Annotated in this window: 41 protein-coding genes and 1 tRNA gene; 18 read left to right on the forward strand and 24 right to left on the reverse strand. The window is 51.4% G+C overall.

Features of this window, described 5'->3' with window-relative positions; translation table 11 throughout:
* Positions 1 to 218: 218 nt before the first annotated feature.
* The 7 genes from KIS29_08860 to KIS29_08890 form a co-directional block, all read right to left on the reverse strand.
* Entirely contained in the window at positions 219 to 881 is a 663-nt protein-coding gene (locus tag KIS29_08860) for a cyclase family protein (protein ID MBX8640430.1), read from the reverse strand.
* On the reverse strand, positions 878 to 2,857 hold the full coding sequence (locus tag KIS29_08865) for a glycoside hydrolase family 15 protein (GenBank protein ID MBX8640431.1): 1,980 nt from the start codon (positions 2,855 to 2,857) through the stop codon (positions 878 to 880). The genes KIS29_08860 and KIS29_08865 overlap by 4 nt, the downstream gene beginning before the upstream one ends.
* Entirely contained in the window at positions 2,854 to 3,945 is a 1,092-nt protein-coding gene (locus KIS29_08870) for a glucose 1-dehydrogenase (GenBank protein MBX8640432.1), read from the reverse strand. The genes KIS29_08865 and KIS29_08870 overlap by 4 nt, the downstream gene beginning before the upstream one ends.
* Positions 3,946 to 3,973: 28 nt before the next feature.
* On the reverse strand, positions 3,974 to 4,369 hold the full coding sequence (locus tag KIS29_08875) for a hypothetical protein (GenBank protein MBX8640433.1): 396 nt from the start codon (positions 4,367 to 4,369) through the stop codon (positions 3,974 to 3,976).
* Positions 4,335 to 4,718: a hypothetical protein gene (locus KIS29_08880; GenBank protein ID MBX8640434.1), complete on the reverse strand. Its 384-nt coding sequence runs from the start codon at positions 4,716 to 4,718 to the stop codon at positions 4,335 to 4,337. The genes KIS29_08875 and KIS29_08880 overlap by 35 nt, the downstream gene beginning before the upstream one ends.
* Before the next feature lie 69 nt (positions 4,719 to 4,787).
* Positions 4,788 to 5,588, reverse strand: a complete 801-nt coding sequence (locus KIS29_08885) for an aldo/keto reductase (GenBank protein ID MBX8640435.1) — start codon at positions 5,586 to 5,588, stop codon at positions 4,788 to 4,790.
* A gap of 492 nt (positions 5,589 to 6,080) precedes the next feature.
* On the reverse strand, positions 6,081 to 8,915 hold the full coding sequence (locus KIS29_08890) for a PKD domain-containing protein (protein ID MBX8640436.1): 2,835 nt from the start codon (positions 8,913 to 8,915) through the stop codon (positions 6,081 to 6,083).
* A gap of 444 nt (positions 8,916 to 9,359) precedes the next feature.
* On the opposite strand from KIS29_08890, the gene ilvB reads away from it, so the two are divergent.
* The 5 genes from ilvB to KIS29_08915 all read left to right on the forward strand — a co-directional run bounded on the left by ilvB (position 9,360) and on the right by KIS29_08915 (position 13,456).
* The gene (gene ilvB, locus KIS29_08895; GenBank protein MBX8640437.1) at positions 9,360 to 11,066 is read left to right on the forward strand and encodes a biosynthetic-type acetolactate synthase large subunit; all 1,707 of its coding nucleotides are present in this window, start codon (positions 9,360 to 9,362) and stop codon (positions 11,064 to 11,066) included.
* Positions 11,035 to 11,331, forward strand: a complete 297-nt coding sequence (locus KIS29_08900; protein ID MBX8640438.1) for a hypothetical protein — start codon at positions 11,035 to 11,037, stop codon at positions 11,329 to 11,331. Before ilvB ends, KIS29_08900 begins: the two co-directional genes overlap by 32 nt.
* Before the next feature lie 5 nt (positions 11,332 to 11,336).
* Positions 11,337 to 12,335, forward strand: a complete 999-nt coding sequence (gene ilvC / locus KIS29_08905) for a ketol-acid reductoisomerase (protein MBX8640439.1) — start codon at positions 11,337 to 11,339, stop codon at positions 12,333 to 12,335.
* A 90-nt stretch (positions 12,336 to 12,425) separates the two neighbouring features.
* Complete coding sequence (locus KIS29_08910; protein MBX8640440.1) at positions 12,426 to 13,178, forward strand: SDR family oxidoreductase; 753 nt, start codon at positions 12,426 to 12,428, stop codon at positions 13,176 to 13,178.
* 83 nt (positions 13,179 to 13,261) lie between these two features.
* Entirely contained in the window at positions 13,262 to 13,456 is a 195-nt protein-coding gene (locus KIS29_08915; protein MBX8640441.1) for a hypothetical protein, read from the forward strand.
* Between the two features lies 1 nt (position 13,457).
* On the opposite strand, the gene KIS29_08920 is transcribed toward KIS29_08915, so the two are convergent.
* The 4 genes from KIS29_08920 to KIS29_08935 form a co-directional block, all read right to left on the reverse strand.
* Positions 13,458 to 13,901, reverse strand: coding sequence for a PD-(D/E)XK nuclease family protein (locus KIS29_08920; GenBank protein ID MBX8640442.1), 444 nt, complete (start codon positions 13,899 to 13,901; stop codon positions 13,458 to 13,460).
* An 11-nt stretch (positions 13,902 to 13,912) separates the two neighbouring features.
* Positions 13,913 to 14,167 carry a hypothetical protein gene (locus KIS29_08925; GenBank protein ID MBX8640443.1) on the reverse strand — a complete coding sequence of 85 codons (255 nt, stop codon included), beginning with the start codon at positions 14,165 to 14,167 and terminating at the stop codon, positions 13,913 to 13,915.
* 113 nt (positions 14,168 to 14,280) lie between these two features.
* Positions 14,281 to 15,363 (reverse strand): hypothetical protein, encoded by a 1,083-nt coding sequence (locus KIS29_08930; GenBank protein MBX8640444.1) that lies wholly within the window; start codon positions 15,361 to 15,363, stop codon positions 14,281 to 14,283.
* 83 nt (positions 15,364 to 15,446) lie between these two features.
* Positions 15,447 to 16,025 carry a hypothetical protein gene (locus KIS29_08935; GenBank protein ID MBX8640445.1) on the reverse strand — a complete coding sequence of 193 codons (579 nt, stop codon included), beginning with the start codon at positions 16,023 to 16,025 and terminating at the stop codon, positions 15,447 to 15,449.
* A gap of 346 nt (positions 16,026 to 16,371) precedes the next feature.
* Between KIS29_08935 and KIS29_08940 the strand changes: the two genes are divergently transcribed.
* Together KIS29_08940 and KIS29_08945 are read left to right on the forward strand one after the other, a co-directional pair.
* Positions 16,372 to 20,421, forward strand: coding sequence for a DUF835 domain-containing protein (locus KIS29_08940; GenBank protein ID MBX8640446.1), 4,050 nt, complete (start codon positions 16,372 to 16,374; stop codon positions 20,419 to 20,421).
* A gap of 95 nt (positions 20,422 to 20,516) precedes the next feature.
* Positions 20,517 to 20,759, forward strand: a complete 243-nt coding sequence (locus KIS29_08945; GenBank protein ID MBX8640447.1) for a hypothetical protein — start codon at positions 20,517 to 20,519, stop codon at positions 20,757 to 20,759.
* Position 20,760: 1 nt separating this feature from the next.
* On the opposite strand, the gene KIS29_08950 is transcribed toward KIS29_08945, so the two are convergent.
* Together KIS29_08950 and KIS29_08955 are read right to left on the reverse strand one after the other, a co-directional pair.
* Complete coding sequence (locus KIS29_08950) at positions 20,761 to 21,231, reverse strand: hypothetical protein (GenBank protein ID MBX8640448.1); 471 nt, start codon at positions 21,229 to 21,231, stop codon at positions 20,761 to 20,763.
* Positions 21,228 to 21,857, reverse strand: coding sequence for a hypothetical protein (locus tag KIS29_08955; GenBank protein ID MBX8640449.1), 630 nt, complete (start codon positions 21,855 to 21,857; stop codon positions 21,228 to 21,230). Before KIS29_08955 ends, KIS29_08950 begins: the two co-directional genes overlap by 4 nt.
* 259 nt (positions 21,858 to 22,116) lie before the next feature.
* Here KIS29_08955 and KIS29_08960 point away from each other — a divergent pair, with 259 nt between their 5' ends.
* The 3 genes from KIS29_08960 to KIS29_08970 are packed head-to-tail and all read left to right on the forward strand — an operon-like array spanning position 22,117 to position 26,173.
* On the forward strand, positions 22,117 to 22,560 hold the full coding sequence (locus KIS29_08960; protein MBX8640450.1) for an Lrp/AsnC family transcriptional regulator: 444 nt from the start codon (positions 22,117 to 22,119) through the stop codon (positions 22,558 to 22,560).
* A 51-nt stretch (positions 22,561 to 22,611) separates the two neighbouring features.
* A complete protein-coding gene (locus KIS29_08965; protein MBX8640451.1) occupies positions 22,612 to 25,122 on the forward strand; it encodes a hypothetical protein in 2,511 nt (836 codons plus the stop codon).
* 1 nt (position 25,123) lies between these two features.
* The gene (locus KIS29_08970; protein ID MBX8640452.1) at positions 25,124 to 26,173 is read left to right on the forward strand and encodes a glycosyltransferase; all 1,050 of its coding nucleotides are present in this window, start codon (positions 25,124 to 25,126) and stop codon (positions 26,171 to 26,173) included.
* Between the two features lie 114 nt (positions 26,174 to 26,287).
* Here KIS29_08970 and KIS29_08975 read toward each other — a convergent pair whose 3' ends face one another.
* On the reverse strand, positions 26,288 to 28,024 hold the full coding sequence (locus tag KIS29_08975) for a DUF2079 domain-containing protein (GenBank protein MBX8640453.1): 1,737 nt from the start codon (positions 28,022 to 28,024) through the stop codon (positions 26,288 to 26,290).
* Positions 28,025 to 28,174: 150 nt separating this feature from the next.
* Here KIS29_08975 and KIS29_08980 point away from each other — a divergent pair, with 150 nt between their 5' ends.
* Entirely contained in the window at positions 28,175 to 29,971 is a 1,797-nt protein-coding gene (locus KIS29_08980; GenBank protein ID MBX8640454.1) for a hypothetical protein, read from the forward strand.
* A gap of 22 nt (positions 29,972 to 29,993) precedes the next feature.
* Here KIS29_08980 and gatB read toward each other — a convergent pair whose 3' ends face one another.
* Genes gatB through KIS29_09000 form a run of 4 tightly spaced genes read right to left on the reverse strand, consistent with a single transcriptional unit; the run spans position 29,994 to position 33,411 of the window.
* On the reverse strand, positions 29,994 to 31,352 hold the full coding sequence (gatB, locus tag KIS29_08985; GenBank protein ID MBX8640455.1) for an Asp-tRNA(Asn)/Glu-tRNA(Gln) amidotransferase subunit GatB: 1,359 nt from the start codon (positions 31,350 to 31,352) through the stop codon (positions 29,994 to 29,996).
* A gap of 1 nt (position 31,353) precedes the next feature.
* Complete coding sequence (locus KIS29_08990) at positions 31,354 to 32,688, reverse strand: Asp-tRNA(Asn)/Glu-tRNA(Gln) amidotransferase subunit GatA (protein ID MBX8640456.1); 1,335 nt, start codon at positions 32,686 to 32,688, stop codon at positions 31,354 to 31,356.
* On the reverse strand, positions 32,685 to 32,969 hold the full coding sequence (locus tag KIS29_08995) for an aspartyl/glutamyl-tRNA amidotransferase subunit C (GenBank protein MBX8640457.1): 285 nt from the start codon (positions 32,967 to 32,969) through the stop codon (positions 32,685 to 32,687). Before KIS29_08995 ends, KIS29_08990 begins: the two co-directional genes overlap by 4 nt.
* Position 32,970: 1 nt before the next feature.
* Positions 32,971 to 33,411: an Lrp/AsnC family transcriptional regulator gene (locus tag KIS29_09000; protein ID MBX8640458.1), complete on the reverse strand. Its 441-nt coding sequence runs from the start codon at positions 33,409 to 33,411 to the stop codon at positions 32,971 to 32,973.
* 113 nt (positions 33,412 to 33,524) lie between these two features.
* On the opposite strand from KIS29_09000, the gene KIS29_09005 reads away from it, so the two are divergent.
* The 3 genes from KIS29_09005 to KIS29_09015 all read left to right on the forward strand — a co-directional run bounded on the left by KIS29_09005 (position 33,525) and on the right by KIS29_09015 (position 35,717).
* A tRNA-Asn gene (locus KIS29_09005) sits at positions 33,525 to 33,596 on the forward strand.
* 206 nt (positions 33,597 to 33,802) lie between these two features.
* On the forward strand, positions 33,803 to 34,645 hold the full coding sequence (locus KIS29_09010) for a hypothetical protein (protein ID MBX8640459.1): 843 nt from the start codon (positions 33,803 to 33,805) through the stop codon (positions 34,643 to 34,645).
* A 175-nt stretch (positions 34,646 to 34,820) separates the two neighbouring features.
* Positions 34,821 to 35,717 (forward strand): NAD-dependent epimerase/dehydratase family protein, encoded by an 897-nt coding sequence (locus tag KIS29_09015; GenBank protein ID MBX8640460.1) that lies wholly within the window; start codon positions 34,821 to 34,823, stop codon positions 35,715 to 35,717.
* Between the two features lie 39 nt (positions 35,718 to 35,756).
* On the opposite strand, the gene KIS29_09020 is transcribed toward KIS29_09015, so the two are convergent.
* Positions 35,757 to 36,257, reverse strand: a complete 501-nt coding sequence (locus KIS29_09020) for a hypothetical protein (GenBank protein MBX8640461.1) — start codon at positions 36,255 to 36,257, stop codon at positions 35,757 to 35,759.
* 364 nt (positions 36,258 to 36,621) lie between these two features.
* Here KIS29_09020 and KIS29_09025 point away from each other — a divergent pair, with 364 nt between their 5' ends.
* The 3 genes from KIS29_09025 to KIS29_09035 all read left to right on the forward strand — a co-directional run bounded on the left by KIS29_09025 (position 36,622) and on the right by KIS29_09035 (position 39,417).
* The gene (locus KIS29_09025; GenBank protein MBX8640462.1) at positions 36,622 to 37,425 is read left to right on the forward strand and encodes an electron transfer flavoprotein subunit beta/FixA family protein; all 804 of its coding nucleotides are present in this window, start codon (positions 36,622 to 36,624) and stop codon (positions 37,423 to 37,425) included.
* Between the two features lie 5 nt (positions 37,426 to 37,430).
* Complete coding sequence (locus tag KIS29_09030; protein MBX8640463.1) at positions 37,431 to 38,390, forward strand: electron transfer flavoprotein subunit alpha/FixB family protein; 960 nt, start codon at positions 37,431 to 37,433, stop codon at positions 38,388 to 38,390.
* Positions 38,391 to 38,604: 214 nt separating this feature from the next.
* Positions 38,605 to 39,417 carry a hypothetical protein gene (locus KIS29_09035; protein ID MBX8640464.1) on the forward strand — a complete coding sequence of 271 codons (813 nt, stop codon included), beginning with the start codon at positions 38,605 to 38,607 and terminating at the stop codon, positions 39,415 to 39,417.
* Positions 39,418 to 39,425: 8 nt separating this feature from the next.
* Here KIS29_09035 and KIS29_09040 read toward each other — a convergent pair whose 3' ends face one another.
* The 5 genes from KIS29_09040 to KIS29_09060 all read right to left on the reverse strand — a co-directional run bounded on the left by KIS29_09040 (position 39,426) and on the right by KIS29_09060 (position 45,152).
* Positions 39,426 to 40,565 carry a histidinol-phosphate aminotransferase family protein gene (locus KIS29_09040; GenBank protein ID MBX8640465.1) on the reverse strand — a complete coding sequence of 380 codons (1,140 nt, stop codon included), beginning with the start codon at positions 40,563 to 40,565 and terminating at the stop codon, positions 39,426 to 39,428.
* A 17-nt stretch (positions 40,566 to 40,582) separates the two neighbouring features.
* Positions 40,583 to 41,524 (reverse strand): agmatinase, encoded by a 942-nt coding sequence (gene speB, locus KIS29_09045; protein ID MBX8640466.1) that lies wholly within the window; start codon positions 41,522 to 41,524, stop codon positions 40,583 to 40,585.
* A gap of 143 nt (positions 41,525 to 41,667) precedes the next feature.
* A complete protein-coding gene (locus KIS29_09050; protein MBX8640467.1) occupies positions 41,668 to 42,618 on the reverse strand; it encodes a metallophosphoesterase in 951 nt (316 codons plus the stop codon).
* A 12-nt stretch (positions 42,619 to 42,630) separates the two neighbouring features.
* Positions 42,631 to 43,455 (reverse strand): hypothetical protein, encoded by an 825-nt coding sequence (locus tag KIS29_09055; GenBank protein ID MBX8640468.1) that lies wholly within the window; start codon positions 43,453 to 43,455, stop codon positions 42,631 to 42,633.
* 98 nt (positions 43,456 to 43,553) lie between these two features.
* On the reverse strand, positions 43,554 to 45,152 hold the full coding sequence (locus KIS29_09060) for an amino acid permease (GenBank protein ID MBX8640469.1): 1,599 nt from the start codon (positions 45,150 to 45,152) through the stop codon (positions 43,554 to 43,556).
* A gap of 166 nt (positions 45,153 to 45,318) precedes the next feature.
* Here KIS29_09060 and KIS29_09065 point away from each other — a divergent pair.
* Positions 45,319 to 45,623, forward strand: a 305-nt coding sequence (locus tag KIS29_09065) for a hypothetical protein (protein MBX8640470.1), incomplete at its 3' end; no start/stop codon positions are given.

Below are 45,623 nucleotides of genomic sequence, written 5' to 3' on the forward strand. Positions count from 1 at the left end.
GTGGAGAAAATACAAACCGGTCCTGACGCACACACCCTTACCGTAGATCATCGTCGCGGAAATGTGCACGTCTTCTTGCCTGACGTTTACCTGGATTTAATACTGGCAGACAGGACCTGACGGCATAGAAGCACTGTTTTTCCGGGGATATTCAATAGGCTGACGGTATGTTGCCATGGTATTCCATTAATATTTTAAGCGAATCCCGACCGGCCCATTCAGCGAATATTTAACACGTTGGCGAGCGGCGGATCGAAAAGCACGGCGCGTGCAGGCGCTGCCTCCCGTCCTTCGAGCTTGACCGGCATTGCTGAAAGCGTGTATCTGCCCGGTTTCACACCTTTGAGTACCAGACCTTCGATTATGGGTATCCCCTCCCTGAGCAGGGTATGGTGAACCGGAGCCGCAGTGGAGCCGAATTTCTCCACCGACAGATAATCTATCCCGACCACAGGCACCCTCATTTCCACGAGTCTTTCCGCTGTCTCCGCCTCCAGATAGACGAAGTCTCTGGTAAATTTCCTGCCATAGAGAAGCGAATTGGATGTCTTGAAGAGGACTCCGTCGCCGTCCCGTATCGCCTTCCTCCTGAACACGTCAGGGCGGATTGTCCTTCCCCTCGTCTCCACCACCTGAACGTTGCAGAAGAAGTGTCGAGGCGAAACGAGATCGATTGTCGTGCCGCCATCGATGAAATGCAGTGGCGCGTCGATGTGGGTGCCCGTGTGAACGCCCTCATGGATTTCCGTCAGGTTCACGCCGTCCCCTGAGGCGAGGCTCATTGCCCATGTCATGGACAGCGGGGGATTTCCCTCATAGATCGGGATGCGTTCGCTGACAGCAGCGGAAATGTCGATGATCCTTGAGCTGATTTCATTCATTTTATCAATCCCAGTGTTTTCGATTTTTCTATATATCTGTCGACCGCATCAACAAATGCTGCGTGACTCCATGTCAGGGGGGAAACGGAAAGCGGAGAACCGGTGTGCGGATCTATCTGTTCCGCCATGATACCGCTTGGAGAGGCATGGTCCGCAGCCCACTTGATGAGTCCGAGCGCAATGGAAAGAGATGCGGCATCCTTTGCCACCGCAGTGTACCAGTCCGCAAGCCAGAGCGTGCAGATGAACCACGGATTGCCCTGGATGTCGTTGCCGGAAGCGGATCTCTGATAATAATCTCCCTCATATCTTGCAATTCCTCCGATATTGCCCCTGACCCACAGGCGTTCCTGTATCGCGTGCATGGTTCCGGCAACCATCGGATCATCCGCAGGGAGAACGCCGAAATAGAATATTCCGGAAAGGCTTGCGTCCACCGCACTGTCCCTGTAGAGCTTTCCGTCCTGCCCCATCAGGAGACCGCGTATGAATCTGTGATCGCTCCTGCTGTAGAGCTGCTCGATGATTGCAGCCTTCATCCTTTCGGCTGCGGCAGAATATCTCTTGGCTATGTTCATCTCGCCGAAGCTCTCGCTGAATTTTGCAGCCGCCATCAGGCCGGCATAATTGGCGGAACAGGTAAATGTGAAAACACCCCTCCTTTCCTCCCAGAGATCATAACTGTCCAGCGGAAGACCTGTATCCAGGTCCACGTAGGATGAGATGAAATCCGCCGAATTCTTTATCAGCGGCCTGTAAAGCGGTTTTATGAACTCCACATCGCCGCATTTCTCAAAATGATTCCACAGTGCATAGAGCACCAGGGAGGTTTCGTCTTCCTGAATCGGCAGGGACGGTTTCCCGTTCAGGACCCAGGGATGCCAGCTGCTTGCAAATGAGCCGTTGGGATTGTACTTCTGAAGGAAATAGCCTCTGTGACTGATACCCCTCATGCAGAATTCAAAAAAGCGGGAAGCCGGATAGCTGTAGCCTGCATTGTCGAGGGCCAGGCTTACGAGCGCGCCGTCCCGCGGCCAGACATAGCTGTATGTATCCCTGTTGAATCTCAGCAGATCAGTATCGTTTGCGGCAAGTATGCCGCCGTTCCGGTCCAGATTTGTGGCAATGGCAAGCAGACTCCTCCTGTACAGCCTCCTCATGTAGTCAGGGAGGCCCTCGAACTGCCTGTGCTGCTTGCTGCACCAGAGTTTCCAGTAGTTACCGGTTCGCTCTATGAACTTTTCGACGCCGCGGGATCTTACAAGATTCTGGAGCTTGTCAACGCTGTCGTAGTCTGTCCCGGCGAGCATGTAATAATACCCCTGCTTTGATGCACCCGCCTTTACCCTGAAAATAACGCCCAAAACGGAGTCGACTGAGCCCTGTGAGATGGTGTTTCCCGAAAGTATGCCGTCCTCTGCATCACGCCAGGTCCCCTCCTTGCCGGCCATTTCCTTCTGCCCGCACGCGAACATGTCGATACCGCCGTTTCCTTCAGCACCTGCGTCCATGAGGAAATAGCGCTGGTCCTTGTAATGTATTATAACGTTCAGCTGAGGATCGAAATATGCCGTGTCGCCGATATCGTTTCCGTACAGATGAAAATCGTGATGGAAAAACAGGCGGATTTCGGCATCTGTATCCGCCGTCCTCCTGACGTCGATCTTTCTCACCATCGCATCTATTACAAAATCAACGGCATCGTTGAAACGTATCTCAACACCAAGCCCCGGATTGCTGAGCAGCACGTCGGTCACCAGCTCGTCCTCGACGTACTGGAGGCTCTTGTTCCATCCGGGACCGTCGATCCAGCTGAACGATCCGTTGACCCAGACACCTATTCTGAATTTGTGCCCCACGCTGTGATTCTCATCGCCTATGAACGGGAAGTATATGTCCCGTATCAGATAATCACGATCAAACGCAATGAGCAGCTTCTCGTTTCCAATCGGTACATCCCTTGGCAGGCAGATCACTCTCCCTTCCAGTCTATTGCCACCTTGATAACTTCCCTGTCCCTTATCGAATATGCTTTCGAATAATCGGCAGGCGAAAACCTGTGTGAAAGTATCTTGTCCAGTATTCCGGGAAAACGCCTGTTGATTTCCACCATATCAAGAAGAGCTGTCCTGAAATAACTTATGTTTGCATTGACAATGCCGACAACAATGGCATTGTTGAGCACAATGGAGCGCATTATCTGGACAGCGGGCATCTGATAGTTCTGAGCTCCGCCGGGAATACCGGTAAGTGCCATAATCCCGTTCGGAGCGAGACCTGGAACGCTGTCGAGTCCGACTATAGCATCGCCCGTCGCCTCGATTATGAAATCGAACTTGCCGACGGATTTGGCAAGGTCTGCTATCGCGCCGGCACCCGAATTGAAATGCCGGACACCCGCGGAAATGAGCAGCTGTGCCCTTAATGTCGTGTCGTCATGCCTGTCTGCTGCCCATACCTCGAACCCCCTTATTCTCAGGGCGAGTGCGGCAAGCAGACCGACTGGGCCCGTTCCGAGAACAAGCGCCTTTCTGCAGGAAAAATCGCCTCCGCAGTCCCATTTGACTCTCTGCTGCAGGTTGAGTGACTGGATAATGGCCTTCTCCCCGATTGTCATCGGTTCGGTGAGCACCGCCGCGTCTCCTATCCCTGAGGGTACGGATGCAAGGTATTCCGGCACTTCGGCAACGAGTTCACAGTTGTATCCGTTGAGACCTTTTATTCCCCTCTCCTTGTATTTTCCGGTAAAACACATGTCCGACTGACCATGCAGACAGCTCCAGCACTCTCCGCATCCTCTTCTGACAGTCGGTATTACCATGTCACCCTTTCTGAAAGCGCTGTTGCCCGGCTCGACGACCCTGCACAGAGCTTCATGGCCGATTATCAGCATGTTCTGCCCCGGCGGCGCCTCGCCATAGAAGGCTGAAATGATCTCCCTGTCGGTTCCGCAAATGCCCACAAGCTCAGGCGCAAGCAGCAGTTCACTTCCGGACGCGCCAGGCTCAGGAGCTTCGGTCAGAAAAACGCCCGGAGTTCCGGGTTTCACGGCAATGGCTTTCATAATTATGAGCTTGAACACCACTGAATTATTAAATGCTCGTGTTTTTGAAAACGTAGCGATTGAGTATGGCATCGAGCGCTGCGTGCGTCTCGGCCGGATTCTCCGCAGATTTGAGTATATCCGTCCCGCAGACGTGAATCGCGAGCGAAGTGTTCTCGTTGAACAGGGAAAACGACTGGAAATGGATACTGGCCCTCTTCGACTCAATGTCCATCAGTTTATCTCCCAATTCCACGATTTTATGTTCAAGTTCTTTCAGTTCAATTTCAGCTGATTCATTTGTCCTCCGAAGGTTGTGGATGGCTCTGCTCATCTCTGAGGCGCCCGGCAGCAGTTCGGTTCCCTTCCTTTCGCCGGTAAACTGAAGGAGGATGGAGATTGCAACCCGCTCAGCGTATTTTTGACTGACGCACCGAATTGCCATCACCACCGTCTACCAGAGAGATAAGAAATCTGTTGTCCTGGAGATATGTTCCGTAATTGTTCAACTCTTTTTTGAAATTCACCTCTGCCGATTCGAGTCTGGAGGTTATTGATGACAGCCTGTTCACCGAATCTGAAAGCTTCGCCTCAATTCTGATGTGCTCCAGTTTAGCGCGTGCAAGCTGTATTGCAGCATCGAGAGCTTCAGGCTCGATTCTGCGCATTGCGTCCGTGGATAAAATGTTCAACCTCTCTGCATCGATGCCGGTTTCATGCAATATGGAGATGCTCAGGTCACGCATACGGCTGTCTCTGAGCCGCGCGAGAATCTTTTCAATGCTATGCATCATACTTGATCCGTGCCTGTTTTATAAATACAATTGCAGCCTGGTTTACGGTTGCAGGCACGGTATGAACAGTCAGCTGAAGAGACCGGCAAGGACAGCCATATCCGCGTTGCTGAATAGATTCCTGCCAAGTTCGGCATTCTGGAAGACATGTTCCGGGTTTGAAGCCCTCGGTATTGGAAATACATTTTCGCCCTTTGATATCAGGTAGTTGAGACCGACCTGCGCGATGGTCGCAAGACCGTATTTCTTTCTGATTGATTCGAGTGAGGAATGCGTCTCCCCGCCAGCCGGTTTTGCCAGTTTTCCGTGGGCGACTGGAAAATAGGCCATCAGCGCTATGCCGTTTTCAGTGCAGTGAGGAAGTATTTCATTCTCGACGTCCCTGTGCATCATGTTGTAGTGCATCTGGGTTGAAGCGAGCTGGTATTTTTTGAGTGCGCTCTCCGCTTCCCTCATTTTATCCAGCGAAAAATTGCTTATGCCGATGTATCTGATTTTCCCCTCGTCAACGAGTTTCTCCATCGCGCCCATTGTTTCAGAAAGCGGAATGCTCTGCCTGGGAAAGTGAATCTGGTAAAGGTCGATATAGTCCAGTTCGAGTCTCCTGAGACTCCTCTCGCAGGATCTGATTACCTTCCCGAACTTCAGATGTGTCGGGAAAACCTTGGTTGCAATGAAAAGTTTCTCCCGATCATAGCCTTTTACAGCCTCGGCCACAAGGGCTTCGCTTTTATAGAATTCTGCAGTATCAATAAGGTTTATCCCTGCATCGATGCCCGTGCGCAGGGCCCTGATAATCTCTGTTCGGCGCAACCTGAAGCCAAAAAGAGACGCAACTGTTATCCATCTGAAATCATAGTAAGTTCCCATTCCGACCGTTGAAACCTTTACGCCCGTTCTGCCAAAATACCTGTAAAGCACAGGCACGGAAACAGGCAAAAGCGGATAAATAGATAGCTGTACGGAGAGCGCCTGGAGAAAGCATTCGCCTGAAGGATATAAATGCCCTGAACTGAAGTGAATTTATTGCCTTCCGGATACGTAGTACACTGCCCAGGCAAACCACATGTTGAAGACTACGGCCCCAAGAATAACGACCGCTATTATTGCAATACCTGTGTCCATCCGACCCCCCGCTATCAATATTGACAATAATGCCATAACCCGATCCTGCTTAAATAACTACCCGTTAACCGCCGGGAACATCGCACAATGCCAGCCTGCGCAGGATTGAAGGCGCTGTCTCTGTCTCCCGGACGCCCTGACTGTATATATACGGACAGCAGCGTCGCCGGCACCGCCTTCCCGCTCTAGGGTATTCGGCGTGCTGTCTGCTGTCCGGCAAAGACCGTTGCGTGGAGTTTATGTCTTCTGCAATCCAAAGAAGACGACGTTCTCGAGGGTATCGCCAGGACTCAATGACCATGCAAGGGAGCTTGTGACTATCCACGATCTGTAATACAGTACGCCGAGAGGCTGGATGTTTCCGACCATCAGGTAAAGACTCGAGAATTCCAGGTCCGCCATCCAGTAGTAATAATCCCGAACTGAGGCGTTGAGTTCATTCAGGGCGAGATAGCTGTAATTCCAGACAGAGTGCAGAATGGACCACTGGTGCGGATTCGTTGACGAATTGAAACCGGTTCCCGGATAGACACCGAAGGGATACATGTCCAGCGCAAAAGGCGAAGCGAAAGTTGCAGCATAATCAGATGCGTCGGGATAATCTGCGTACCACGCATCCCATGCGATAGGAAGTATGTCGGTCCCGGAAGCAACAGATTCATATGTGAACAGGCTTGAAGAAGGCAGATCTTCGAGATATGGCTTGACGGTGCCGTTTGTTGCCTGCTCAATGGCAGGTATCCAGTAGCTCTCGATTATCTGATCCTCTACAGACTGCCCGGAAAGATCGAAGATGGGGAATGTCACGTTTCCTTTCCCCTGCGTCCTGTAGGGCGTGTTGTTCCAGTAGTGCTCGGCGAGCGTCATATTGTAATAGGGAACATACGGATCCGCTGAAACATTGGTTATATTGGATGGATACTCCGAAACACCTCTGGGAATGAAGCCGGTAAGATTTTCCGCGAAACTGATGCCGTAGGAAGTGTATTCCGAGATGAGCTGCGCCTGATTATATGCATAGGTGAATGCCTTCCTGACGCTCAGATTTCCGAAGAAGACGGAAACCGTTCCGATGCCGGGGACGCTGTATTCACTGGAGGCAGGGAAGCTTGCAGTGTAACCTGCTGCTGTCAGCCCGGTCACGTTTATCTGCAGATTGTAATTGTAGAAGTTGGTTGCGACCTGCGGCTCGCTGATTGATTTCACAAGTCCTTTCTGTATCAGGTTCACCACTGTTCCGGTGGATGTCGAGGGGAAGGCACCCTCAGCAAAGTCTGCGGCACCGTTGATGAACTGGAGCTGGGCAACCGACTCCGAGGAGTAGTAGTAGATGGTGACAGAAGGTGGAATCTGCGAAGCAGGCGGGTAGCCGGGGGTCGATGTATAATACGGGTTGGGTACGAACTGGATGAGCTGACCGGGATTGACCAGTGACACCATGTATGGTCCGGTGCCCATTGCGCCGAACTGAATCGCCTGATTCCACTGTGGCGGATTGCCGAACGCCTGGTAGTTGTAATAGTCCTGAGTGGTATTGCCCGGTATGCCTGCACCATGCTGTGCGGCCCACGAGGCATCCATTATGCTTGCCTCCGTCCCCGTGAGCAGCTGGAGGAAATAAACCGAAGCCCCATAGGAGGTGTAGGTTGTTGCCGCATAGCCCTCAGAAAAGGCAGTTGAGGAGGATGTATTGACGCCCGTAAGGAAGTACGCGGCGTTTGTCCCGTTCACAGGAGAAATTCCATAGAGCGAACCGTTGGTCGTTGGCAGCAGGTGAAATTCGATGGAGGTCGAATTATATGTTATTGCCTTGTCTATCCAGAACGGTGTCAGATTGTACGGGCCGTAAACACTGGCTCCGGGTATCAGGGCATGTGCCAGGAGCCAGCCGGGATCTCCCGGGTCGTTGGTAAAGAGCAGTGTCCTCATAAATGAGAACCATACATCGTACACCGTAAGCGGGTTTCCATCTGAAAATTTTATATTCTGCCTGATGTTGAACGTGTAGTTGACATAACTCAGGCCGCTCCTGTTCTGAATGCTGAGCAGCCCATTGGAAACAGACGGAACCTGTGCTGCAAGAACAGGTATGAAGGAGGCCGGGTTGTTACCCGGAGCAAACTGGACAAGGTTCTGGTATATCTCGAAAACAACCTCTCCGCTTATTGTATCATATGCAAGGGCAGGATCCATGGTCCTGAATCCTCCCGGTATGTATGCCGCATCCACTATGCCCTTTCTGCTGGAAGTTGCAAGAGGAGGTATCGCGAATTTTCCAACCGCGACAGTCTGGATATAGGACCATGTCAGGGAGGAGGTAGAACTGTTGGTTGTCGCGTTCATGAGCACATACGTAATGCCTGCAGTTTTGTAGGTTACATTAAGGTAATCGGTGCCTATGGAGACATCCGATGAATTCCAGGAGAAACTGTGTCCCGCAGATGAAAAGGAAATGCCCTGCAGATTCCATCCCGAAGCTGTGGGATAATTGCCGAAGCTGGCGGGCAGAAGCGATGTAACATTTACAAATCCGCCGACACCTATAATCGAAGGCTCACCGGACGATACACTCGTATTTGACGCGGAACTTGCAGAGACCGCTATAGATGCGGGATAAAGCTGACTGATGTCTGAGGCGGAGGTGAGAGGGGAGACAACTACCGGCAGAAGGCTCGCGGCATTATCTGCGCTTGTTCCGCTGGTTCCATTAACCCGAACGTAGACAAGGTAGTTACCCGGATACGGATAAATGTACTGTACGGTGCTGCCGCTTCCGCCTGTGAATTTTTCCGATATACCATTACCGAAATTCCACACAGTGGAAGTTATTTTCACACCTGAAACCTTGGCACCAAGATAGAAAGTGACAGCAGTTCCCTGAGTGACGATTGAAAAGCTGCTTGAAGGCGTAATAGAAAGCGATGTTTTTTTGTGGTTTACAAGGACTATGTAGGCCGACACACCGGCAACCAGCAGTATGACCACTACTGCAACCGCAATCAGCGCTCCCTTTCTTCCCTTATTCAATCTGGGATTCAATGCGGAAGCTGACGGGCTTTCTCCCCCTGGCACAGGTTTTCCGGCGGCTGCCATCAAAAAAACAGATGCCAGCCGATAACGCGTGCGATTCATCATTTGGAACAAACCTGGATGTGTCTTACCATATTTAAAAGCTATGCTAATTATTGTCTGGGAGACGCTCAACAGCAGTTTCATGGCAGTCCATAGCACTCGACCCAGAACTTCGCGAATTTCAGTGATTGCACGCCTTCAGCCACGGGCCGACACGTCACGGACTAACGATGTATGGTTCCGTCAAACGTCGTATTAATTTAAATTTCAGGACCCTGCTAATTCGTCACAAGGTATTTATACAAAGCGTTCTCTGCGACGGAAAGATGAAAGTCAGAAGTGCCGCGTGTGAAACAGCTGTCCCTATTTCTGCAGCATTGTTGCACTTCATTATTGCCTGAACCTGAACCTTCTGCCGGTTTAGCGTTTCAGGGAGTTGGTAGTATGAAAGGAGCAAAAGTTCTAGTAAACACAATGTCGGAACACGGCGTTAAGACGATATTCGGCATACCGGGAGGTGCAAACCTTCCCATCTACGATGAGCTGATGGGCAGCACGATCAGGAGCATACTCACGAGACATGAGGGAGGTGCAGCGCATATGGCAGACGGCTATGCAAGGATAAGCGGCAAACCAGGAGTCTGTCTCGGTACATCCGGTCCGGGCGCCACGAACATGATAACAGGCGTAGCAACGGCGTTTCTCGACTCCTCACCGATGGTCTGCCTTACGGGTCAGGTTTCGACGAGAATGATGGGCAACGATGCGTTCCAGGAATCTGACACATTCGACATGATGATACCGGTTACAAAGAGCAACTTCAAGATACGCAGGCCGGAGGATATACCCTACATGATCAGCAGGGCATTCGAGGTCGCTGTAAACGGAAGATTCGGACCAGTGGCCGTTGACCTTCCGACAGACACCGTTGCCAATGAAATGGCCGGCGACCCCTATATGGCCCCTGTCTCTTTCCCGGCAAAGTCGGATCTGGCCAACCTGGGGACTGCGGTTGCCATGCTCAACGGAGCCGAAAGGCCCGCGATACTTGTCGGCGGCGGTGCCAAATGGTCAGGGTGCGGCAAATCCATAAGCATGCTTGCCGAACTCATCGGTGCCCCGGTCATAACAACGGTAATGGGAAAGGGAGCGGTAGATGAGAGTCACCCCCTCTCGATGGGTACAGCCGGAATGCACGGAAGGCGATCGTCCGCTGCTGTTCTTGAAGAAGCTGACGTTGTTCTCGCAATAGCCACCAGATTCAGCGACAGGACAACTGGCAGAAGTTCGGAGTTTCTTCCGAAGGCAGGAATAATCCATGTTGACATCGACACTGCCGAAATCGGGAAGAACGTGACAAACATCGTTGGACTGGCAGGCAACTGCGACGAAATAGTGGAGATACTGATAAGGACTGTAGACAGAAGGGCAGCATCGAGAGCACTGTGGATCAGGAGGGTTGCGGCAATGAAGTCGTTCTGCCAGTGCGACTTCAATTACGGTGACACACCTCTCAAGCCGCAGAAAATACTGCATGAGCTGAACAGACTCCTTCCCGAAGATGCCATACTCACCACGGACGTGGGCCAGCACCAGATGTTTGCGGCACACTTTTTCGAGGCAAGGAACGGCAGAAGGTTCGTCACTTCCGGCGGCCTCGGCACCATGGGGTTTGGTCTGCCGGCCGCCATCGGCGCAAAGGCGGCGGAGCCCGAAACAAAGACTGTCTGCCTGACCGGTGACGGCGGTTTCCAGATGACCTTCGGAGAATTTTCAACTGCGGTGGAAAATAACCTGCCTGTATTCGTCATCATCATGAACAACAACAGCCTCGGGATGATAAGGCAGTTCCAGAAACAGTTCTACAGCAATCATATTTTCTGCGCAGACTACAGGATAAGCCCGGATTTTGTGAAATTTGCAGAGGCGATGGGCGGAGAGGGAGTCGTTGTGGAGAGACCGGGCGAAGTCCGGGAAGCCATAATGCGCGGACTTGACAGCGACATACCGTTCGTTGCAGACATGAGGATAGACATCAACGAGGACTGCCTGCCGATGACCCCTCCATGGGCAGGCAAGGGAGGAACGATTTACGGAAGATGTAAATGGAAGGATATAAATGACGGCGAAATTGAAAATTTCGGCAGATGATCGGGACGGAGTGCTTCAGCGGATCATAATCGAGTTCAGCAGAAGGAATATAACCATCGACAGGCTGACTTTCGTACGGCACAGTGACATGGATACCATTGAAGTGCATACGGGAAGGGAGACGGACGCCGCACGGATAGCAAAGTCTGTGGGCAGAATAGACGGTGTAAGAGATATCAGGCTGACTGCTGACGGCGGTGACCGGCAGGATGAATACTCCGGCGGAAAGGAAAGGAAGTTAAATCCGCAGGAAATGCTCGGGTGAATAATATGGTCAATGCTTTCTATGACAGGGACGCAGACCTGGGTCTGCTCAATGGAAAGAAGGTTGCGGTTATCGGCTACGGCATCCAGGGAAGGGCACAGGCGCTGAACCTGAGGGACTCAGGTGTTGAAGTGGTCGTGGGACTGAAGAAAAACGGCGAGAGCTGGAAAACAGCCGAAAAAGACGGTTTCAGACCGCTTGAGGTGCGTGAGGCGGTGAAACGGGCCGACATAATAATGCTGCTGATACCGGACGAAGTGCAGGCCGATGTCTACATGAACGACATTGCCATGAATCTGAGCAGGGGAAAGGTACTGGAATTCGCACACGGTTTCAGCATACATTTCCACAGAATTGAACCGCCGGGAGGCGTAGATGTCATCATGGTTGCGCCCAAAGGCCCAGGAGCGATGGTGAGAAACACATTCCTTGAGGGTTTTGGCACACCATCGCTGGTCGCGGTGGAAAGGGACTTTTCCGGAAATGCTCTGGGCATTGCGCTTGCGATTGCGAAGGGGATAGGGGCCACGAGAGCCGGCGTCATAAAGACAACTTTCAGGGAGGAAACAGAGACGGACAACTTCGGTGAACAGGTTGTTCTCTGCGGAGGTGTCGCAGAGCTAATCGGAAAGGCATTCAAGCTGCTTGTTTCTGAAGGGTATCAGCCGGAAGTGGCTTATTTCGAGGTGCTGCATGAGCTGAAACTCATTGTTGATCTCATTCAGAAAGGGGGCATCGAAAACATGTGGGACAACGTGAGCAATACTGCCGAATACGGCGGCAGGACGAGAGGCCCGAAGGTAATAGACGAGCACTCAGTGCAGAGCATGAAGGAAATTCTCAACGACATAAGAAACGGATCATTCGCAGAGGAATGGATGAAGGAGTACTACAGCGAGATGCCGACCCTCAGAAAGCTGAGGGAGGATGCAAAAAAGGAGCAGATAGAGAGCGTCGGCAGCGAGTTGAGAAGCCTGTTCGTGAAGAAGGAACAGCAGGGCTGAAGGCTGTCCGGGACCCGTTCTGTTTGAACCCGGCCGGACAGCGGCATACCGGAATAAGGCAGGAGGGAACGCCGAACGTCGAATGGAAGGTTGAAGGAGCGGAGGGTTCTCGTCACAGGCGGAAGCGGAACAATCGGGAAGGCAATCGTAAGGGCGCTTGCTGCGGAAGGAGCTTTTGTTGCAATGGCTTCACGGGCGGGACAGAGGCTCAGAGATGCAAACCAGGAACTCAGGAAGGAGGGACTGGATGTCTTTGCCGTTGTTCTCGATGTCGAGTCTGCGGAGTCGGTGGGGGAGACGGTACACCTGCTGGACTCACACTGGGGAGGCATCGATGCAATGTTCAACTGCGCAGGGATGGGAATGACGGAGTTCAATCCCCGGATTTCCAAAAATGCGCTGCCGTTCTATGCGTACGGGCCGGAAACACTCAGAAAGGCAATGGACGTGAATTACTTCGGCTATCTGTCTCTGATGCGGGCGTTCATCCCCTTCTTCCTGGAGCAGCGCAGCGGTATGATTGTGAACGTCAGCATGGACGCTGAAATACTGGCGGTGAGGGGTTTCGGCCCGGTCTCTCCGACGAGGGCTGCGACGAACACGCTTACTGATATCGCGTCGATGGAACTGCAGGGCACCGGCGTGTCTGTAAATCTTCTCACGCCCGGCGGATTTATCAGGGGAGGAATGATCCCCTCGGACGCGCAGGAGGAGGATTTCGGGAAGTTTCTGCCCCCGGAGATAATGGCTGAGCCGGCGATATTCCTTGCGTCCGCCGAAGCCGCGGGACTCAGCGGCGCACACATAGTCGCTTCACGGTTCAAACGCGACGATTACGACTGAATGCCGGCGATACCGCATTACTGAAAAAAGGGTCTTCCTGTCTTTCCGGTTCGGCGGCAATGAAAGCATTTATACCAGAGCAATTGTCTGAATACCATCGGATTGCAAAGGGAACCGGTGAAATAATGTCGGATAAAAAGGCTGTCACACTCTACAAATGCTGGTTCTGCGGAAGGGAGTACAGGACCGAGGAGGAAGCGGACAGATGCCACAACGCAGGCTACTATCCCATTTTCAGGGACGGAACAAAGAGGAAGAGATCACCCTTCGGTAACTGATTCACCTCCTGCAGTATACGGAAAATTCGCAATTTCTGCACTTCCCGAGATCTTCAGTCATTTCGAACGGGCCCGCCCGCATTCTTGCCATAATTTCCATGAGGTATGTTTTTGCTTCCGGATTCCACCGAACGAAAAATTCACCGTCGGGGTACACAAGCCTCCCTCCGTCCGTATTCCCCAGATTCTCCTCCACAAGCAGGCAGTATGCGAGGAGCTGGGCCACATCCCATTCACGGGCTGCGCCGCCGCTCCTGTAGCTCTTATACTCAATAGGCGCATATCTCAGTCCTTTCTTCAGAATCAGGTCAGGCTTGCCGCTAAGGCCGTACCGTCTGGAGACCAGGACAATCCCCTGCCGGCTCATATCCGATGATTTTATCCGCTCTGTTTTCAGAAATATGAAGAGAGCTGAAGCAAGGAATCCGGCAGCTACAGCCGCCACCAGCAGAATCTTCAGAGAAACCAGATTATCGCCACCATAACAGCGGCAATCAGGCCCAGAATGATTAGAACACGTCCCCCGGAATACTGCCGCCTGACGCTGAATTCCGTTTCGCTGTGGTAGGTGAGGCCAGCGTCTTTCCTGAGGCTGACGTATTCTGGTTCCGTGTAATCCGGCGGGGGCGAAACCGTATAGTAATATTTCATCTCGCAGTATACATAGGTGGCTATAGCAGAAGCGGTCAGCCGACCGCTGTGTCCTTGCATCCCGTCATCCCATCATCAGTTTCCGGATTCGCTCGCAGTGCTCATTACAGTTCCGGTGACAGAATTTCAGCAGGAATTGATATTTAAACGATTCAGGAGGATGACCGCAACGGTCAGGAGGTTCCTCCTTTCCTGGTTCTTTCTTTGAACACTATCCCCTTCCTGCTCAGCAGGAACAGCACTTTCCTGAATGTTCCATCATCGAATCCGGCGTATTCCGGAGGAAAAACGCCTGAACCGATGATATCCCCATCCATTATCAGACGGACGAACGCTGCAGCCGAATATCCGGTCATTCTTGCCATGGATGTGATGCCTGATGCGCGATCGTAGCTGTCGACCGAAACGAATTCCACCGAACGCCCGGCTTTCCTGCCGCGGATCATCGTGAGGCACCTGTCCGCCGAACCGCTGCCGATGGCCGAAAACAGTTTTTCCGAAATGCTTCTCGGAGTACAGCCTCCAATTTTCCTGTCGGAAAGAAATCCGAGTTCGCGAATAGCCTTCATCAAAGCAAGGTGGCCGGGATATCTGAGAGTAATTTCCAGCATGTTCCTCACCCTGACGGTGCTAAGCAGTGTCCTGAGTCCGTCAGAATAGAATCCTTCAAACCTTCCCGCTCCGGGAAAATCAACTGTCCTGAACTCACCGAGCGGATCAACAGAAACCTGCCTGCCGTTCCTGACGATCCTGGCTGGCCTCAGATACTCGTCTATCCACCCCTCGACATTGAATGTGACAGTGTGATGCAGCGGTGATGTGTCTCTCTCTGCAAGACCTGCGACATAGATCTCAATTGTGTCCGGCTTCATTGTACTGAACAGGTGCCCGGCAAACACATTGGACAGACCTGGAGCATAGCCGGCATCGGGAACATATAACGCACCGCCGTCTGCTGCTGATTTGTCGAGGAGCATGGGATCCTCCGGCATAAAGCCCGTGTCAACTACACTCCTGCCCCTCCTGAGCAGTTTCCGCACCACATTAAAGGAAATGCTGCCCGGAAGGGAGGTGACGATCACTTCGGCTTTTCTTATCAAATCAGGCCGATCAAATATGTCTCCGTGAAATTTGGTAACGCCCTTCAGCCCTTTCATGGATGAAAGTGAAATATCGCTGACCGTGACCTCTGTGTCTGCGGAAAGATCTGCGGCAATGGCCCTTCCCACCGTCCCAGCTCCGATTACCAGTATCATCGCTGCCCGAACCGCGAAGAAGGATAACAAACTTTCCCGAAGAGATTGCAGCCATCTCGGGGAGGGTGGTGCCCCCTATCATGTCATTTCTGCCGGCCACTCTTCACATATATTACGAGGTTTGAGGAAGTATAAGGGTTTTTTATCCTCCGCAGCCCCATGCGCCTTACAAGCGTAGACCAGATGTATGCTGTTACCTCCAGTCCTGACTGCCTGGAGAGGTATTTCTTATCCCTCTGCGTCATCAGATAACCGAAACGCTCCAGCCTTTTGCAGGCAATCGTATGCAGTCTCTGCCAATCATCTGCGCCGAGCAGAGTTCCTGCGGGAGGGCTGAAACCGTCATCTGTGAACGCCCGGATCCTTTTACCGTGCGCAGGAGTTCCGGTGCCGTATGTTCCGTAAGCTGCCGATTCGGCAGGCTGAACAGATTCAATGGAAAGAAGAACCTCCCTGCAGAATGTGTTTACCTCCCGTGCAAAGTCAATCACGGGGGAAGCGTTACCTTCAGTTCCCCTCAGGTAGACGGAATATAGCAAATCCGCCTCCCTTTCCATTTCGTTCTCATAGTAGCTGTCCGCCGATTCGGCAGCCCTCGGTACATCTGGCTGCAGCTCCGCAGCAATGCAGTGTCCCTGGTCTGCAACCATAGCGTCTGACATTAGTCAGACAACACCTTCTGATTATTTATAACATATGCATTCACGCCTGTTCGGCCGAAAATCGGGCCGGATGCATTCCTCTCAATGCGAGTCGCAGGACACAGCAGGGAGGAACGGCGGATGTGTGCTCCCGCTCCAAAACGCCTGTGCCGATTCAATAATTGGAAGAGATGTTTTACATATCGCCGCCGTTATCAGACGCCAGTTAGCGGGTATACGGGCATTGGAGGCCCGCATGTATGAATATCAAATTCGACAACTGGACAATTTTTGTTTAAATATAGTTCCAGCCTCTCCATCATCTGCGTCCAGCATACTTCCAGCAAGTCTGGTTCCGAGTGAATAAATGTCAGAAGAGGATGCCGTCACCGGCAAGTTAGTCGACAAACCCAGGTCTCCCTCAGGAAACAAAAGCAGGAAGCCTGCAGAAAACAGCGCACTTGAAGATATAATTTCCAGCGCCGTAGACACGCTGTCTGAATCCGGGAGCTGGAAATCAATGCTTTCCTCCTTCAGCAGGAACCTGGCAAGAAGCAGAACAGAAATGTTTGCCGTCTTCGTTGTAATAGGCCGCGACCTGAAATTCAAATGGACAACATACAACGAAATACTCGGGAATCCTGAAGAGCTCAGCTACGAGGATCTGCTGCCGCTGAACGCAGATTTCGGGGAAGCGGCAAAGACGATAAGCGTACCGGGCAACAACATAAAGCTCCTCAGTGAGATTTCCGCGATTACAAACATAGACGACTTCACACTTTACAGAGGCGGCGAGCACCGCAGCCCCTCGCTTTACATGTATGTGGGCTCAAGGAGGAAGCTTGACGGCACTGAGAATTTAGCCCTTTCCATGACAGCAAAGGCATTCGACTCGATAGTGACAAGGGAATTCAGATCTTCGGAACACCTGTACAGGTCATCCAGGCTTGCTGCGGCAATCGAAATAATGATTCAACTTCAGGAAGGTGAAATAACAGGCAGCACGCTCAACAAAGTCTCTGACATATTGCAGAAGAGGCTGCCCGTCGATTTCGCTGCAATAATGATTGAGGATGAAGACAGCCACAACATTGAGATGACAGGAATAAGCGAGGCTTTAACCTCCCTGTACGACACGCCACAGAGCCTGAAGACAAACAATCTCCCGGCTCTCGTCGGATCAAGTAAAGATTCTGTGATACTGACGGAATTTGAAGGTGCAAACTACAGGCCGCTTGGTATTGGAAGCAGATGGGCCTGTGTGATCCCCCTTGCCATCAGTTCCAGAAGAGGGGGATTCCTCATACTTGAAAGCAGGACGGCGGCACCGTTCGACGAATCTGAACTGGATGACATAGAAGTCGTTTCCAGGGCAGTTGCGGACAGAATTTCATCAAAGCTCATGGTTGCCGGGAAGGACAGAAAAATTGGCGTCAGAAACATGCTTCTTGAAGAGCTGCTCCTGCTACAGCGGGAAAATGATCCTTCGAAAATTGCCGATGATGCCCTCACATTCATTGATTCCGTAATCCGCTCCAACATATCCGTCTTTTACGTTCTGAATGAAAGCAGATCCATGCTTATACCGATTCAGTCGCATGGCATATTTGCCGAAGAGATGCTCTCATTCTCCGTCAGAATCGGGGAGGGAATTGTCGGCAGGGCGATGACAAGGGACAAACCTGAACTCGTTCATGAGGCACATACCGATGCGAGATCCGTAAATATCCCGGGAACGCCCAACGAGCCGGAATCGATCCTTACAATACCCATCAGAAGCATCAGGGAGGACATAGGCGTAATAGCACTTCACCGCATAGGCCGAAAGTCTTTTTCAGGCGAGGAAATCGAGCTGGCGGAAATCACTGCGCGGCATTTTTCCACAGTGATGGAGAGGGCATACTCGACAGCAGAGCTGAAGAAGAGGATAGCGGAAAGGGAAATGGAGAATCATCTCAGGGCACAGGTTGCCGAGTGCACTTCGTTATGCGCCGAGATTGATGATGCCGAGCAGATCTGCCCAATTATGCTTCAAAAGGCAATGGAATTCTGTAACAGCGACAACGGTCTCCTGTTCGTCAGGAAAAAAGGGGAAGGGACACTGGCAAAACTTGCGGGAAAGGGCATAACAGGCGATACTGCGCTGCCGGAACTGAACGCGGGTGAATTCGATTCACTTTTGAAAAATGCGGTTCGCCTTTCCTCCGGCGCATTGACTGTGGAGAACATGGGCGACATTTCCACACTTACCGAATTTGTATGCCCGGGGACCCGGGAAAAGGCCGTTTCACGTCTCTTCGAACGCGCCCTCATCAGTGAGTCGCGGGAATTTGGCGGCTCATCGGCAGTATTCATATGTTTTGACTACAGATCGAATATAAGGACGGAAAATTTCAGAAACGCCGTAATGCAGGAACTGCTTAATTTTCTCTCTGTTCAGCTGGTTAAACTGAACTCAAGGAGGAGCGGCATCGTAGAACTTGAACAGTTGAAAAAGATATCCGGATTCAAGGACATTGCAAATGACGAGGCAGACATAAATTCGCTGCATAAGAAGACAACCGAGTATCTGGAAAGCGCTCTCAACGCCGTGTTTGTCGCGGCATACAGAATCGACTACGAAGGGGAACGCCTTGTTCTGCTGCACTCATCCTCGCATTCATATTTCCCTCCGAAGGAGCTGCTGTTAAAGTTCGTGGCAGGTTTCCTGGAAAAGCTCAATCGCTCATCGACGGTTGCGACAATAGATCTGAAGGACGACGCAGACAGCTATCCTGAGCTGTTCAGGAACAGGATGGCCATCTCCAGGCTCAATTCCACGGAAGGCGCCGACATACTTTTCCTGGCAGGTTTCAGCGATTACCGGGCGATGGCAGAGCAGCTTACCGTCTTTTCGGAATCTGTCAGATATCTTGAAAACAGAATAAGACAGCTGGAGGCCTCCTTCAGGGAAAGGCAGAGGTCAGGCATACTGAATCTCATCGGCGAGATAGGACGAAAGATTTCGTCCGAAAGGGATTTCAGGAGGATGCTCGATGCTCTTGCCTCGGCCGCAGGCCACATCATAGGCGCCGAATATGCGCTCACGGGAGTGGTTTCCGGCTCATTCGTCGAATGGAACGGTTATTTCGAAACAATGATTCCGGAATCGATAGACAAGCTTGCACTGAAGTCCGCAGAACGCGGGGAAGCCATAGTAGTCAACAACTTTGAAAAGTCGCAGATTGAACTGGACAGCACCTCGGCGGAGACAGTCAAGGACATGGTAATCTATCCTGTCTTCAGAAGAAGCGAAAGCGAAACACCCATACTCCTGCTCCTCCTGAACAAGTTTGACAGGAAGGGTTTTGCGGAGAATGATATCTGGATAATCGAAAGACTCGCCGCGGATGTTGTGAATTCCGTCAAAAACATAGAAACTCTGAGAAGAGAGACGCAGCTCAAGAGAAAAGCAGAGACGCTGAGCAATGAGCTTGCGGAAATACTCGACGAAATGGAATTTCCAATTCTGAGAGTGGGCACTTCCGGCAGCATAGAATTCGCGAATGAGTATGCCAGGAAGCTTTTCCTGCCGGATATTCAGGGCGAGGGACAGAAGATCACGTCCCTCCTCGATGAGAAGGATTCACTGCAGATCGTGGAACTCACAGACAACCTGAGGAAATCCGAACGGTTCGATTCTTCCTATTCGCTGCTGACGCATAACGGCCTCAGAAGAATGAATGTTTCCGGCATACCCATACAGGGGAAGGGAAAGAAAAAGGGCACCATACTGCTGATCAGGGGGGAGGAGGCGCTGATTGCTCCAGGCAATGACGGCAGTGATGAAAATTACCAGTCCGCCAGGCATTCCGAAATTGAGGGCATACGCTACACGATGAAGCGCGGCTACAGCTACATGGTGAATGAGCAGAGGCCGCTCCTGGCATATATGGCGCTGAATGATCTTTCCAGGGCCGGATTCGACATTCTTGCGATAACAAGGCAGCATCCGACAAAGATCAGGGAGAAATTCGGCTTAATCGGCGCGGAAATCAGGTGGCTGACACAGGTCGTGGGCAGCAACAATCTCGATCCCTCCAAGATATCCATGATTACAAGCGCCATTCTGAACTTTATCGACAGGCACAGGAATTCAGCAATTCTGATTGACGGCCTGGAATATCTCCTCCCAAATAACAGCGTCGTCAAGGTTGTCGGTATGCTTGAGAGCGTCATGCAGAGGACAGTGGACAGGGGTGCAGTTATAATCGCATCTGCCGACAGGCTTACCTTTGACCAGAAGGATCTTGCCATGATAGAGAAGATGTTTGAGGAACTTGATCTCAGGGAGATGAAAAGGCGTTACCTCAACACGGAGATAGAAAAATTCGATACGAATAAAATTGAACCGGCAGGAGACGATGCAAATGATTAAAAACAGAATAGAAATAGGGGTCTTGCTCCCATTCTGCCCGGCAAGCTTACGCTGACAGGATTGAAGCCTGATTTCGGGGAAAAAGGTGTTCAGCAATGTCTGATTCGGATATGGTAAATGTTCAATGCGAAACCTGCGGTGTCTACATAAGCCTCGACGGATTGAGTGTAAAGATAAAGAAATCGCTCCGGAAGCCGGTGGAATGCCCGATATGCCGGAATTCGAGGATTGCCAGGGAAATTGAAGCTGAGGAGGCAGGCTTTGCCGGGGAGGCCGACGAGGACATCGCGCCGAGGCCAAGGGAGTTTAAAAAGGCGGCAAACCAGACCGTGTTCTGATCTAATCCCGGGGGATGAAGTGCCTCCTGCCTTCGAAATACTCGGCGACCGCAGGCAGGATGTTCATCAGCGCTATTATTGCCAGTATCCTGGTCACCGGATAGATGTTCGCCGTCAGCCAGAAGGAGCCCGGAAAAGCAATCGTGAACGCTCTGCCCAGGACTTCGACGAGATAGAACGCTATGGCAATCAGCGAGAGAATCCTCAGGCAGAGGCCCGGGAGCCTTTCATTTCCCAGAAGCTGTGCGCCGAAGTTGAGAGCTATGAAAACAGAGCCGATGAAAAGGGCCGTACTGGCCATGCCCGCGGATGCGCCCAGACTGACTCCCGGATAAGCAGCGGCAAGATGCAGATATATTTCCGGCACTACTATCAGAAAGAAAAGCGCTTCCGCCACTGAAAGGACAGCCTTTACGAAGTGCAGCTGCCTGTGGAACTGTTCAGTCCTTCCGGCACCGTATGAGTTGCTCAATACCGCAGCCTCCAGCCGTATACGGGCGGCATGATGGCTGGTACGCCGCCGTAATTTGCAGCGAAAACCGCACCGTGCTTCTGCTGAACGCAATTATCAAAGCTGATCGCATATGCAAGACCCTGCTGACCGAGCATCGCCGATGTGGAGAGAGGCATGCTGTGGTTCAGCCTGAAATTGAAGAACCGGAATGCGTACGAAGCGCTGACCGAAATGTAGAGCGTCAGGTTGATCGCCGAATATGCGGATTCTGCGAGAAACCATCCTGGAAGCGAGGCGTAATAAACAGGCACAGAAACGTTGTATGAAACATTGCCGCCAGGCGGAATGTCGGGCAGCGCCTTTGAATAACCGTAGACACTCGTCCCGTTTGATGATATTGCTATATTGAGCGAGTACAGGATGCCGTTGAGGGAGTACAGTGCCCTGTTGTCCACGATGAAAGAACTGTTGATATAGAAGGCAGAAGGACTTCTGGAAGTCTGCGGGGCTGAATAAGTTTCCACTGAAATACCATGTCCGGCAACAAACGGAAGCACCGCCGATGCAATGAAAACAAGAAGCGCGAGCGATACAGCCAGGATGAGTCTCCTGAGCGTCCTTGAAAGCTGAAAATGCAAATTCAAACCAGCAGACCAGCCCTGTGAATTAATGACTGCCTGCATCCGGATAAATAACATGAGATGCCGGTTTCACACCTTGATAAGCTTGCGTGCGGCGCAGCATTGCGCAAGGACAGGGTCCATGATCACTTCGTCCCCGCGGCACGGCGGTCCGCGGCCCAACAGTGCCTGCACAGGAACGTGACTGACCTGCCGGCTATTAAAGCGCAGCCAGGCCTTGTCAGAATGAATTATATACAGAATTGATGTATGCGCTTCCTGAATGACAGGAATAGAAGGAAAGGAGCTGCAGAAAAAGGTTGTAATCAGGGTAATCGATGATATCGACAGCCAGATCCTTTCCCTGCTGCGCGAAAATGCAAGAATGAAAAATGTTGAAATCGCAAGGCATGTGAACCTTACCGAAGGCGGTGTAAGGGCGCGCATAGCCAAGATGGTCAACGATCACATTATAGAGAGGTTCACAATAGTCACAAGGAGCAATCAGATTTCCGGCCTTGTGCTGATCAAGACACAGCTGGATCAGACGAAGATTGTAATAAAGAGGCTGAAGGAAATCTCATCATCCGTGTATGAGACAAGCGGCGAATTTGATGTTGCCTCGGAAATGAGTGCAGACACTGTCGAACAGCTGAACCAGAAAGTCGACGAAATAAGATCTTTTCCCGGCGTACTCGAAACAATGACACTGATCAAAATGAGCTGAAAGTCCTCCGTGCCTTGAAACATTTAAAATGGAACCGGACATAGCATATCTGTGACTTTTCAGCCAGAGAATGAGGACAAAACTGTTGTCGGGAGACCCGGCCTCGCCGCGAATCTGATGAAAAGGCTTGTCTATGCCGCCCTGTCCGTATTCTTCATTTCATCCGCGACAACGCTGTGGTCAAGCACGGGCTATCTGAACATCGGTGTGCTTCTGGCAGTCTGGTCCCTTCTCATCATTTCCGGCGTGCTGCTTGTTCTAGCGGCGCTGGTCAGGCCCCCAACTCAGGGCAGGAGAAGGAAGACATTCTTCGGCAGGACCGGCCTCCTTAAAAAGACGCTGAACAAATCCGCATGGGTTCTGCTGGCAGTTTTCTTTATCTCGTTTGCCGCAGGTCTGTGGTCAGCACCCGTCAGATCCGGTCTGGAAACAGCCGTTGCCGTCTGGTCCCTTCTCATCATTTCCGGCGTGCTGCTCGTTCTTGCAGCATTTACAGACACAGACAGCAGGAAGATGGAAAATGCCTATCTGGTCATTCTGCTTTCCGGCATGACAGCGCTTTTTGCCGGAATAGTCGCTACCGCACCGCTGTTCGGAACGGATGAAATTGCGATTGAAACATATGCTGCACACCTCACCCTGAACGGCATAGATCCGTATGTCGTGGCAAACATGGTCGGCGTATTCCAGCTCTACCATGTATCTTTCTATTATCTGACACCACTGCTGACGGGCGGCTTTGTTCACAGCCTCAACTATCCCGGACTCTCGGTCCTGCTCATGTTGCCCGGCGCGCTTGGATGGGTACACAGCAACTATGTTCTCGTGTTTTTCAACCTTGCTTCCTATCCACTGCTCTTCTTTTACTACAGACGGTCTGATTTTACAATTATTTTTCCGTATGCTGTTTTTGTCCTTTTCCTTAATTTCAACTGGATATACTATACAGCCGGCGGACTCACGGAGATCATCTGGCTGTTCTTTCTTTCAGCCTCATACGTATCAAGAAACAGGCCATGGCTGAGCGGCCTCCTCTACGGGCTGAGTCTTTCCAGCAAGCAGACTGCGGCGGCGATTCTTCCATTCTATCTGTATTTCATCTACATGGAGAACAGCAGAAGCACGAAGCTTACGGGTGAATTTGTTCTGGCCGGAACGCTGTCGTTTCTGCTCACCAATCTGCCTTTCATTTTAATGAACCCGCACTCCTGGTTTTTCAGCGTTGCCGGAGTAGCAAGCCAGCCCATAATCGGTATAGGACTTGGTCCCTCGATAATATCGTTCGCCGGCTTTGTTCCGATGTCAAAACTTGTGTTCTATGCCGTTCCGGTAATAATCATCGCAGGGCTGTTCGCACTTTACGTCACATACTACGGCGAACTGCGCTATGCATTCTTTGCGTTTCCGGTCATAGCTTTCGTTTTCTACTACAGGCTCCTGCTCAACTACCTTGTCTACTGGCCATTTCTCATACTTCTTGTTTTCCCTGATGTGATGCAGGCTGTTTACGGTATGAAGCCGGTGCCCCGGGACTGGAGGGGAGCCGGACGGAAAGTTGCAGCAGCGGCAGCAAATCTGAGGAAACGGAAGGCGGGCGCGGCGGCAGTACTGCTGATGATTCTCGGAAGCAGCATTGTCGCCGGCTACGGTTACGCTGCCGCACTGCATAACCCCCTTGAGATCACAGGAATAGAATCATTCGGAGACCCGTTTGATATACCTTACAGCATTACATCGATGAACATTACAATGCGTTATCTGCCGGCCGCAGGAATGCCGCAGAGTATACCGGTATTTTTCAGGGTTCTGATCAACGGTCCCCTCGTGAGCGCTAACGGTATGCTCTGGAGTGCCCGGTCGCCGCACGTGGGCAGGGGAAACACAACGCTGCAGATATTCCCTGACACGGTAATCGACTACGTCCCTGTGAATACGGGATTCAGGCTCATCGCATACTACGGCAGCTTCCAGGCATCCTATTATTCTGCCGGAAGCAAAAATATCTCAGTGGTGCCGATGGAGAATCCGCTCATGCAGAGGGCTACATTCTTCAGCTCGATGTTGCCGGCAGGCTGGGAATTCGAGCGGAACGCAGGGACCAGTGCGTCATACGTATATACACCGGGCAGGATCACTCTCACGCTTGGCATGGCAGCGAACAGGCATATACCCGCAGAGGCCGCAATAGCGAACGACAGAATCAATCTGAGCTCGCTTGCTTCATCTGATTACATACTGTCGTACTCCCTTTCCGTGAATGACGGCGGCAGCACAAACACAGGAAGTGCTGTTTACGGAGCACTGTTTGCCTTCGGCAACAATACCGAGCACATACTCGTTGAATACAACAGCTCCGTTTACTTCTCATATTCCAGCCCGGGACCGGATTCGATAATCATACGCACCAACCAGACCGCCATCTACTTCAGCCAGATTGCAAGCCTCGCGGAATTTGAGCACTGGCCGATGCATGGCGTAAGATTTATGTACCTAGTATGTACGCTCTCTTCAGACGTACCGGTTTCGGCAACATTCTACAATTTCAGTATCAGGAGTGGTTAACATGACAGAGTTGACGGTTGTCCTTCCCACATTCAATGAGGCGGAAAACCTGCCGCTGGTAATAGAGAGGATAGAGAGGCTGAACCTTGACTGTGATATTATAGTTGTGGATGACAACAGCGGCGATGGAACAGCAGATGCAGTCAGGCGCATGATGGCGCGTTATGGCAACCTCAGGCTGATTGAACGGCCGTCAAAATCAGGAATTGACACAGCGGTCAGGGATGCGGCGCTTGTCGCCGGAGGAAAGTACATAGCAGTAATGGACAGCGACCTGCAGCACCCGCCTGAGCTTCTTCCGCAGCTGCTGCACGAAGCCAGAGGGGGGAAGGAGCTTGTAATAGCCTCCAGATATGCGGAGAACTCAAAAACAGACATGGGCTTCCTTCGGGGACTCGTTTCGAAATGCGCCACAGCGCTTGCACATTTCTTCGTGCCGAGAACGAGAAACATCACGGACCCCCTTTCCGGCTACTTCATATTTGAAAAGGGTTCTGTGGATACGGGCACCATTGGAGTTAACAACTACAAGGTGCTTCTCGAAATACTCGCAAGGAACCAGGTCGAGGCATCCGAAATACCGTTTGATTTCGGCGAACGGCATTCAGGCAGGAGTAAACTCGGATTCACGGAGATGCTGCGGTTTATTGCTCTCCTCTTCAGGTATTCGGACTACAGAACGGTCAAGTTCGTAATCGTCGGTGCAATCGGCATAGGCATCAACGAAAGCCTGCTTTTTCTCTTTGAACCGCATGCCCCGCTGCTGCTGGCATCGGCGGTTGCGGTGGAGGCTTCAATCGTCTCCAATTTCATAATGAACAATTACTGGACTTTCAGAAAAAAGATGAGATGCGGCTTCCTGAGAGGACTTTTAAGATACAATTTCGTAACAACTGCAGGTGCACTGCTGAACATAGCGATACTGGGAATGCTTGTTTTCGTCCATTTCGAATATCTTGCAGCCAACTTTGTGGGAACAATATTCGGCTTCGCAGCAAATTACATCGGAAGCGAAGGTTTCGTATGGCGCCTCAGGGTGCCGATTCAGTGAGCGGAACGCCCTGATCTTTTGTGCGTCCAGTTGACCCCCCCCCCCACATCCAGAGACACATGGCATGCCCTGGGGCTGACGCATGCCACGGCAGTCAGCCTCAGGCGGTCAGCTTCAGGCGGACGGCACGGCGGAGAATACGACCGGAGAAGAGGAATAACCGAGTTTGAAAAGATACGTATCTCCCGGATATGAGGAACTGTTCAGGTAGGCGACCACACCGTATATGGTGGAGTTACGCAATGCGGACAGGACAAACGGGGGGAGCAGCTGCATCTCGTACGAGTCGGCAAAAACATATTCGGGCAGATCAGAGGAGCTGAAGGGGAGAAAAGGCATGTAGCTGCGATTGAACGGAAGCCACATCGAGGAATAGGCATGAAAATTCTGATCCACCAGGGGAAAGAGATTGTCGCTGGCGAGCACATATGAATTTGCAGGTATCATTGCAGCCATCTTCCGGATCGCTGAAAATTCCGGGCTCGCGGAGTAACGCACATTGAAGCCTATGTTTGCCGAAAAATTCTGCGTATTGAGCGGTCCGACAACCAGGTTGAAGACTATCAGCGAGGTCAGGAGGAGTATGGAAAACTTCCTCAGGCGGCTCTCGCCCAGATCAGGCAGCCTGCGTAAAAGCGGATGGAGTTTCGATGCAGTAACGGGCGAAATGAGGAAGCGGAAAAGGACAGCCGCGGCAATTAATGCCAGCAGTACTGGCAGGTAATCGACAGGTTTCAGGAGAATAATGCCAAGATCCCTGGCGTAGAAAACGGCCGAGAGGGCGAGGAAGGAGGCCGGCAGAAACACAAAAGCATAGCCGCCTTTCTCTTTCAGACTGGTGTATCCCATTACGGCAGAAACGAACATGGGGGGGAGTGCTATGAAACCGTACTGATATCCGAAATTCTGAGAGAATTTGGAATAAAGAAATACCGACTCGACAAACCATGGAAGACTCATGACGAGCGACTTAGGTTTCAGCAGCGGCAGGAATGAGAGTGTGAGAAGGAGCAGCAGCCAGTATATCAGCGATTTTCCGAGCGTGAGAGGCGTCAGCGAGGGTGAAATGAAGTATGCATTCAGCGAAGACGCAAATGAACTGCTCAGCAGACCGAATACCCTTTCGATGACGAACACCCTCACCAGCTCAATCAGGACAAAAGCAATGCCTGAGAGCACCAGGAACGACAGGAATGTCCTGTTCTTTTCTGTCCATTCCCTCAAGGCTGTGTCAAAACCGTTTTCAGATATGAAATAAATGGCCACTGCGCCGGCGAGCAGCGGGAATACCTCCAGCGTCAGCGAGCCGATGACAAACGGAATCAGCGCCCATCTGTATCGGCGGACGGACATCAGGTAGTAGAAGGCGAGGAATTCAGCAGGAATGAAGGATTCCCAGTGAAAGTCATAGAAGATACTGGACAGCGTGGCCATGCTGAAGAGGAAGAGTGTCGCGAACAGCACAGCCTCCGCCCTCGACATTGCGCTTTTCCGCGCCAGGAGGTAGACAGGGACAGAGGATATGCCTACGGCAAATGACTGGATGAGGAGCAGGAAGAAGGCCCCCTGGTCGAGAGAATAGATGTACGCCACAGGTATTGCCACATATGCGCTGTTGACCTCCAGATATGTCGTGTAGCCGGTTGTTGAGAGATCCGCGGTCTCAAAGAGAAGTTTTCCGTGGACTGTTGACCAGAGCATCTGCTGCATTATTCCGAAGTCCCAGTCGGAGGTGTAGAAATTGGCGTACCGGAGATATCCGACATAGGTGGCAAGGACAATAAAAACGGAGGTCACAGAGATAAGAAGGACGAAATCAAGCAGCACCATTTTTTTGGATCCGGATGACATTTCGGCTGTCAAATAGCATCCGGCATGATATTTGTTTGTATTCTCCGGTAAAAAGGCAGGCACCCATGAATGTGTTATTGTTTAAGTAGGAATTGATTTCTCATCTGTTTACGTGAGCCGCCTGCAGAACGGGCGGAGGGAGATGGGCATGTGCCTGCAGGAAAATTGCTGAAGACGATCGCAGCTGTAATCGTCCTGGCTGTTATCGCCGCAGGTTCGGCGGCGGTGGTTTCCGGATATCTGGCAAAGCCGGTCCTCGAAATTTCGCCGGGTACTGCACTGTCGGGAAATCCCGTCAGGGTAACGGTGATCTTTCCGTTTGGCTCGACCGCGGGCGAATTCAGCGGCCTGTCACTTAATTATGGCGACGGGAACAGCACCACGCTTGTCTCCTCGCAGCACACTTATCAGAAACCGGGGGTGTACACCATCACGCTCACCTACAGCAGGAACGGCGAAACAGGAAAGGTTACGTCAGGCGTAAGGATACTCCCGTCCTACTATGAGCTTCCCGCAATGCGCTACGGGGACAGCGCTTCGTACGCAATAACAAACGGCAGCATGAAAGCGGAAAATCCATACGGCATTTTTTCCGGTAACTACACGTACAGCGGGCTGAACCTGTCCATAACTGTCGACTCGATAGACCTGCATTTGAACGGGACGGCGGATATCAGCACTGGAAACGCATCCCTCAATTCAACGGACGGAATGGGCTTCACGCACAATTCATATGAAATCAGACAGACGGTATTTCTGAACGGAAGCGGATTTGCAATCGGTTTCGCCGCTGGAACAGCGCTCAATATTTCAATGTCGATGAAGGCCCGCCTGCTCATTCGCACCTTCAACAGTGCTGAGAACAACGCAGCAGTAAGCCAGACCGTGGACGGCAGCATATCGCTGAATGCGGACTATGAAGGGCTGAGCGTACCGATAATTGACAATCTCAGTCTGAAGGCGGTGGCATACGGTTATATCGGCAACGGAACGCTCTCGCAGATAATGGAACTTAGCGCGCTCAGCAGATCAGGCATCTTCCAGCTGACAGGGCAGGCGCTGACAAAGTACGTTTCGCATGTGCCATCCGTACTTGAAACTGGTCTCTACGGCTCATACGGCGGCTATGGCTGGAATGCTACCGCCCTGATACCTTCCCTGAACGACCCGATGCTTAACCTCACAATAACGGGGAACGGATCGCTGAAGAGAACGCTAACCATGGACGAACTGTCTCCTTATCCTCTTGTTTCGGCAACAAGCTACAGTTTTGAGCTCAACGGCACAAATGTTGAATTTTTCCTCGGCATGAAGCGGACGGCGTTTGAAGGTGGCAGCGGCTACATTTCTTCCGCTGAAAGCGGAATCATGGAGAATGCCGGCGCCAATTACACTCTCTGGAAAGCGGGAAGCAGGGTGCCGGATGTTTCAGGCGGCCTGCTCCGCCTTAATCTGACGACGGCGTACAGCCTGGCGGTCAACGGCACCGGCCTTGGCTCATTCATCGTGGCCAATCCTGACGCTGTATTCATCAACGGCACATACAATTTCACGCATGCTTCATGGTATTTCGTGATGGGCAACCTGTCCGACGGCGCTGGTTACGCCGTTCTTGTCGCCGATTCCAACGGCACGGTCACTGCTTCGGGCAGAAACACAACGGTCAGCGCGGCTCAGCGCACGGCGCAGGGAGACGGCATCATATCGCTCGATTCTGCAATAGCACTGCTTAACGACAGCAGCGTGAGGAATTACTTTTTCAACGGTAATATGCCCAACATCAGCAGGCTCTCGTATTCGCCATCGTCGTTTCTGCCCCAGCTTTCGCCGTTTCTGCCGCCTGCATCGCAGGGCGTTCCCCTCTCGGTGTCATTTTATGCTGGAAACGGCACCGTTGCCTCGTTTGACTGCCTGAACGGCGAGATGATGTTCTTTCTGGAATCATGACGGAAGGTTATGGCGACGGGTGTCATCGCTGAATACCGTCAAGCGCCTTCGCAATCTCTCTCATTACCTCTTCCGGCTTTGCCTTTCCGTGAAGACGCCTCATGCATTGACCCACAAGAAAATTAATTACCTCCTTCCTCCCCTGGCGGTACCTTTCTGCGGCGTCCGTATTTTCAGATATAACCTTTGCAACAGTTTCGGCAATGTGTTCCGGGCCGAACCAGTTTTCAGTAAAATCGCGGAGCTTTGCTTCGATGGGGCTGCCGTCGAAGAGTGCACGGAGCAATAGTGTGGCGTTCTGGTTTGAAAGTTTTGAGAGGCTGTAGTTCGACGCTATTTGCAGTATGCCTTCCTGTATCCCCGGTAAGAACGAGGAAGGGAGGCTTCTGTAGTTGAGTTCCGATTTGACATCCCTGGCCACGAAAACGGATGCAAATTTCGGATCAGTCCTGGCGGCCAGGAACTCATAGAGGCGCAGAAGGTTCCTGTCCACCACAACAGTTCTTGCATCAGGCTCATGCACGCCATGATCCGTCATTTTCCTGAGAATGAGAAAAGGATTCTCCCTTCTCACGTAATCCAGCCCGGAAACATCGACGGGAAGTATGTCGGGATCTGGCAGATACCTGTAATCCTCGACGCTTTCCTTGTATCTGAGGGATACGGTTGTGCCCGAAATGGGATCGAAATGCCTTGTCTCCTGTTCGACGGTACCTCCGCTTTCAATGACCGAAAGCTGCCGCTCCGTTTCATACTCGACCGATTTCACGACACCGTTCAGGGAATTGATGTTCTTGATCTCAACTCTTCTGCCGCCGTTCAGCGAAATATTCGTGTCCACCTTGAAAGGCATCTCTTCCCTGGACACCTCCAGATACTCAAGAGCGAACAGGAGGTCCACAAGCAGCCGTCTTGCCTCTGCCGCACTGGCGATGTCCGGTTCCGTTACCAGTTCGAGTAGCGGTACACCCGAACGGTTGAAATCGACCTTCCCCTTTGAAATGTCATACTGCCCCGGATCCTCTTCAAAATGAATTTCGCGCAGCCGGCAGCTGCCAATCCTTCCGCCTGTTGCAACAGGACCCGAGGTCCGCTGATAATTGCTTGGCAAATCAGGATAGAAATAATGCTTTCTCAGCGTCACGACCGGATAGGGCGAAAGGCTCATTCCGAAGATGTCAGAAATCTGCAGTGCGGCTGTCAGAGCGGAGAGATTGGGCGGCATCGGTTTGGATCCTGGCTGGCCGGTGCAGACAGGACAGATGTTTGTATTCGGCGGTGCATCGAGAAATGAGGCACTGCACCTGCAGAACATTTTACACCCGGTCTTCGGGTAAATATGTATCTCGAGTCCCACTTTCAGGGAGACGGGGGTCTGCATGTCAGACCAGCCCCTGCAGGCGGTTCATTGCCGAAACAACCTCTTCATCCTTTCCTCTTCTGCCGATCAGCTGTATTCCGATACCATGGTCAACAGGCAGACTTCCTGCCGGGAGGGAGCAGACGTTTGCGAGTACCGTGAGCACGTCGGTAGCGTACATAAGCAGAGGGTCGGATGTTTTTTCTCCAAACGGGTAAGGTGTTACGGGCATTGTAGGCATGACGATCATGTCACTCGTGCCGAGTATCTCCTCAGCCTCCTCCCTTACCTCATTTCTTGCATTCACAGCCCTTTCATACCATTCGCTCCTCCCTTCGAGGGAAGTGATGTATGTTCCGAGCAGTATTCTCCTTCTGACTTCCCTGCCGAGCAGGGATCTTGATGCCTTCATTATTTCTGCGATGCCGCCGGCTCCCATTCTCGTTCCGTATCTCAGGCCGTCGAAACGCTGCATGGCGGATGAAAATTCAGAGTACATTGTAATATAATATGACGGAAGCAGCATGGGCGCATTTTTCAAATCGAATTCGCTGACCGTGCTGCCTGCTCGCCTCATTGCCTCGACTGCTTTCCGGAATGCTGCGGCCACATCACTACTGCAGAACCTGACAAGGTTCGCGGGTATGGAAATGTCAGCTCCTTCAAAATCAAAATCGTTCAGTTTTCTGACACAATCCGTTCTCCGGAATGAATAAGTCGTCTGATCATGCTCGTCGTAGCCGCTGACAGCGTCCATTATTTCCGCGAGCAGCGGGACCTTACCTCTCGGAACAACGGGAGCGGGGGTCTCGAGGCTCATGGCCATGTCCACCAGGCCGTGGCGTGATATGCGCCCGTAGGTCGGCTTGAATGCGACTGCATCGCAGAATGCGGCCGGACATCTTGCCGATCCGCCAGTATCGGAACCGAACGCGGCATCAACCAGTCCGGCCGCAACAGCAGCGCCTGAACCGGACGAGCTGCCTCCTGGAACCATTCCCGGAAAAAGGGGATTCAATGCAGGCCCGAACGCAGAATTCTCCCCGGAGGAGCCGCAGGCGAATTCGTCCATGTTTGTCTTTCCAAGAATCACTGCGCCATTGGATCTCAGCCGGGAAACAAGTGTGGCGTCATATGGAGACACGTAATTTTCCAGCAGCCTGGAAGCGCAGGTGAGTCTCTCCCCCTTGACGGCAATGTTGTCCTTGATCCCGAAGATTGTGCCTGCAAGGCTGCCTCCGGCTGAGGTCACCGGCGCCGGCCTGCAGAGCGTAATGAACACGTTGAAATCATTTCTCTCAATTTCCCTGTAGATGAGGTTCAGCCTTCGGCTGAGGTCACCGCCGGGTTGGGTCATTCAGAGCCCCTGGGGACAAGCAGCAGCCGGCTCTCCTTTGCCGGGAAGTTGCCTACCACCATATCCGCCTCCTCGGCGGACGAGGTGCAATTCCCGTCATTTCTCGGGCCGGCCTTATCCGTTCGTGTCTCACCATCCCCTGCACTGAATTTTTCAACTGCCGAGAAAAAATCAAGTATAGTGTTCATTTCATCGGTGAAGAGAGCTATGTCCTGCGTGTTTAAGGGAAGCATTGCAAGATCTGCCAGCCTGTTAACCTCATCCCTGTCGATTTTTTTCATCTTACCCATTCCTCTTGACTGTGTCAAAGATGGAACATGTTTCTGTCCTATTTACGCCCTCTATCGATCTGAGTTTGTCGATCACAATGTTGCCCAGTTCCTGCAGACTTTGGGCGCTGACCCTCGCAATCATGTCCCATCCGCCTGATATCAGGTACAGTTCCTTTATGCCGGGTATGGCGGATATCCTGTTTGCTACCTCCCTCTGCGTTGCGAGTCCAGGCATGAACGAGATTAGAATGAATGCAGAATGTGATTCACTCAGCTTGCTTTCATCGATATCCACCGTGTACCGGCGTATTATTCCCTCCTTCCGCAGGCTGGATATGCGCTGCCTGGCGGTTCCCCTGCCTATTCCCAGTCTCTCAGCGATGGAAGAGACAGGCATCCGCGCATTTTCCTTTAACAGGGCCAATATTTCAGCATCCAATTTGTCTATCATGTCAACAACCTGGACCAGGAACAGGCAGAATTAAGCCATTTTGCCTTAGCAGGTCCGGAGAATATTCCAAAAGGTAATTAATATTAGTGATGTTTGCTTCAATTCGGATTTATGGCTCCGTAGTCCAATGGGCAAGATATCTGGCTGTTAACCAGGTGATGACCGTTCGAATCGGTCCGGAGCCGGGTGTATTCCGCATTCTGCACTGGCAGGAAGGTGCCAGGATGACCGGAGAATGATGGTCAGACTTTCCCGTGCCTGAGTGGCTAACTGCATTCCAATTTAATTGCCTTACTTAACATTGCAGTTGTATAAATATGGGCTTTGCTTTTCCTGTATCGACCGGCAGACAACGAACTCAATGAGCTGTTGCGGCATGGGGAGCCAAAGGATGAATGATGACAGCCCGCTTCGGAGGCTTGGCCTTACCGGGTATGAGAAAAAAATAGTAAGCGCAATGATATCCAGCGGTCTTGACACATTCGATTACAGGGAGGCAATGAAACTTGGAGAGATACCCTACGGAAAGGTCTATTTTGTCCTGAATTCTCTTGAAAACAAGGGTTTTCTGAGGAACCTTGGAGGAAGACCTAAGAGGTACTCGCTGACACCCCTCGGTGAGGTGATTGACGAATACCTCATCATTCCGCTCATCAGGGAACTTCTTTCCGGCCCGCTGGATTCACAGCACATTTTCAGGGACACATGGACGAGGCAGGTTTGTTCCTCCATCCCCGTTTTGAGGCTTGAAGGACAGGGCAGTCCATCGATAGAAATGCTTTCAGGTCTGGAAGAAATCAGAAAGGCGCAGATTGCAGAAATAATGAATGCCTCCAGGGAGATACTTTTCTGCTTTTCAAAGTCCAATTTCCTTGACAGAAGATTTACAAGCTACATCAAAATGAGCAGAAATGTGAAAATAAACCTGATCACATCGGTGCCTCCTGGCGAACTTCTGGCAACCACATCACGTAACGACAGAGAGCAGATGATGAGCATGCTTTCCAACGAGAAGTTCACATCCAACATACGGTATTACCACTGCCCCGGCCTGAAAGAGAGATTCATGTCAATCGACGGCAGATTCACAGCAGTGGGGAGCGATGTTTCTCCGGTCCTTGCGCACATCTACTCCACAGCGATCGGGGCGCAGATGAGGAACAGATTCGAAGAGCTCAGAGGCATATCGGTGGAACAGCAAATCGGGAAAGTTGTATCCGGCATGTCCGTGTGACCGTGTTGCACCTGCAGACACTTTCCCGGCGCAAAGACAGTGGCTTAAAACTGCTGAGCCTGCAGACCCGCAGCGTCTCAGCATGCCTCAGTGAACAGTCGCAGTGAGCGCTGACCATCCCGGACCATGTCAGGCAGAGAACAATTTTAAGCAGCCGCAGATGATGTTCCCTTCAATGAGCAAAAAAATATTCATAACCGGCGTATGCGGTTTTATCGGCACCCATCTTGCAGCGATGGCAGCGGAGATGGGGTATGATGTTTCGGGACTTGCGCATTGCGATAAGGCCATCAGGGATGCGGAGATAACAGTAGGCGACATCAGGGATGCGGCAACGGTGGAGAATGCGTCCAGGGACTGCGATTATTTCATCCATCTCGCAGCCGTCACTTCAAACGTGGAGTTCGAGAAAAACACAGATTACAGCGTTGACGTGAACATCAACGGCTTCAGGACCGCAATAAATGCCGCCGTAAAGAACAGGTGCAGCAGATTTGTGTACGCCTCAAGTGCCGCGATCTATCTGGATTCCTTTTCCGAGGGCAGCGTCATTCCGTTCAGCATGCAGTCAAATCACTATGCAAAAACGAAGATGATGAACGAGATGATCGCCAGGACATACGCAGAGGTTTTCGGGGTCAGCACGCTCGGCCTGCGCTATTTCAATGTGTACGGGAGCGGTGAAAACCGGAAGGGGAATTACGCAAGCATCATGTCACAGTTCATTTCGGCATCCATGGCCGGGAAAAAACTGGAAGTCTACGGCGACGGAACACAGGCAAGAGATTTCATACATGTCTCGGATGTGGCCAGAATAACGCTGATGCTTTCATCCTCACCCCTGACCGGGGCTGTCAATGTCGGAACGGGCAGAACCATAGAATACGGACGGATCGCGGATATAATCGACGGAAAAAACAAGGAGTTTGTGAAGAATCCGCTATCAAGCTATCAGCAACTCACCAGGGCAGATACAGGGCTTCTCCGCACTGTCATAGGGGATTACAATTTCGTTGAGGTTGAAGATGGAATAAGGAAGCTCACCAGGGAGATGCGGGCCGCAACCGGTTAAAACAACGGGCCCTGGCAAGGAGCACTCTAACCGGCACGTTCAATTTTTAGCCTGTGATGAAGGGGGAGACTGCCCGGTGCCGGAAGGAACTGCGTCCTTTCTGTCTGAAGGTGCTTTGTCTGCAGGCGTCTGGACAGGCGGCGCAACAGCCTTCTGCTGCGGTTTCGGCGCAACCGGCGGCGGTGCGTTCATTTCCCTGATTTTCAGTTCGAAATCATCAACACCCAGGTTTGCAATCCAGTCGACAAACATGCCCGTCAGCCCTTTTGCTCCGGGAACCACCCTTATACCTGCGGATCGGAGCGCGGCGGCCGTGTCCTCCGAGATGGAGTTTGCCACGACTACATCCACCTTCAGCTTTCGGGCAATAGATATCCATTTTTCCGGCTGTGGAGGGGAAGGGAAACCGGTCCTGACCAGTGTGCCCGCTACAGTACCGTCTATTATTTCTGCGACAGTATAATATCTTGATTTTTCGAATTCTCTGGAAATGTTGCTTATCAAACCTGTCTCACTTTCCGAAGGAAGCAGCACGTTCATCTTACAGCCTCACACTCCATGCGCCGGCAGCGCTGGTATAGTAGACAGGGTGTTTACTTAAATGTGTCGAGAACATGTCTGCCGGCAGATAAACCACATGCCTGACATGTTGGCAATGTGCTGACAAAGTGGCACATGTTTTCCACCGGCCTGCCGCGGCGGTTTTTGAGAACTGCCCTAAATCAGTGGCATTGCACAGCCCTACCTGCCGGGTTGAGACTGCAAACCGCAACGCCTTCATGAACAGACGGCCATGAGCAGAAGACTGATATCGCGGGCTCATGCCACTCTGTCGCACAACTGAATTCACAAAATTGACAACAGTTTTAAGTTACATGCCGTTAAGACACCCGGGTGACAGGGCTTGAAGATAGTTGTTCTAGTGAAGGCAGTACCTGAAGTCAGGAACGTCAGACTGTCAATAAAGGGAAATGACATTGACAAAGGCGAGCTGAACTACGTCATAAACGAACAGGATGATTACGCACTCGAGGAGGGATTGAAGCTGAAAGAGAAGAGCAGAGGGGACGTCACTGTCGTGATGCTCGGGGAGGAGTCTGCCAGGAAAGGAGTTACGCAGGTAATGCGCCAGTGCTATGCAAAGGGGGCTGACATCGGCATAATGCTGCTGCATCCGTCATATGGCGAATGGGATGATGCCGTAAAGGCGAGAATTATCGCAAAAATCGTTTCGGAACTGAGCCCGGATGTTGTTCTGTGCGGTTCGCAATCGTCCGATACCGCCTCAAGCAGGCTCGGCCCCATGGTTGCAGAGTTGACTGGAATACCGCATGCGACACTCATAACTTCGCTGGAAACTGACGCTGAGAAGGCATTCAGGGTGAGAAGAGACCTGGAGCAGGGAGTTCAGGAAGTCGTTCACATCCAGATTCCCTGCCTTGTAAGCACCCAGACTGGAATAAACACGCCGAGATACGCATCGCTGAGCAGGATCATTGCAGCGACCAAAAAGGAAATCAGGCAGCCAAATCTGTCTGAACTGAAGATTTCAGACGCGGACCTGGAGAAGTGGAACAGAGTCAGGAGGACTTCCATTTCGTTCCCCGAAGAAAAGTCATCCAGCGCACTGATACTGCAGGGAAAGCCGGAGGAAGAGGCGCAGCAGCTGGTCAGGATGCTGCGGGAAAAGGGGCTTCTTCAGAGGTGATGCTGTTGGGCAGAATAATTGTGGTTGCCGAGCAGAGAGATGACGTGCTGAAGGATGCTACGCTTGAGAACATAACACTTGCCAGGAAACTCGCAGGCGGGAACGGCAGAGTGGCCGTACTGCTCATGGGAGACGCGCTGTCGTCGAGTGTAAGAACATTATCGGAGGTGGATGCGGATGAACTGCTCATCGTCAGGAACGGCATGCTCAGGAATTACACCTATGATGCCTACAAATTTGCAATAAGCAGGGTAGTCAGTGAAAAAGAATTCGACTTGATCATTGCGCCGTACACCTCGCTGGGAATGGATCTCTACCCGGGGCTTTCGGTTGCAATCGATGTTCCTCTGGTCTCCGATTGCACGGGTGCGGAAATAAAGGATGGCGTTGTCGTCGCCAGGAGACAGCTCTATGGAGGGAAACTGGAGGCTGATTTCAGTGTCGAAGGCAGATGCATCCTGACTGCCAGACCCGGCATCAGCAAACCGTGCGGCGGCGGAAGACCGGAAACAACCGAACTGAACATAGATATGGAAAGCGTGAAGGCAAGAACACGTGTGGAAGGATATGAAATTCCGCCCAGGGAGGACGTCGATATAGAGAAGGCGAAGATCATAGTCTCCGTCGGAAGAGGGATAGAAAAGAAGGAGAATCTGCCTGCATTCGAGGAGCTGGTAAAGGAGATAGACGGAGCAGTGCTTGCCGGCTCGAGACCGGTAATAGACAGCGGCTGGCTTCCGAAAGGCAGGCAGGTTGGCGTTTCAGGCAAGACCGTAAAGCCGAAGCTTTACATGGCATTCGGGATAAGCGGAGCGATACAGCACCTTTCCGGCATGTCCGGCAGCGATTTTATTGTTGCCGTCAACAAGGACAGAGATGCGCCGATTTTCAAGGTCGCAAATGTGGGCATAGTGGACGACATATTCAAGGTCGCGCCGGCACTGGTCAAGGAACTTAAGAAATGACTGTGACTTCTACAAGACACGCAGTGCAGCCCGATGAAAAGAGCGAAATCGCAGAGGAATGCACTGCGTCGGATCGCGCTGCCGCCTCAGGCACTTGCGGCTGTTTACTGAAATCCAGACCGGCCCCAGGCTCCATATCCGGGGCTGCACTGATACGCTGGGTGAAAATACACACGCTCGTTAGGTAACCAGTGAAGGGAGGGTGGCAACAGTTATGAAGAATGATGCAGGTATGGCCGGGATGATGAAGATTACTGTAGTGCAGTGGAGTCCTTCGTTTGGAAAAAAACAGCTGAACTGGGCGAGGATGGAAGAATTCTCGCGCCGGTGCGACTCGGATATAATTGTTTTTCCGGAACTATATTCGTCCGGATACAATTTTGACAGCCGGGAAGAAATAATTCCCCATTCGGATACCGTCGGGGCGCTGTCCGGTCTTGCAGAGATATCTGCAGGCAACGGAAAGCTGATTGCTGGAGGTTTTTCAGAACTAGACGGAAGGCGTGTGTTCGATTCCGCATTTGCCATATCGGAGGGCAAAGTAGACATTTACAGAAAAATACATCTCTGGGCGAAGGAGACGCAGATATTCGACGAGGGGATCGAAAGCCTGATCGTCAGCTATGGCGATGCGAAAGTAGGCATCGAGATCTGCTACGATCTTCAGTTTCCGGAACTGGCGCGTCTCATGCTTTCAGGCGGCGCAGACATAATACTCTGCCCCATGGCATGGGCGGAAGAGCCCACATACATGGATCGGGAAACGCCTTCCTTTGTTCATCTTGCAATCGCCCAGTCATTTTCCAACGGCGTGTTCACAGCGATAGCTAACAGGGTCGGAACTGAGCGTGGTGCAGTATTTGAAGGACACAGCGGAGTGGCCGATCCGTACGGAAATTTCAGCGGATTGAAGAGAGGTGAAGGCGAAATTACGGTCGAAATGGATCTTTCAGCTGTTGAAAAGGCAAGAAGACCCAATGTCTACAACAATCTGGATAAAGACAGAAGACTGAAGGTTTCCCTGTGAACTGCGCATCAGGCAAAACGGGAAAGAACCCTTTCAAATCTTGAGAGCATCTCCGTATTTTCGTCCGGACTCCTTATGGTCAGCCTGAGGCAATTTCCATAATCGGGGTCTGAGATGCGCTTGAAATAAACACCGTCAGATTCAAGTGCGTCCGCGATCATATCGCGCCCGGGGCCAACTTCGGCCAGCACGAAGTTGGCGTCGCTGTCAAATGTGGCGATCCCCAGCGCCCGCAGCCGTTCCCTTACTCTTGTCCTTTCCCGGCCCACAAGCTCTCTTATCTTCTTTACGTACGGCTGGTCCTTTACAGCCTCGGCTGCAAGTTTCTGTGAAACGGTTGAAACATTGAACGGATTTTTCACTTTTCGCATCTGACCGGCAATTTCAGGGACCGAGATACTGTAGCCAATCCTGAAATTGGTCAGACCATAGATCTTGGAAAATGTCCTTACCACCACAAGATTTGGGAAATTTTGTATGTGAGGAACAAGCGTCACGCCCGCGTATTCTGAATACGCCTCATCCACAACCATAATACCCCGGAAAGAGGCGAGCAGCTCGAGTATACGTTCAACCGGGAATAGCGTCCCTACAGGGTTATTAGGGTTCGATATAACATACAATTTCGAGCCGGCATCGGCGGGAAACGGAATCACCGGCGGCTTTCCCAGCCTCTGATGCACCGCTTTCGCGGAACTGATCAGTGCAAAGTGATCATACATGAAATATGAGGGTGTAGGAATACACACAACATCCCCGGGATTTACGAATACCCGGAAAATCATGTCTATTATTTCATCTGCACCTGCACCCACGACAACGCACTCTTCCGCAACATTTTCATTGGCAGCAATCAGTTTCCGCAGCTCGGATGCATTTTGATCCGGATAATATCCTGATTCAGCGTCGCCGCCTATTATGTCAACTACCCTGGAATCCATGATTTTACGGACTGCCGGCGAAGGACCAAACGGGCTTGTGTTGTCGTTGAACTTTAGCTTCCCGCTGCCGCGGGGATAAAAATAGGTCTCTTCCTCTGCCCTGATCACGCTGTCTCGTGCCAGTTTCCTTATTCTTGTCTGGATGTCTATGTATTTCACCCTGGAAATGTGGTTCTGCCTGATACTGCCGCCATGCAGGAGCTTCACTGGGGGTACCGGAGGTTTTACCTCCGCGCCGGCTTTGTCTTCTTTTCAAGTCTTGCAGACTGCAGGCTCATCATTTCATATATCAGATTGGCCGCAGTCATGGCAGTCAGTTCACTGACATCATACGGCGGCGAGACCTCGACTACGTCGAAACCGGCGATATCGATGTCCATTCTGCGCAGAAATTCCAGTATTTCAAAACCGCCGAAACCTCCGATTTCCGGCGTTCCCGTCCCCGGCGCTGTTCCCGGATCGACAACGTCAATGTCAATCGAAACATACGTTTTTCCTTTGAGGGAATTTATACGCCTCAGCACCCTGTCGGGCGAGTACTTGACCTCCCGGATATTAAAACTGGAAATACCGAGTTTATCAGGCTGTTCCAGATCTTCGTGAGAGAAAAGGGAACCCCTGATCCCAACCTGAATTATATCCTTGAGAAGATTTTCCTCTGCGGCCCTTCTGAGCCAGGTGCCATGCGTGTACTTTTTACCCCAGTAAGAATCCCAGAAGTCATAGTGCGAATCAAAATGAACAAGGTTTACCCTGCCGTATTCACCATGCATTGATCGAAGGACCGGAAGAGTTATCGAGTGGTCTCCTCCCCCTATGTAGGGAATGGTCTTTTTACCCGCTATGATTCCGGATATCTCTTTCTGGACCACCTCCATTGTATCGGAGATGTAACCGGGAATAATGTCTATGTCCCCATAGTCTGCCGCATTCAGCGTGTCAAATGGATACGTGCCGACAAAGGGGTTATACGGCCTCAGAAGTCTGGACCCCTGGCGTATCGCGGAGGGGCCGAACCTCGCACCGGTCCTGTAGGTTGTTCCGTCATCAAACGGTATGCCGACAAACAATGCCTTAATGTCATCCAGATCGCGTGTGACTGGCAGCCTTGCGAATGTGGACACCTGCGTGAATCTCGGGGATTTCAATGCATCTATCTGTCTCATGACAATGGGATGCCGCAGTTGATATTAAAGAATTCTGTGATTCATGTTCTGGTTATCGGAGCATTTTATAACGTCACAAGGACAGCAACACTTCCGGTGCAGCACTTGTATTATCAGCCTGTGTACGGCTATTCCGCATTGCATCAGCCGCTTGTAAAAATGTACGATTTAACCTTGTTGTCCGTCAGTTTTACAAGCAACCCCTGAAGAGTGCCGGAATAATATACGCTGCCCGGATTGAAAACCCATGTCCTGCCTATCCTTTCGGCCCCCTTTGATTCGTGTATGTGACCGTGAAGCCCCATCAGAGGCTGGTAGCGTTCAATCGCCTCGCGTATGGATGTCGAGCCGACATGTTCCGTCAGCACGTTGCCGGAAACTGTAACCGGCCGTAAATTATCGTCAAGTTTCGCGGCGACATCCAGCGATGTTCCATACGGAGGGGCATGGAAGTTCAATATTGCATGATCGAGGTCGGTCATGCTGTCCATCAGCGACATCACCTTTTTATGAAGTTCTTCCTCAGGAAGGTCTCCCGGAAGTTTCCAGGGTGTCATGTTGACAAAGCTCAGACCGGCGATATTATATCCGTCAACCTGCACCACCTTTTCTTCTGGAACGAACAGGTTGCCCTTCTCGTGCGACTGCAGTGTCTTAAGCAGATCCGGCGGATCGTCGTTTCCGATGTTTGCTATTATCGGGCGTTCCCTCTCACGCTCCCTCATAAGATCAAGCCATTCCTCCAGTCTTTCCACCATAAGTCTGTTGAACACTGCGGACATTCTGGCAGGATCGGCGGTAAGTTCCATCCAGTCACTTTCAGCAGTGACATACGGGTAGCTTCCCCTGTCAGAGATTTCCTTCTTCAGTTTTTCCAGTTCCACTCCGCCGTTTATACTGATGTTTTTGTCACCGTTGAAATAGAAGTAACCCGCGCTTGACTCAAATATGGGAACGATGGACTTCCCGCCTATGTCTTCTCCGAGCACCAGTATATCCGCATTGTAAATCTTTCCTGCATTCAAAAATTTTCTGAAGCAGACGTTGGAACCATGTATGTCGGTCACGTAAAAAACAGTTGTCTCCTTCTTCATGCCACCACTTCCTCAAATCTCGTCTACTTCCCTGTACCAGATCTTTCTGGTTCCCTTCCTCGATCTTTTCTCCCAGTTCTTCGTCTTCGGAAATTCAGAAACGCTGCTGAGCAGCACATCGGTTTTGCGCATCACTTCGTCATGAATGTCTGCGTCAATAACCCTTTCCGACAGCAACAGGGCGGAAAGATCCTTCACTTTCGCGAGATTGCTGATTGCATCGAAATAGAAGCCCCAGTCATCTGACAGCAGTGACGAGACGTAATTCAGGTTTATTGCATCGGGTTCGTCTGTTGTGGAGAAATTATGGCATAATTGAAGTATCATCAGATCCAGAAGATCTTTTCTTGTTATGTTGTGGACCTGCAGTTTGCTCAGCAGTATATCTGTCGGTAGCAGTGTAACTGATTTTGTGCAAAGCCTGTTCCTGCTCCTGTCCGATATAATTACATCATGACTGAAGCACAATGCATCGTAGAAGACATCGACATGAAATCCATGTTCCCTGTTTATGAACATGTTTCGTGAACCTGAGAAGAGGGCATTGACGTACCTGTCGGAATCATAACCCTTTCTAATGAAAAACTGCTGAACAGCCGTCTCCTGCCCGGAGAGGCCCACAAAGTCAATGTCGCCAAAATCCGGTCCTTCTGCCCCGAGCCTGTTCATCCTGGCGTACAGTGAAACTGTCCTCTCATCGGGAGCACTCCTTATATAAACAGCGAGTCCGCCGGTCACCCTGATTGTGATACCTTCAGCCTCCGCAGCCTTTACTATATCGGAAGCGGCATCCGCAAGCTCCTGATTGGAAAGTCTGACTGTTTTGTGTACCGGCATGTTCTGTACGCTACCGTTTAAATTAGATGTCAGGCTGGGCGGCCTGCACTTTACTTTAGATCAGGATGTGATTAATAGTTTTTGCATCCGAAGCGGCGTCAATCAGGGGGCAACGGCTTGAATATAGCGCGTATGTCCATGCCGTGCTTTTTCCTGAAATATGATCTCAGGACAGCGTACCATACAAGGGAGACAACGAAAATGCCCACTATTATGATGTCGGAGATGTCAGACGGAGTGGTTCCGGCCACCAGGCCGATTGTCGGAAGGAATGAAAGGACTACGGCCGAGACGAGTGTAACAATTGTTGCAATAAGCCCGATGACTATACCCCTGATGTCCTTGTTATGGATTCCGTAAAAAGCAGCGGAAACGGATGTAAGGGCAACAGTTATCATCGGCAGTATAAAGAGAAGATAAGTGAGCGGCCCGTAGAAACCTCCTTCAAATATCTCGTAGACAGGAATCAGAATCATGCTGATAACAGTTACCGCTATTATGCCGGGGTAGGGGGAATGTGACTTTTTCCCGACATTTGACATTCCGAGCGGAAGCAGTCTGTCTATGGACATTGCAAGCGTGTATCGCGAGAAGATGTAGAGTCCGAGTATGAGCCATGCGATATACCATGCTATCGAGCCCAGATCTACCAGTGCGATAAGAACTGCATTGCCGTTCGCAACGACAAGCGGGTATGTGGTCAGTCCAGGAAACAGCGAGGTAAACTTCCAGACAGGGCTGCCCGTCGAAGCCAGACCGACAGATGCATTCAGGAAGTTAATGCCGACCGCATACACAAATGCCAGGATTATTAGAATCGCAAACACAAACGCAAGGAGATAAGCTATCCATGTACCTGCCCTGATGGTTCTGGTCGACCTCGTGAATTCGCCGGCAATGTAACTGGGGGATGTTATAAACATGAAATAAAACGCGAAAATAAACGGCACAAAAAGAATTGTCTGTGACAGGCTTGAGCCTGAAACGAATCCCTGTTTGGTGCCGGCGCTGAGAACAGTTTGGTAGTAGTGGGCGCCGAAACCGTTCTTGGTGGCAAGAGAATTGAACGCGCTTTTGAATCCGACCGGGCCGGCAGCAAACAGCAGTGCAATCGTCACTATCAGCCCTATCAGTTCAAGTATCAGAAAACCCTCGAATATTCTGAATGCTGTTTTCGGCTTGACAAAAATGTAGAGCAGTGCAAGAATTATCACAAGCACTTCGGCCACTGCTATGATGCTTGTACGCGTGCTGAGAGCGTTGGCAAGGTTGACCATCGCAGCATTGTTGAGTATAAAACCCGTGGCGGCAAGCGCAGGGACAAGGCTGAGAGTGACAAACCAGACAGCCAGAACACCTCCGTATATCGACGCATTAACAAGTCTGGAAACTGACGACACTATCCCCCAGAATGTTCCCATATTTCTCGAGGCGAAGACGTATTCTCCGCCGGATCTGGGCATCTTGGTCGACATGTAGATGTAAACTGCAGTGACCGGAACGCCGATAACAGCACCCAGAAGAGTTGCATAAAGGAGATTTGTTCCGGGAAGCAGCCAAAGCACAGCCAGATAAAGGGCAAAGGCCGGACCGGGACCAAGAGATATCAGTGCCATTGAAAATGAGTCAAATGAGCCGAGTTCCTTTGTAAGGCCGCTGGATTTTCTAACGTATATACCTTTGTCAGAAGTCTCCATCGCCGTATTCAGCACCCCTTCGGTACATTCACCAGAAATACTGCGCTTATTGTCGCATCCCCCAAAATACCGGAACGGCTAATCCCGGTCTTCTTATTAAATTGTTTTCATGAGTCCAGTATGCTGTCGAGTACAACAATTATTTCACCCCCCTCACATAACCCCTGTGGCCAAACTCAATGAAACACAAATCCGTTTCATCTGCAATCATATCGTCCACAGGAAAGACTGGTCTGTATCACGCATCGCCATACAGTATGGCGTCACCACGAGGAGGGTGAGGCAGCTGGTTGCACAGTACAGGAGGACAGGCAGCTATCCTGTGCTGAAACATCCTGGCAGGAAGGCATCGGCACCGCTCACAGCAGAGGAGAGGGATGCGATAGACACTGTCTGGAACGAAACACGGCTGGGCGCACGCCTCCTGTTCAGGGAGCTGAGGAGGCGCGGATACCGCATACAGCACCACAA

This window comes from Candidatus Sysuiplasma jiujiangense (genome assembly GCA_019721075.1).
Taxonomy (GTDB): domain Archaea; phylum Thermoplasmatota; class Thermoplasmata; order Sysuiplasmatales; family Sysuiplasmataceae; genus Sysuiplasma; species Sysuiplasma jiujiangense.

Coding starts and splice junctions, on each gene's coding strand:
- ilvB (MBX8640437.1), top strand. CDS start 9,360: ATGAAAGGAGCAAAAGTTCTAGTAAACACAATGTCGGAACACGGCGTT.
- KIS29_08860 (MBX8640430.1), bottom strand. CDS start 881: ATGAATGAAATCAGCTCAAGGATCATCGACATTTCCGCTGCTGTCAGC.
- gatB (MBX8640455.1), bottom strand. CDS start 31,352: ATGCAGACCCCCGTCTCCCTGAAAGTGGGACTCGAGATACATATTTAC.
- KIS29_08870 (MBX8640432.1), bottom strand. CDS start 3,945: ATGAAAGCCATTGCCGTGAAACCCGGAACTCCGGGCGTTTTTCTGACC.
- KIS29_09055 (MBX8640468.1), bottom strand. CDS start 43,455: ATGCCGGTACACAAAACAGTCAGACTTTCCAATCAGGAGCTTGCGGAT.
- KIS29_08875 (MBX8640433.1), bottom strand. CDS start 4,369: ATGGCAATTCGGTGCGTCAGTCAAAAATACGCTGAGCGGGTTGCAATC.
- KIS29_08940 (MBX8640446.1), top strand. CDS start 16,372: ATGTCAGAAGAGGATGCCGTCACCGGCAAGTTAGTCGACAAACCCAGG.
- KIS29_09050 (MBX8640467.1), bottom strand. CDS start 42,618: ATGAAGAAGGAGACAACTGTTTTTTACGTGACCGACATACATGGTTCC.
- KIS29_09060 (MBX8640469.1), bottom strand. CDS start 45,152: ATGGAGACTTCTGACAAAGGTATATACGTTAGAAAATCCAGCGGCCTT.
- KIS29_08970 (MBX8640452.1), top strand. CDS start 25,124: ATGACAGAGTTGACGGTTGTCCTTCCCACATTCAATGAGGCGGAAAAC.
- KIS29_08925 (MBX8640443.1), bottom strand. CDS start 14,167: ATGCAAGGACACAGCGGTCGGCTGACCGCTTCTGCTATAGCCACCTAT.
- KIS29_08885 (MBX8640435.1), bottom strand. CDS start 5,588: ATGGGAACTTACTATGATTTCAGATGGATAACAGTTGCGTCTCTTTTT.
- KIS29_08945 (MBX8640447.1), top strand. CDS start 20,517: ATGTCTGATTCGGATATGGTAAATGTTCAATGCGAAACCTGCGGTGTC.
- KIS29_09010 (MBX8640459.1), top strand. CDS start 33,803: ATGAATGATGACAGCCCGCTTCGGAGGCTTGGCCTTACCGGGTATGAG.
- KIS29_08900 (MBX8640438.1), top strand. CDS start 11,035: ATGACGGCGAAATTGAAAATTTCGGCAGATGATCGGGACGGAGTGCTT.
- ilvC (MBX8640439.1), top strand. CDS start 11,337: ATGGTCAATGCTTTCTATGACAGGGACGCAGACCTGGGTCTGCTCAAT.
- KIS29_08995 (MBX8640457.1), bottom strand. CDS start 32,969: ATGAAAAAAATCGACAGGGATGAGGTTAACAGGCTGGCAGATCTTGCA.
- KIS29_08975 (MBX8640453.1), bottom strand. CDS start 28,024: ATGTCATCCGGATCCAAAAAAATGGTGCTGCTTGATTTCGTCCTTCTT.
- KIS29_08880 (MBX8640434.1), bottom strand. CDS start 4,718: ATGATGCATAGCATTGAAAAGATTCTCGCGCGGCTCAGAGACAGCCGT.
- KIS29_08990 (MBX8640456.1), bottom strand. CDS start 32,688: ATGACCCAACCCGGCGGTGACCTCAGCCGAAGGCTGAACCTCATCTAC.
- KIS29_08935 (MBX8640445.1), bottom strand. CDS start 16,025: ATGTCAGACGCTATGGTTGCAGACCAGGGACACTGCATTGCTGCGGAG.
- KIS29_08930 (MBX8640444.1), bottom strand. CDS start 15,363: ATGATACTGGTAATCGGAGCTGGGACGGTGGGAAGGGCCATTGCCGCA.
- KIS29_08960 (MBX8640450.1), top strand. CDS start 22,117: ATGACAGGAATAGAAGGAAAGGAGCTGCAGAAAAAGGTTGTAATCAGG.
- KIS29_09015 (MBX8640460.1), top strand. CDS start 34,821: ATGAGCAAAAAAATATTCATAACCGGCGTATGCGGTTTTATCGGCACC.
- KIS29_09020 (MBX8640461.1), bottom strand. CDS start 36,257: ATGAACGTGCTGCTTCCTTCGGAAAGTGAGACAGGTTTGATAAGCAAC.
- KIS29_09035 (MBX8640464.1), top strand. CDS start 38,605: ATGAAGAATGATGCAGGTATGGCCGGGATGATGAAGATTACTGTAGTG.
- speB (MBX8640466.1), bottom strand. CDS start 41,524: ATGAGACAGATAGATGCATTGAAATCCCCGAGATTCACGCAGGTGTCC.
- KIS29_09000 (MBX8640458.1), bottom strand. CDS start 33,411: ATGATAGACAAATTGGATGCTGAAATATTGGCCCTGTTAAAGGAAAAT.